Origin of the sequence: Nitratidesulfovibrio sp. SRB-5, assembly GCF_019931275.1 — a bacterium.
GTDB lineage: Bacteria > Desulfobacterota > Desulfovibrionia > Desulfovibrionales > Desulfovibrionaceae > Cupidesulfovibrio.
Window position 1 is genome coordinate 1,430,197 of record NZ_JAIOTY010000002.1, and the last position, 57,671, is coordinate 1,487,867.

General features: G+C 63.8%; 40 protein-coding genes (2 of these 40 only partly in view). 23 read left to right on the forward strand and 17 right to left on the reverse strand.

Annotation, left to right across the window (positions count from 1 at the left end; translation table 11 throughout):
- The 19 genes from K6142_RS13290 to K6142_RS13380 form a co-directional block, all read left to right on the forward strand.
- Positions 1-757, forward strand: partial view of a WD40/YVTN/BNR-like repeat-containing protein gene (locus tag K6142_RS13290; protein ID WP_190243568.1) — the final stretch only. The gene continues 1,586 nt to the left of window position 1, outside the view; only the last 757 of its 2,343 coding nucleotides appear in the window; the start codon falls outside the window, past its left edge; the stop codon is at positions 755-757.
- 2 nt (positions 758-759) lie between these two features.
- Positions 760-1,941 carry an ATP-grasp domain-containing protein gene (locus tag K6142_RS13295; RefSeq protein ID WP_190243567.1) on the forward strand — a complete coding sequence of 394 codons (1,182 nt, stop codon included), beginning with the start codon at positions 760-762 and terminating at the stop codon, positions 1,939-1,941.
- 55 nt (positions 1,942-1,996) lie between these two features.
- Positions 1,997-3,007 (forward strand): acyltransferase family protein, encoded by a 1,011-nt coding sequence (locus K6142_RS13300; RefSeq protein WP_190243566.1) that lies wholly within the window; start codon positions 1,997-1,999, stop codon positions 3,005-3,007.
- Positions 3,004-4,170: a DUF1624 domain-containing protein gene (locus tag K6142_RS13305; RefSeq protein ID WP_190243565.1), complete on the forward strand. Its 1,167-nt coding sequence runs from the start codon at positions 3,004-3,006 to the stop codon at positions 4,168-4,170. Before K6142_RS13300 ends, K6142_RS13305 begins: the two co-directional genes overlap by 4 nt.
- Positions 4,167-5,327, forward strand: a complete 1,161-nt coding sequence (locus K6142_RS13310) for an ATP-grasp domain-containing protein (protein ID WP_190243564.1) — start codon at positions 4,167-4,169, stop codon at positions 5,325-5,327. The genes K6142_RS13305 and K6142_RS13310 overlap by 4 nt, the downstream gene beginning before the upstream one ends.
- A 17-nt stretch (positions 5,328-5,344) precedes the next feature.
- Positions 5,345-6,769, forward strand: a complete 1,425-nt coding sequence (locus tag K6142_RS13315) for a diaminopimelate decarboxylase (RefSeq protein WP_190243563.1) — start codon at positions 5,345-5,347, stop codon at positions 6,767-6,769.
- Positions 6,766-7,764, forward strand: a complete 999-nt coding sequence (locus K6142_RS13320) for a lipid II:glycine glycyltransferase FemX (RefSeq protein WP_190243562.1) — start codon at positions 6,766-6,768, stop codon at positions 7,762-7,764. Before K6142_RS13315 ends, K6142_RS13320 begins: the two co-directional genes overlap by 4 nt.
- Positions 7,765-7,825: 61 nt before the next feature.
- Complete coding sequence (locus K6142_RS13325) at positions 7,826-9,121, forward strand: phenylacetate--CoA ligase family protein (protein WP_223380898.1); 1,296 nt, start codon at positions 7,826-7,828, stop codon at positions 9,119-9,121.
- 136 nt (positions 9,122-9,257) lie between these two features.
- Positions 9,258-11,318 carry an ATP-binding protein gene (locus K6142_RS13330; RefSeq protein ID WP_190243560.1) on the forward strand — a complete coding sequence of 687 codons (2,061 nt, stop codon included), beginning with the start codon at positions 9,258-9,260 and terminating at the stop codon, positions 11,316-11,318.
- 49 nt (positions 11,319-11,367) lie between these two features.
- Positions 11,368-12,369 (forward strand): patatin-like phospholipase family protein, encoded by a 1,002-nt coding sequence (locus tag K6142_RS13335; RefSeq protein ID WP_223290203.1) that lies wholly within the window; start codon positions 11,368-11,370, stop codon positions 12,367-12,369.
- Positions 12,370-13,655: 1,286 nt separating this feature from the next.
- Positions 13,656-13,826 carry a hypothetical protein gene (locus K6142_RS13340; protein WP_190243559.1) on the forward strand — a complete coding sequence of 57 codons (171 nt, stop codon included), beginning with the start codon at positions 13,656-13,658 and terminating at the stop codon, positions 13,824-13,826.
- Positions 13,827-14,375: 549 nt separating this feature from the next.
- Positions 14,376-15,764 carry a sigma-54-dependent transcriptional regulator gene (locus K6142_RS13345; RefSeq protein ID WP_190243558.1) on the forward strand — a complete coding sequence of 463 codons (1,389 nt, stop codon included), beginning with the start codon at positions 14,376-14,378 and terminating at the stop codon, positions 15,762-15,764.
- A 235-nt stretch (positions 15,765-15,999) separates the two neighbouring features.
- A complete protein-coding gene (locus K6142_RS13350) occupies positions 16,000-16,458 on the forward strand; it encodes a response regulator (protein WP_190243557.1) in 459 nt (152 codons plus the stop codon).
- Between the two features lie 106 nt (positions 16,459-16,564).
- A complete protein-coding gene (locus tag K6142_RS13355; protein WP_223290202.1) occupies positions 16,565-17,056 on the forward strand; it encodes an HD-GYP domain-containing protein in 492 nt (163 codons plus the stop codon).
- Between the two features lie 544 nt (positions 17,057-17,600).
- Positions 17,601-19,643, forward strand: a complete 2,043-nt coding sequence (locus K6142_RS13360) for a methyl-accepting chemotaxis protein (RefSeq protein ID WP_190243555.1) — start codon at positions 17,601-17,603, stop codon at positions 19,641-19,643.
- Positions 19,644-20,059: 416 nt separating this feature from the next.
- The gene (locus K6142_RS13365) at positions 20,060-20,290 is read left to right on the forward strand and encodes a response regulator (protein WP_190243554.1); all 231 of its coding nucleotides are present in this window, start codon (positions 20,060-20,062) and stop codon (positions 20,288-20,290) included.
- A gap of 48 nt (positions 20,291-20,338) precedes the next feature.
- On the forward strand, positions 20,339-20,647 hold the full coding sequence (locus tag K6142_RS13370) for a hypothetical protein (RefSeq protein ID WP_190243553.1): 309 nt from the start codon (positions 20,339-20,341) through the stop codon (positions 20,645-20,647).
- A gap of 74 nt (positions 20,648-20,721) precedes the next feature.
- Positions 20,722-21,258, forward strand: a complete 537-nt coding sequence (locus tag K6142_RS13375; protein ID WP_190243552.1) for a chemotaxis protein CheW — start codon at positions 20,722-20,724, stop codon at positions 21,256-21,258.
- A gap of 21 nt (positions 21,259-21,279) precedes the next feature.
- Entirely contained in the window at positions 21,280-23,049 is a 1,770-nt protein-coding gene (locus K6142_RS13380) for a methyl-accepting chemotaxis protein (RefSeq protein WP_190243551.1), read from the forward strand.
- A 61-nt stretch (positions 23,050-23,110) separates the two neighbouring features.
- Here K6142_RS13380 and K6142_RS13385 read toward each other — a convergent pair whose 3' ends face one another.
- The 8 genes from K6142_RS13385 to aguB all read right to left on the reverse strand — a co-directional run bounded on the left by K6142_RS13385 (position 23,111) and on the right by aguB (position 35,544).
- A complete protein-coding gene (locus tag K6142_RS13385; RefSeq protein ID WP_190243550.1) occupies positions 23,111-26,377 on the reverse strand; it encodes a PAS domain S-box protein in 3,267 nt (1,088 codons plus the stop codon).
- Between the two features lie 602 nt (positions 26,378-26,979).
- Positions 26,980-27,849 (reverse strand): hypothetical protein, encoded by an 870-nt coding sequence (locus K6142_RS13390; RefSeq protein ID WP_190243549.1) that lies wholly within the window; start codon positions 27,847-27,849, stop codon positions 26,980-26,982.
- 72 nt (positions 27,850-27,921) lie between these two features.
- Positions 27,922-28,755: a carbohydrate ABC transporter permease gene (locus tag K6142_RS13395; RefSeq protein WP_012611807.1), complete on the reverse strand. Its 834-nt coding sequence runs from the start codon at positions 28,753-28,755 to the stop codon at positions 27,922-27,924.
- Positions 28,752-29,615 (reverse strand): carbohydrate ABC transporter permease, encoded by an 864-nt coding sequence (locus tag K6142_RS13400; RefSeq protein ID WP_041727916.1) that lies wholly within the window; start codon positions 29,613-29,615, stop codon positions 28,752-28,754. Before K6142_RS13400 ends, K6142_RS13395 begins: the two co-directional genes overlap by 4 nt.
- Before the next feature lie 321 nt (positions 29,616-29,936).
- Complete coding sequence (locus K6142_RS13405) at positions 29,937-31,232, reverse strand: ABC transporter substrate-binding protein (RefSeq protein WP_190243548.1); 1,296 nt, start codon at positions 31,230-31,232, stop codon at positions 29,937-29,939.
- 97 nt (positions 31,233-31,329) lie between these two features.
- Entirely contained in the window at positions 31,330-32,382 is a 1,053-nt protein-coding gene (locus K6142_RS13410) for an ABC transporter ATP-binding protein (RefSeq protein ID WP_012611804.1), read from the reverse strand.
- A gap of 595 nt (positions 32,383-32,977) precedes the next feature.
- Positions 32,978-34,600, reverse strand: a complete 1,623-nt coding sequence (locus K6142_RS13415; RefSeq protein ID WP_190243547.1) for an amidohydrolase — start codon at positions 34,598-34,600, stop codon at positions 32,978-32,980.
- 2 nt (positions 34,601-34,602) lie between these two features.
- Positions 34,603-35,544, reverse strand: a complete 942-nt coding sequence (aguB, locus tag K6142_RS13420) for an N-carbamoylputrescine amidase (RefSeq protein WP_012611802.1) — start codon at positions 35,542-35,544, stop codon at positions 34,603-34,605.
- A gap of 690 nt (positions 35,545-36,234) precedes the next feature.
- Between aguB and K6142_RS13425 the strand changes: the two genes are divergently transcribed.
- Entirely contained in the window at positions 36,235-37,347 is a 1,113-nt protein-coding gene (locus K6142_RS13425; protein WP_190243546.1) for an agmatine/peptidylarginine deiminase, read from the forward strand.
- Positions 37,348-37,630: 283 nt separating this feature from the next.
- Here K6142_RS13425 and K6142_RS13430 read toward each other — a convergent pair whose 3' ends face one another.
- From K6142_RS13430 to fdnG (K6142_RS13470), 9 genes are all read right to left on the reverse strand, one after another.
- Complete coding sequence (locus tag K6142_RS13430; protein ID WP_190243545.1) at positions 37,631-38,905, reverse strand: DUF697 domain-containing protein; 1,275 nt, start codon at positions 38,903-38,905, stop codon at positions 37,631-37,633.
- Positions 38,906-39,480: 575 nt separating this feature from the next.
- Positions 39,481-39,891: a winged helix-turn-helix domain-containing protein gene (locus K6142_RS13435; RefSeq protein WP_190243544.1), complete on the reverse strand. Its 411-nt coding sequence runs from the start codon at positions 39,889-39,891 to the stop codon at positions 39,481-39,483.
- A gap of 492 nt (positions 39,892-40,383) precedes the next feature.
- Complete coding sequence (locus tag K6142_RS13440) at positions 40,384-40,815, reverse strand: formate dehydrogenase subunit gamma cytochrome c-553 (protein WP_190243543.1); 432 nt, start codon at positions 40,813-40,815, stop codon at positions 40,384-40,386.
- 14 nt (positions 40,816-40,829) lie between these two features.
- On the reverse strand, positions 40,830-41,795 hold the full coding sequence (locus K6142_RS13445) for a formate dehydrogenase accessory protein FdhE (protein WP_190243542.1): 966 nt from the start codon (positions 41,793-41,795) through the stop codon (positions 40,830-40,832).
- A gap of 75 nt (positions 41,796-41,870) precedes the next feature.
- On the reverse strand, positions 41,871-42,530 hold the full coding sequence (locus tag K6142_RS13450) for a 4Fe-4S dicluster domain-containing protein (RefSeq protein WP_190243541.1): 660 nt from the start codon (positions 42,528-42,530) through the stop codon (positions 41,871-41,873).
- A gap of 53 nt (positions 42,531-42,583) precedes the next feature.
- Entirely contained in the window at positions 42,584-45,625 is a 3,042-nt protein-coding gene (fdnG, locus tag K6142_RS13455) for a formate dehydrogenase-N subunit alpha (protein WP_190243540.1), read from the reverse strand.
- An 802-nt stretch (positions 45,626-46,427) separates the two neighbouring features.
- A complete protein-coding gene (locus K6142_RS13460) occupies positions 46,428-47,441 on the reverse strand; it encodes a formate dehydrogenase accessory protein FdhE (RefSeq protein WP_190243539.1) in 1,014 nt (337 codons plus the stop codon).
- Positions 47,442-47,735: 294 nt separating this feature from the next.
- The gene (locus K6142_RS13465) at positions 47,736-48,383 is read right to left on the reverse strand and encodes a 4Fe-4S dicluster domain-containing protein (RefSeq protein ID WP_190243538.1); all 648 of its coding nucleotides are present in this window, start codon (positions 48,381-48,383) and stop codon (positions 47,736-47,738) included.
- 10 nt (positions 48,384-48,393) lie between these two features.
- Entirely contained in the window at positions 48,394-51,432 is a 3,039-nt protein-coding gene (fdnG, locus tag K6142_RS13470; protein WP_190243537.1) for a formate dehydrogenase-N subunit alpha, read from the reverse strand.
- Positions 51,433-52,037: 605 nt separating this feature from the next.
- Between fdnG (K6142_RS13470) and K6142_RS13475 the strand changes: the two genes are divergently transcribed.
- The 3 genes from K6142_RS13475 to K6142_RS16680 all read left to right on the forward strand — a co-directional run.
- A complete protein-coding gene (locus K6142_RS13475; RefSeq protein WP_190243536.1) occupies positions 52,038-53,081 on the forward strand; it encodes a molybdopterin-binding protein in 1,044 nt (347 codons plus the stop codon).
- A gap of 137 nt (positions 53,082-53,218) precedes the next feature.
- Positions 53,219-55,936 carry a molybdopterin-dependent aldehyde oxidoreductase gene (locus K6142_RS13480; RefSeq protein WP_190243535.1) on the forward strand — a complete coding sequence of 906 codons (2,718 nt, stop codon included), beginning with the start codon at positions 53,219-53,221 and terminating at the stop codon, positions 55,934-55,936.
- 110 nt (positions 55,937-56,046) lie between these two features.
- Positions 56,047-57,671, forward strand: partial view of a pyridine nucleotide-disulfide oxidoreductase/dicluster-binding protein gene (locus K6142_RS16680; protein WP_317846384.1) — the 5' portion only. The gene runs 1,096 nt beyond the window's last position; the window shows 1,625 of its 2,721 coding nt (coding positions 1-1,625); the start codon lies at positions 56,047-56,049; its stop codon lies beyond the right edge, outside the window.

Consider the following 57,671-nt stretch of genomic DNA (forward strand, 5'->3'; position numbering starts at 1 on the left):
GCTGCCCAGCCAGACCTGCACCACCGTGACGCTGGACGATCGGTCTCCGCCCGAGGCCCGGGTGTTGTACGCCGGGCTTTACGGCGAAGGAGATGACGACAGGGCCGGTGTCTACAAGTCGGTGGACGGCGGCAGAAGCTGGCGCACCGCGAGCCGGGGCCTGGGCACGCCGGGCAACCTGCATGTGTACAGACTGCGCATCCATCCGGCAACGCGCGAGTTGTATTGCCTGATTACCGGCATCAGCGGCAAGGGCACCAACTTCACCATCCCCGGAGGGCTGTGGAAGTCGCCCGACGGCGGGGACACCTGGCAGAACCTCACGGCGGGCAGCCCGCTGGCCTGGTGGGCCACCAACCTGGCGTTCGATCCCGTCGATGCCCGCGTCATCTACGTTTCCGCGGCCACGGCGCCGGGCCACTGGCTGGAGGGCGGCGTGTACAAGACCGTCGATGGCGGCAGAAGCTGGAAGCAGGTGCTCAGCGACAAGGGCATCATGCAGGCGGCGGGCGGCGACAGCTTCGACCACACCATGGCGGTGGTGGTGCACCCGGACAACCCCCGGCTGATCTATGCGGGAACAACCCTGCACGGACTGCTCTACAGCCCGGACGGCGGGGAATCCTGGCGGCATTTCGCCGGGTTTCCCTTCGCCGCCATCACCGGTGTCACTTTCGATCCGGCGGACCGCAAGCGCATGATCGTCACGACGTTCGGCGGGGGCGTGTGGTCCGGGCCGATCCTTCCGGAGGAGTAGTCATGGGACGGGCGCTGGTCACATCCGCAAGAACGCGCGTTGCCTACAACATCTGCAAGAGTCTGGCCCGCCGCGGGGTGGAGGTGGTGGTGGCGGATGCCCAGCCGCATGCCATGTCCTTCCATTCGCGGCATGCGGTGGGGACGGCCCGGTATGTTTCGCCCTTCGTTGACGAGCACCGGTTCATCGACGACCTGGTGCGGCTTGTCGAGCAGGAGCGCATCGACGTGCTGATCCCGGTGCTGGAGGAAACATACATGGTCGCCCGCCACCGTGACCGCCTGCCTGCCCGCGCGGGATTGTGCCTGGCCGGATATCGCGCCCTGGTGGAACTGCACGACAAGGAGTCGCTGCGGACGCTGGCGAACCGCCTGGGGGTGCCCATGCCGGAAACCGTGTCCCTGGCCGCCGTGCTGGCATCGCCCGGCATGGCCGGGGAGATGGCGTATCCGCAGGTGGTCAAGCCGCGGCAGGGGGGCGGCGGCTGGGCCGTGGAAGAGGTGACGACGCCGGACCGCCTGCGTGCCCTTGCCAGCGAGCGGGCCGCCAGCGGCGGGCTGGCCCAGCGGAAGCTTGATGGTGACACCGTGTGCGTCGCCATGCTGTACGACGCCGGGAAAATGGTGGCCAGCGACACCTACCGCGTGATCCAGGCGTACCCGTGGCCCTATGGCCAGGGCACGTTGCGGGAATCGTTTTCGTGCCCGGCAGCGGAACAGGGCCTGCGGACCCTGCTCGACGCCATGGCCTGGACCGGCGTGTGCGAGGCGGATTTCATCGTCGAACCGGACAGCGGCAGGGCTTTTCTCATCGACGTCAATCCCAGGTTCTGGGGATCCCTGGCCCACAGCCTGACGCGCGGCATGGATTTTCCCTATTATTACTACAAGCTGGCGAGAAACGAGCGGGATTTCGGGGTGCCTGAATCCGCTCCCGGTGTTGTCACGCGCTGGCTTGGCGGTGATGTCATGCGCCTTGGCGCCCAGTTCGTGAACGCGCGCCACAAGGCGGCCTTTCTCGTCAATGCGTTGCGCGGCCACAGGCGAGTGGCTGCCTATGACGACTTCGACCTTTCGGACCCGCTGCCCATGCTGGCGTGGTGCTGCGGGCAGGCGACGAAGGCGGTGCGGCGGGCCTGGGGAATGCCCACGCCGGGCGAGGGGCTGTGCGGCCAGTGGGAATGAGCGGGGGAACGACCACGTTGGATTAATCGGCAAGGGGCTGCCGGAAGGAGCCGTTATGGCACGTGCGACGCAAGACAGGAATGCCACGGTGCAGGCGCTGAAGCTGCTGTTTTTGCTGTGCATTTGTTACGGGCATATCTTTGCGGAAGGCCCCGGCGCATCCCTGATGCACACGCTGCCCATGCGCCTGTGGTGGGTGCCGGGTGATGTGGGCCTGTTCTTCTTTACCGCGACGTCCGGCTATTTCACCACGTTGCGCTACCCCTCGCCGGACAGGATGGAGGGGTACTGGACGCGCAAGGTGTCGCGCCTGTTCGGGCTGTTCCTGTTCCTGAACGCGGTGCTGGGGTGCGTCTTCCTGGTCACGGGCCGCAACGGGCTGTTCAGCATGGATACGCTGTTCAACCTTGCCGGGCTCAACGGATTTCTGAACTGGTTCCACCTCGGCAACGAAAGCCCGTTCGGAGCGGGCCAGTGGTTCATGACGCTGCTGTTGCTGTTCTACCTCGTCTATCCGTGGATCGGCAGGGTGGTGACGACTCCGGCGCGCGGACGGCTGCTGCTGTGGGGGGGCGTCGCGCTGGCCGCAGTGATGCAGGTGGCCGCGCCGTATGGCCACTCGTTATGGTCCACCTCCGTGGGGTTTCTGGCGGGCTTCTGGCTGGCGCGTTTCGGGGGGGGCAATGCCGGGCGCGTCGCCCTGTTCGCCGCGATCTCGTGCGTTGCAGGTGCGGTGGGCTACAGCCTGAGCGGGCACCAGCCGGTGGTGGCGTACGCCATCATCGGGTTGGCGGGCGTTGCGGTCACGGGGTTGGCCCTGACCGGCATCCATCCCCTGCTGCCTTCCCGGCTGGTGGCGGCGTTCGGCGATTTGCTGCTGCCCCTGTACATCATCCACACCTATTTTCGTCTGCCCCTGGCGGACAATCCGTATCTGGACGCCCTGCTGGTGCTCGGCATGAACGTGTGCATCGCGTGGGTGCTGCAAAGGGCGTATGGCGGGCTGGTGCGGCTGATGGCACTGATGGCCGGGCAGCCGAACACCGTGCGGGGGAGGGCGGCATGATGGCGGACACAGTTGCGTCACCGCGCCGGTCAGGAGGGCGGCTCGCCTCCATCGACGCCATGCGGGGCCTGGTCATGCTGCTCATGACGTTCGACCATGTGCGGGGAGACTTTACCGCCGTGGCGCAGAGGCTGTGGCATGGCGTTTCCGTCCTTCCCGCGAATCCGCTGGAACTGGAAACGACCACCCCGACGTTCTTCCTGATGCGTTGGGTGACCCACCTGTGCGCTCCGACCTTCGTTTTTCTTGCCGGGGTATCCGTGAACTTCTGGATGCTGCGCCATGGCGGAGAGCATTCCGTCGGGCGTTACCTGCTGACGCGGGGCGCCATGATCGTCGGAATCAACATGATACTCGGGCTGCACGCGCCATTTTCGTCCACCAGGGTGCTGGTGCTCGGCGTGCTGTGGGCCATAGGATGCTCCATGCTGCTGCTGGCCATCGTCGTGCGGCTGCCCCGGACGCTTTCGTTGTGCCTGGCGTTGCTGCTGGTGGTCGGACACGACGCGCTCCGGGCGTACATGCCGGAAGGAGAGGTGGTCTCGGCGCTGTGGAAGCTGGCGTTCGTGCGAGCCTACTTCGAGATTCCCGGTATCGGCGCGGTCTACGCCCTGTACACGGTGCTGCCGTGGTTCGGGCTGATGTGGCTGGGCCATCTGTGCGGCTGGGTATTCCGGCTGGAAGCGGCGCAGCGTCGCCGCCTGCTTCCGGTCCTGGGCGCGGGATGTCTTGCGCTGTTCGCGCTGTTGCGGCTTTCGGACGGGTATGGCGACCCCACGCCCTTCATGGCCCAATCCGCGGCCTGGCAGACCATGGCGTCTTTCGTGAACGTGGAAAAGTACCCGCCGTCATTGCAGTTTTCTCTTCTTACGCTGGGCGTCATGTGGCTGCTGCTGGCCTGGTTCGAACGCGGACGGCGTCTGGAGTTTCTCTGTGTGCCAGGCAGGGTTCCGCTTGCCTATTACGTGCTGCACATCATCTGCATCAGGGCGCTGGCGACGGTGCTGACGCTCATGCCCGACCCGGTCCGGAGCGCGTCGTTCAGCGCTTCGGGCGTGGTGGTGTTTTCCGCCCTGGTGTTCGCCGCCCTTTATCCCGTGTGCGCATGGATTGGCCTGTGGCGGACCGGTGGGTACCGGATGAGCGGAGGAGCACCGGCATGAACGTCGTCCTTGTCCTTGCCGCAGACACGATGCTTGCCCGCGTCATTTGCAGGGCCCTGCACCGCAGGGGATTCGAGGTGCTGGTGGCCGCCACCTCGGAGTGGCCCATCTGCGCCTATTCCAGGTACGCGCGCCGTACCTTTGTGCATGCGGACCCCACCCTGGACGAGGACGGGTTTATCGACGACCTGCGGCGCATTTGCGAGGAAAACCGGGTTTCCGTGCTGCTTCCGGTGCTGGGCGAGGCGGCGGTCATCGCGCGGCACCGCCACCGCCTGGGTTCCGATGTGCGGCTGCTGCTGGGCGACGCCGATACGCTGGCCATCTTCGCGGACAAATACCGCACCTACGGGGTGGCGCGCGAGGCGGGCGTGCTGGTGCCCGAATACCGGGCGGTGGCGGACCTTGCGGACGACCCGGCGGCGCTGGCTGCCTTTCCCTGCCCGTGCCTTGCCAAGCCGGTATGGGGATGGGGCGGGTACGGCATGCACGAGTGCGCCGACGCGCGGGCCTTGGCCGCGCTGGTCGCGGACATGCCCGAAACGACGCGCGAAGGCTATTTCGTGCAGCGCAGGATGGCGGGCGACGTCGTGTGCGTGGCCATGTTGTGCGACGCGGGCAGGGTGCACGCCAGCGACACCTTTCGCATCGTCGCTTCGTATCCGGGCAGGCACGGGCAATCCACGGTACGGGAGACGGTTCGGTGCGACGCCGCCGTCGAGTCCCTGCGCGGGCTGCTGGAGCATGTGCGGTGGTCGGGGCCGTGCCAGGCGGACTTCATCGTCGATCCGGCAACGGGCGCGCCCTATCTGATCGATATCAACGCGCGCTACTGGAATTCGCTGGTCCAGAGCACGGCGCGGGGCATAGATTTCCCCTCCTTGCATTGCATGCTGGCCCTGGGAGAGGAATGCGCGGACGCGGAACCGACCGCCGCCGGGGTGACCACCGCATGGCTCAGCCGGGCCTTGCGGGGCGATCCGGCCCTGGTGTTGCGACGGATGTTTGCCCGTGGCGGCGGGCTGGCGGGCAGGGGTATCGCCGCCTGCGACGACTGGGATGTGCATGATCCGTTGCCGTTTTTCGTGTGGCCCGTGCGAAACGTGTTGCGCAACATCATGGTGCGACTGGCCGCGCGGCGCGGCAATGCCGCCTGAAGCAAGGGGGTATGGACATGTCGGTTCTTGGTGGCATTGGCGGCGTGCTGCGGCGCTATTCCTGCCTGCGGCAGAAACGCCAGGGCAAGCCCCCGTTGTCCTTGTGGGATGTCACGGACGAGGGGGGTGTGCTGGCCGTTGGCGGCATGCCGTGCACACGCCTTGCGCGTGATTACGGCACCCCGCTTCTTGTGGTCGATGCGGCGGCCCTGCGGCGGCGGGTGCAGGACGTGCAAGCCGCGCTGGACGAGGTGCTGCCCGGCGCCATGCTGGCCTATTCGTACAAGACCAACTGCATTCCCGGCATCCTGCGCATGCTCCACGACGCCGGGGTGGGGGCCGAGGTCATTTCTCCCTACGAGTACTGGCTGTCCGAAAGTCTGGGCGTGGACGGCGGGCAGGTGGTCTACAACGGTGTGGACAAGTCGCGCGAAAGCATTGCCAGGGCCGTGGCGCGGGGAACGCTCGTCAACATAGACAGCCGGGACGAGATCGACGTGGTGCTTGCCGAAGCCCGCGAACAGCGCCGCACTGCGCGGGTGGGGCTGCGCCTTGCCCTTAACCGCAGCGCCCAGTTCGGCCTGGACCCCGAAGGGGACGACCTGGCCCACGTGGTGCGCAACTGCCTTGACGCACCGGGCCATGCAGACCTTGTGGCCCTGCATTTCAACGTTACCAGCAACGCCAGGCACAGCGGCTATCATGCCCGCTGCCTGTCGCGCGCGCTGGACGTGATGTCGTGGCTCGCCAGGGAACACGAGGTGCGGATCCGCCTGCTTGACGTGGGCGGGGGCTTCGGCGTGGAGACGAGCAAGAACATGTCCGGTGCGGAATACGGCCTGTACCGCCTGTTTGGCGTGCAGCCGGGGGCGGCGTGGATGGACCCGTTCCAGGATTTTCGCCTTTACCTGCGCGACCTGGCGGACACGTTGCGGGCCTTCTGCGCCCGAAACGACCTGCCGGTGCCCGTCGTCTGCATTGAACCGGGCAGGCTGCTTACCAGCAAGGCCGAGTTGCTGCTGACGCAGGTCAAGGCCGTAAAGGAACGACCGGGGGCGGAGCCCTTTGCCATAACCGACGCAGGCAGGCTGTCACAGGCATTTCCCTGCGACTTCGAATGGCATGAGGCGTTTCTGGCCAGCGACCTGCGCAGGCCGCCGTCGCGGCCGTATACGGTCACCGGCAGGGTATGCACGAGATCGGACTGGCTCTACAGGGGCAAGCTGCTGCCCGAACTCGCCACCGGCGACGTGCTGGCGGTGATGGATGCAGGGGCCTACTTTTCGTCCTACGCCATGAATTTTGCCTTTCCCCGGGCTGCGGTGGTTGCCGTGGAGGACGGAAGGGCGCGGGTGCTGCGGCGGCGCGAGGACTTCCGGCATCTCGTGGGAATGGACGATGTCGTGCTGGCGGACGTTACCTGGGACGGAGGCGAGCGATGAGCCTGCGCATGGTGCCATGCGGACCGGACCGTTACGGGGAATGGGATCGCTTCCGCGAGGAACATCCCGCCTGTCCCCTGTTTCATTCACGGCCGTGGCTGAACCTGCTGGCCCGGCACCAGGACGCCCGGCTGGACATGTACCTGATGGAGGACACGCAGGGGGTTGCGGGCATCTTCCCGGTCTTCAGCCGCAATTACGTGGTGCTCAGGGTGTTCTCGTCGCCCTACGTGGTCACCGATACGCCGTATCTCGGGCCCCTGGTCCGCGCGGACGTGCCCTGCGGGGACCTGTGGTCGACACTGCTCGCCCATGCCCGGAGCGGGGGCATGGACTTTCTGCGCATGTTCACCCGGGTGGGGGTTCCCCTGCCGGATATCGAACCCGGCGTGGCCAGCGTGCAGCGGAAAACCACCCACGTCCTCGATTTGGCCCTGGGCGAGGACGCCATCTGGGAAGGCATGGAAGGACGTTGCCGGACGGCTGTGCGCAAGGCGCTGAAGGACGGCGTGACCGTGGGCGAGGCTGTCGGTGACGGGTTCATCGACAGGTACGTGGACATGCTGGAGGGCGTCTACGCAAGGCAGGGCCTTGCCTCGCCCAATGCCCGGCCATTCTACCGCGAAATGTGGAGCATGTTCGGGGAGCGCGAAATCATCGGGCTGATGGCGGTTCATGAGGGAAGGGACATAGCCGGGGCGCTGTTCGTCATGGACCCGCACGACGCGTACTACATAAGCGGCGCTTCGGTGGCCGACGCCGGGCGGGTTTCGCCCAACAACATCCTGCAATGGGAGGCCATCCGGCTTGCCATGGCCAGGGGCGTGGACAGGTATGACTTCGTGGGGTCGGACATTCCGAGAATCGCCAAGTTCAAGCAGAGTTTCGGCGGCATGCTGCATGAGTACTGGTGCATCGAGGCGGCTCCTTCCCGTTTGGCCAGGCTCATGCGGGAGGCCTATCCGTGGCTCAAGCGGCGGCTTGGCCGGGTCTGACCGCGATAATGGAAGGCAGGCCCGGAGAGCGGGGCGCATGCCCGCGATTGGAGGCGGCTGCATGATCGGCTATGCGCGCATGATGCTTCACAAGTTGACCAGCAACGGATGCCACGCGCGGATGCGCGAACATCTGGCGCTGGAACGCCTGCCGCACGATGAACTGCGGCAGAGGCAGTTCTGGCTTGCGGCAACCTTCCTGAAGCATGCGTATGAAACGGTTCCCTATTACAGGGACGTCATGGACGCATTGGGCCTGCGGCCAGAACACGTGCGCAGCTTTGCGGAATACAGCAAGCTGCCCGTGCTGACGCGGGAAGTGATGCGGGAACGCAAGGCTGACCTTGTTTCCTCGGCCATGCCGCGCAAGGTGGTTGCCGCACTGCGCGGCATGGCCGAGGGATGCGTTCCTGCGCAGGTGCCGCGAGACAAGGCCGCCCGCGATGAAACACAGGCCAACTGGTTGCTTTGCCTCACGTTCGCGGGGTGGACCCTGGCTGACATGGTGGTCAGGCTGTACACTTCTTCGGGCGCGGAGGGGGGCAGCCTGATGCAGCCGGGGGTGCGCGAATGGCTGGCCGGTACCCTTTCGGTGGATGTTCGCACGCACAGGCCTGAAGACATGGCCAAGTGGGTGCGCGCCATACGCCGTTGCGGCAAGTCCTACCTGCTCGGCAATGCGTGGGTGATGTCCGACATGGCGGACTACCTGGACAGGGTCGGAACCCGCCTTGGCAATGTGCGCGGAGCGGTCACCCCCGGGGGGAGGGCAAGCGCGGAGCAGCGCCAGCGCATCGAGGCCTCTTTCGGCTGCGTCGTGCACGACCTGTACGGGTGTTCCGAAGTCCCGTGCATCGCCATGGAGTGCACGGAAGGCAACCTGCACCTGCTGGCGCATTCCGCGTATGTGGAATTCGAGCCGGACCCGTGGTGTGGCGCTCCTTACGTGCTTGTCACGGACATCAACAACAAGGCGATGCCGGTGATCCGTTTCGCCACGGGAGACCGTGGCGTGCCGGTCGACGGGGATTGCGGGTGTGGGCGGGGCTTCCCGCTGATGCGCATGGTGGCTGCGGCGGAAACATGGTTCCTGACGGCAGAGGGGCGTTACTTGCCTGGCGGCGATTTTGCGCCGCAGGTCGCCCGGTTGTGCGGCGGAGCGGACGTACGGCTGCGGCAATGTGCACCCGGCGAGGTCCGGGTTCTTGTGACAACCGGAGACGCCGCGGCCATGGAACGGGTGGAGGGATTCTGCAGGCAAGCCGAAGGATCGGCGTATCCCGGGCTCTCGTTCAGCGTTGCACGTGGCGATGACCGGATGGACGCGCCCGTGGCCGGTGGGCCCGCACAGAACTGAAATGCCGCCCGGTGGAATTTCCCGGCGTCGGCGCGGGGCCGGGGCTTGATGTTCTGCCGCGCGACGGAGAGCGGAACGTGTTCCGTAAGGGGGGCGCCTGTCCGCATGGTGCTTCGGCCAGGATAAAGAGGGCAGCATGGTAATTGCTCTGGCGGGAATTGCGCTGATGCTGGCGGTGGTGATCACGGGCCGCGCTTTTTGCGAGCCGGGCCGGGTGGCCTTGTGTCGCGTTCCGGCGCCACTGGTCACGGCAGCGCTGGTGGCCTGTGAAAGCCACCTTGCCGTGGCGACCGACCTGCCGGACTGGCTCCTGCCGTTGGTGCTGCTGTTGCAGGCCCTGCTTGCGCCGGCGTGGACCGTCTTCGCATTGTGCTACGGTCGGGAATGTTCGTGGCGCATGCTGCCCCGCAGCGGCAAGGTCTTGCTTGCCCTGGCTCTTTCCCCCCTGCTCACGACCCTGTTCACGAGTCCGGGGGATATGTTCTACCTTGCCGATTTCACCGCGGAACGGGTGCTCTATCTCGAACCGTACGCGTTCTTCTTCTATGTGCAACTCCTGCTGTGTCTGTTGCTTTCCGCAGGCATTCTGGAAAGCACCCTGCGCAGCAGCAGGCACAGTGAACGCTGGCGCATCAAGCTCGCACTCGTTGGTGCGGGTGTCGTATTGGCCGCCTTGTGCCTGCAATACGGGCAGGGACTGGTCGTGCGCACGCTGGATTTCGGCTACACGGGGTTGCGCAACAGCGCCGTAGTGCTCGGATTCGGGCTTTTTCTCTATGCCGAGGCGCGCCGGGGAAGCGACAAGGTATACATCACCCGCAGGCTGGCCTTCCGGTCGATTGTCGCTGTCATCGCTGGCGGCTACCTTTTGGGGCTGGGGGTGCTGCGCGAAGGAATGCGGCTGATGGGGCCGGGGTTCGAGCGGCATTTCGCCCTTGCCATCGCCTTCGTCATCAGCCTGGCTGTCCTGCTCACCCTGCTGTCCGAGCATCTGCGCAGGCGCTTCAGCATCTGGATGCACCGGACGTTCTACAACGAAAAGTACGACTACCGAACGCAGTGGATCAATTTCACGGACATGCTGTCGCATGCACGGGGTACGAAAGAGTTCATCAACGTGCTGCTCGTAGGTCTGTGCGACGCCTTCGGCTTCGTGGGCGGGGCATTCATTCCGGCCGACCTTGAACATCCCGGCGGCATGAGGGATGGCGTGCTCTACGAGATGGAGCCGCTGCCCGTGCTGCCCGCCACCAGCTTTGCCGCGCTGTTCGAGCGGGAGGGTGGGCCGTGTCCGGTTGGCGACGTTGCGGAAAGCGTGCCCGCCGAGGCCTTCGAGGCGCTGTGCAGCGCCGGGGTAAGTGTCGTGCTGCCGGTCCGTACCGTGGAGGGCAGCGAGGGGATCGTGCTGTTGGCCCGCCCCATCGACACGCATGAGGAACACGACATCGAGGACTTCGAACTGCTGGAGGCCATGGGGCGGCAGATAGCCTTGTGCGTCCGCAGTTTTCGACTTGGCGACGAACTGGCCGTGGCGCGGGAGATGGAGGTGCTTGGCCGGTTTGCGGCGCTGGTCATGCATGACCTCAAGAACCAAGTCTACGCGTTGTCGCTTTTGGTCGACAATGCGCGGGAATACATCGGTGAACCGGATTTTCAGCGTGATCTAGTGGAAACGTTGACCAACAGCGTTGCCAACATGCGCACTCTCATCTCCCAGCTGACGCGGCTGCCGGGGCGCGAGAGTCTGCAGATGGAGGAAGTGGACCTGATGGAACTGGCCCGGTCTGCATGCGGCCAACTGCCCAATGCCGACATACAGTTCATGGGCACCGGAGTGCGGGTGCGGGTTGATGCCGAACAGGTGGCCAAGGTCTTCGTCAATCTGTGCCTCAACGCCATCGAGGCGGGCGGAAACAAGCGGGTGGCCGTGCATGTGGGTGATGACGGCAGGCCTTTCTTCCATGTGGTGGACTCTGCTGGCGGCATTGACCCGGCCCTGCTCCGCGATGGCCTGTTCAAGCCGTTTCGCACGACCAAGGCGCGGGGCATGGGCATCGGTTTGTATCATTGCCGGAAGATCATCGAGGCGCATGGCGGCACGATCAGTGCGGAATCGCATCCCGGCAAGGGCACCACGTTTACCGTCCGGTTCGATGCCGCTGCGGTGGGGGAAGCGGCGGCAGACGCCAAGGCGTGATGCGGTCCGAACGTGATGCGGCCCGAACGTGAGGCGGTCAGGACGTGATGTGGCTGATGGGCAAGATGCGGGAGGTGGAAAGGCGGTGTCGCTGTACTGCAATGTCGTGTTCAAGGGAGGGGGCATAAAGGGAGTGGCCTACGCAGGAGCATTGCGGGCTCTTGCCAGGCATGGTTTGCTGCGGGGAGTGCGCCGGGTGGCCGGGACATCGTCGGGAGCCATGGCTGCCGTCTTTCTCGCCCTTGGGGCCTCCCCTGATGAGATGGTGGACATTCTGTTGCGGACGCCGTTCCACAAGTTCATGGACGCCTCGCGCTGGGTGGGGGGCGACCTTCAAAGGCTGGTGCGCGATTTCGGATGGTTCAAGGGAGAGATGCTGGAACGTTGGGCCCGCGCGAACATCGCGGCATTGACCGGCAACCCGCACATGACGTTCGCCGGGCATCAGCGCATGGTCGAGGCTGATCCCGGCAGGTATCTGGAGCTCACCATCATCGGGGCCAATTTGTCGATTCAGACCCCCGAATTGTTCAATGCGGAACGAACACCCGAAGTCCCCATCCATGAGGCGCTGCGTGTCTCCATGAGCATCCCCCTGTTTTTCAAGGCTGTTCGTAATCACAAAGGGGAGTTGCTCGTGGATGGCAGCGTTGTCTGGAATTACCCGATATCGTTGTATGACAGGGTCAGATATGTAGTGCCAGGTGCCGCGCGCGAGGTGCATCCGGAAAGTCGGGATGAAGACGCCGTTGTGCTGAATCGTGAAACTCTTGGTTTGATGGTGGAAACGCGAAGTGCCAATGAGGGTATCGTTCGGGAAAGTGGTCAGATAACGGATTTCCGGACGTATTTGCGATCAATAATCGGTTTCATGACGGATAGCATGCACAGTGCATATCTGTCGGAAGCAGATTGGAAGCGTACGGCTTTGATCGATGCGCTTGGAATCCGTTCGACAGATTTTCATATAGGCAAAGACGTTGTGGAGAGTCTTATCTCCAGTGGTGATCGCTGTATCGAGGCCTTCATTGCAAGTGGAAAACATTGCTGAAGGTTGTGTGGGTGTTCTGTCATGATGTAAGCAGGCAGTGTCAGCGCGGAGAAGGCGATTGATAACAGATTTTATGCAGTGTTCTCATGTTGAAGTGTTTGATTCGTGCATATTGTTCGATATTTTCTGGTTTTCCATGGCAGGACTAATTTTGTTCTGCTTTGTAACACAAAGAGTCTTGTGAAGGTGGTGCTGCGACATGTGGAAAAAAAAGTTGCGCGTCGTTAAAAATTCCATGTGCTCAAGAGATGAAAGGCGAAATTCTGATAGAATTGAGCTCATGAGTCCCTTTGTCTGCACGGTCTGTTTCAGCGGAGGAGAAGGGATCATTGGCATTGTACGCAATATGGGTATGGGAGGCGTTCTTGTGGAATTTCAGACTGAGCTTGGGCTTTCCGAAATTTCCGAAGGGTGCCCATGCGTACTTACAGACATGATGCCGGAAAGCCTCCACGCACTGCATGAAGTTTCCGGGCGAGTCGAGTGGGTATACAGAAAATTTGTCGGGATTGCCTTGGAGCCAGCGCTTTTTTTGGATTTGGCCGCTGTCGCCGCCTTTTTAAAGCGCCTTCGCATCTCGTACAGAGAAATGCCCCCTTCGGAAGTATTCTAGGGCCATATGGATTCTTGTGGCGTCGGTTCAAAGCAGGTCACCATAATCAGCAGAACAAGAGGCTTGCAAGAAACACCTTGTAAGCCTCTTGTTGTGTTTTTCCCCGTTCCAGTCGCGCATTTTTGTGCGAACGCGCGACGTTTGACATGTGTGCGTCGTTCCCGGCGTTGAGAAAAACGCCATGTGAGTTGCGAATGCGGATTCCTATGGTCGGATGTCAGGCACTCTTGCTGCGATAGGGATATCTGACAATTTGATTTCTTGCCCATCAACCCCATCCATCAGGGAGAGATTATCTTGTAATGTGCGGAGATGCGTAAGTGATGCAGTCCTGTGAAAATTTGTATGGATCGGTTGTGTTACTATCAGCGCAAAAGAATTCAATACTTTTTCGGCTTTCAAAGGTGCCTTTAAGATAATGACGGCGAGAGGCTGCCATAAGAAGTGGCAGGCCTGAATCTGCCCAAGAGCAGGGACAGCCATTTATGGGGCTGTGAGGTTCTGGTCTTGGCCGTTGCCTGTGCGCTCGGCATGCGCAACCGGCAATGGTCCGGTCAGGCTGCAGTAAGGGCGAATTCCCGGTCGCGCCTGCGCCCCGTGCAGAAACTGGCGTCAGTGCACTGCCTGACGGGTTCCGAGGGCGCCGGTAAACGACACTCGCAGGGAGCCCGGCATGGCTAAGGTCGAAGCGGTCCGCGGGCCGAGGTGCGCCCGCCAGCACGTCCACAATCTGCGCGGTGCAGAAAAAAACGCGGTGATGCGCCTCGGCCTGCACAACGCCCTGCGCGTGCATGAAGGGGCGGTGGACAGAGGCGCCGATCGCAGGTTGGCGGATATGGAATGAAAAGCGACCTAAAAAATACCGGGATGTGCCATGCCTCATCTGTGTGCAAGAGTTGGCCGTGCGGCTTGCCTGAAACACGTTGTATTTATGAGCTCGGCCCACTAGGACTACAGCCCGGTTTGGCTTGTAATTTCCGATGATTTCGTATTATTTCGCGGCGTGCAAGTTGAGGTCTTGTGTCGCATGCTGTCCGTATTCTTGGTGATGAAGGAAAAAAACTTGTGAATCAATATCATGTTTCCTCGATGATATGGAGCACCTTTTCTTCGGATGTGCAGGCAGGATTGTTGCCCGGAACGCATTGCAATCAAATAATTTCACTGTCGCAATTGTTGGTGTACGCTTTTCGGAAAGTTGCGGATTTGAATGTATCGAGCGTGCCGCCCGCATCAGGCAGGAAATGCCGCATGTCGTCCACACTGGTTCTCTTGAATGCGCAGGTGAAAGGCAGCCGGACTGTGCAAGGGGAAGGGTAGGGAGTGTGTTCATCGAACCTGTGCATCGAATGCAGACCTTTTCGGACATTCTTGACCGCGTGGGGGGCACAAAGTGAACGCCGCAACCTCGACAAGCATCCTGATCATCGAAGATGAGCCCCTGCTGCGGCTCACCTTGGGGGATCACATGCGAGACATGGGTTTCGAAGTATTCGAGGCTGCAGATGGTCAGGCGGGGCTCGATCTGTTCCGCACGCGTCGTCCTTCCCTGGTCACTCTTGATTTGCGCATGGATATTCTGGATGGACATGAGGTTCTCGCCGCGATTCGCCAGGAAGACCACGAAGTCCCCGTGATCATCATTTCCGGGCAAGGGCAGATGGATGACGTCATTCGCGCCCTGCGCGCCGGGGCGTTCGATTACATTCAAAAGCCTATCTATGACCTGGCCATTCTGGACCATGCCGTTGACCGCGCCCTGGAGCGCTCCGCACTGAGGCACGGCAATGCGCAGCTCTCCCGTTCCTTTCTGGCGGAAGGTCCGCAACGACCGGAAGACTTCGAGCAGATGCTGACCACCAGCACGCGAATGCGGGATATCTTCCGCTATTGCGAAGCCGTGGCGCAAAGCCCTGAGCCCGTGCTTATCACCGGGGAGACGGGCGTGGGAAAGGAGCTGTTGGCTCGGGCCCTGCACCGTTCCAGTCGCCGTTCCGGCCCCTTCGTGGCGGTGAACGTGGCCGGACTGGACAGCCAGGTTTTTTCGGACACTCTTTTCGGCCATGTGCGCGGCGCCTTCACCGGGGCGGACAGGCCACGCGAAGGCTTCATGGAGAGGGCTGCCGGGGGAACCCTCTTTTTGGATGAGATTGGCGACTTGAGCCCACAAGCCCAGATATGCCTGCTGCGCGTCCTGCAAGAGCGCGAATACCATCCGTTGGGTTGTGACTGTCCCCGCCCTTTGCGGGCGCGTATTCTCGCTGCTACCAACCGGCAGTTCAATGAGTTGAGAGGGAGCACCGGGTTGCGCAGCGACTTTTTCTTTCGGCTGGCCACCCATGTCGTGACACTGCCGCCCCTGAGGGAACGCCCCGAAGACATTCCGTTGCTGGCGAAGCATTTTCTTGAGGAGGCTTGCGCCGCCCTGGGACGCCCCGTGCCGGAATGTTCCTGCCCGCTACTTGCCCGGCTCAAGGGCTATCCTTTCCCTGGCAACGTTCGCGAGCTGAGGGCCATGGTGCATGACGCGCTCGGCCGTTCCACCTCAGGTCGCCTGGGGCCGGATGCCTTCCCTTCTCTCGCCGCGCTTCCCCCGGAGGACAGTGCGTTCGCCTCCCCCCAGAACCCCTTTTCAGGGTTGTCCAGCCTGCCAAGCCTGCGGGCTGCGGCGGAAGCGCTGGTGGCCGAAGCTATGCGCCGCGCAGGTGGTGTGCAGAAAGTTGCGGCCTCCATTCTGGGCATTACCCCTCAGGCCTTGAGCGAACGCCTCAGGAGGGGCTGATATTGATCAGGTTTTCCTGATACTGTCAGGATTTCTTGTTGTTTGCGCAGCTGCTTGTTTTTACAGGGTAATTGAAGTCAATGCCGCCGCTCCGATTCAATTGATCGGAGCGGCGTTTTTCGTGTTGTCACGTTTGTCCGTGTAACATGCTTGTTTTTAATGGTTTAAAATCTTTGATCGGGTGGTGCGACTCTTGAATGACCGGGGAAGATGCCGCGCCGACAGGAGTCCATGCATGGCCAAGGTTTTATGCATCAATGACGAACCGCTGATGCGCCTGGTTATCTGCGATTACCTGGAGGATCTGGGGCATGAGGTGCTGGAGGCCGCAAGCGGTGCCGAAGGAATTGTCCTGTTTCGTCAGCACAATCCGGACAGGGTGCTCACCGACTTTCGCATGCCCGGCGGCGATGGCTTTCTGGTGGTGGAGCACCTCGTGGAGGAGGCTCCGGACACGCCGGTCGTCATCATTTCAGGCGCAAGCACCGTCGAAGAGGCAGTGAAAACCATGCGCCTGGGTGCCTGCGACTATCTGGCCAAGCCCCTGACGAACATGTCCCTTCTTGCCCAGACTCTGGAGAGGGTGCTGGACAAGGCACGGGCCCGGAAGGCCGCCAATCGGTACCGGCTGAGCCTTGAAAGTCGAAACCGGGATCTGGAGCGCAAACTGCTGGGCTGGGTGCGCAGGCATTGAGGGGCGGTGGGCCGTTTTGCGACAGCCATCAAGGCCAGCATCAATTCCCTTCACAGAGCGCAGCACGAGCAGGCTCCCTCGACTGCCGGGCATACCGAAACGTCGCGTGGCTTTCCATCGAGATAGGAAGGTCAATGGGTCTGAGGGGGCAAGATCTGGAACCGCTCAACCTCGCGGGTTTTTACACGACATAGGCAAGATTGCCGTCCCCAGGGGCATTCTCGACAAGCGTGGGGCATTGAGCGCGAGAGAACTCGAAACGATCCGGAGCCATGTCGCATGCGGTTGCCGCATTCTGCGCGAAATTCCGTTCGAAGGACCGGTAGCCGAGGCGGTGCTGCAACACCATGAACGTTTCGATGGCTCTGGGTACCCGAAGGGGTTGGCCGGAGAGGGCATCCTTCTGGAAGCGCGAATACTCGCTGTGGCCGACATCCATGAAGCTCTTTGCTCGGACAGGCCCTGCCGGGCAGGGCTCTGCCCGGGTGATGCTGCGGACTACATCCTCAAAAGTGCCGGAACACATTTTTACCCGCTCTGCGCCACTGCATTTGAGCAGGTCATTTCAGGACGGCACGCGGAAGGAAAGGTGCAATGATCCAACTGAGCATCAGACCGCCGTTAAGCCTGCTGCATCAGGGCCATGAGCAACCCTGTCGTATTGGCGGCGGAGCAGGGTGTCAGGCCGGGCTTGTCTCCATCGGGGGGGGGCTTGTCATGGATGGACAGCCCATCGGGCCCTTGTCCTCGCATGTGGCCTGGAAGAACGGTCGCGAGGCGGGGGCGAATCCAACGCACGTCCGGGTATCGGCATCCGGTCGCTGCAACAGGCAACCGGGGTCGGTCCGCCGGGCCGGAAGGGGACGGCATGAGTTCCGAGTCGGCAAGCACAACAGCGGGCTCCTTGCTCCAGCTCGTTACGTTCACGGTAGCTGAAGAGGAGCACGGGGTGGAATCCAATACATTCTGGGTTTGGGGCGCCTCGACGACAGGCTGCTCATCCTGCTTGATTTTGGTCAGGTGCTGACCGGGGAAGCGCAGGACGCCCTCCACGGGCAAGGCACCCCTGTCCCGCAATCAGGGAATCATACGCACGCCATGGCGCCAACGCGCCAATAACAAATCAGAATGAGGAGGATAGTATGAACGCCTTGCGCCACATGAAGCTCCGGACAAAGTTGTTCGGATGTTTTTTGATCGTGACGCTTTCAACTCTTGTTGTTGGAGTGTATGGAAGCTTAAAAATACATGAGATTAATGACGCGAATACATTTATGTATGAAAAAATTACAGTTCCATTGAGTGATCTTGGGGATGTTGCTGCAAGTGTTCAGCGCCTCAGGACAATCTTTGCAATCCTTGTTGCTACAGAAGGCGTCGGCGAACAGGAAAAGACGATTGGCCGCATCGATGTGATGCGCAAAAAAATTGTCGATCGCTTGGCGAGTTTCGAGAAGGGCATAATTACAAATGAAGACAGGCGCATGTATGGTGAGTTGATAGAAGCGCGCAAGAAATTTGTCTCTGTCACTGACCAGGTCATGGCACTTGTCAGGGCGGCCAAGCTGGGCGAGGCAGAGGATCTGCTGCACAGGGGCGAAGGGCGCAAGGTTTCAATAGAGTATCAGGAGGAAATGGATCGCGCCATGGAGTATATGGTCTCCAAGGCAAAACATACAAGTGATGCCAATGATGAGCTGAGTAATCAGGCGACAATGTGGATGTATTTCATCATCGCTCTCGCCGTTGTCGTTTCCGTAGGGTTGGGGGTTCTGCTTACGTCCAGTGTTATTGGACAGCTAGGCGAGGATCCTGATTATTTAAGTGAAGTGGCAAGCAATCTTGCTGCGGGAAATCTTGATGGTCCGTTTCGTGATTATAAGACGGATGGCAGCGTATATGCACTGATTCTTGGTGTTGTTGGAGCAATGCGGAAACAGCTGGCATTCTCACAAGGCGTCATGCAGGGGGTAGCTGTGCCGTTCAGCGTCTTCTCTGCGGAAGACAAGTTGCTGTTCACAAACCAGCAGATGATGGATGTTCTAGAATTACAAGGAAACCCTGACAGCCAACTTGGAAAGACATCCAGTGAATACTTTTATGGCATTAAAGGAAAGGAAACCCTATCCAGCCGCGCCCTCCGTGAGCAGCGCGCACTTGAAGAAGACAAAACAGGCCAGACGAGGAATGGCAAGGCCCTGCATGTGCGTATCTCGTCGTCGCCATTCCACGATGATAAGGAACAGGTGCTCGGTACTGTTGCCATCTGGTTGAATCAGACAGAGTCCGTAGAGGCCAGGCAGGCTGCCGAAAACGCCGCCAACGGCATGAAGCAGGCCGCCAATCAGCTGGAGAAGGTTGTCGAAGTGGTTTCGAGTGCCAGCGAGGAACTCTCCGCTCAGATCGAGCAATCCAGCCATGGCACGGAAGTCCAGTCGCAACGTGTGGCCGAAACGGCCACCGCAATGGATGAGATGAACGCCACGGTCATAGAGGTGGCCAAGAACGCGTCGCAGGCGGCGGACTCCGCTGGCAGCGCGCGGAGCATGGCGGTGGACGGCGCCAAGGTGGTGGCAGAGGCCGTGGAGAGCATCACCGACGTGCAGCAGAAGTCCATCATCCTCAAGACGGATATGGCTGCACTGGGCAAGCAGGCCGAGGGTATCGGCCAGATCATGAATGTCATCAGCGACATTGCGGATCAGACCAACCTGCTGGCGCTCAATGCCGCCATTGAGGCGGCAAGAGCTGGCGACGCGGGTAGAGGGTTTGCCGTTGTGGCTGACGAGGTGCGCAAGTTGGCGGAAAAAACCATGGCCGCAACCAAGGAAGTGGGCGAGGCAATCGGCAGCATTCAGCAGGGTGCGCGCAAGAACCTCGAGAACGTGGAGCACTCGGTGGTGACTATCGAGTTGGCCACGAATCTGGCCAATCAGTCCGGTGCGGCACTCAAGGAGATTGTGGCCATGGTTGAAGCTGCAACGGATCAGGTGCGCTCGATTGCTGCCGCCAGTGAGCAGCAGTCTGCAGCCAGTGACGAAATCACCAAGAGTATCGAAGAGATCAATATAATATCGGGAGAAACAGCCAGCGCCATGACCCAGTCGGCGCAGGCTGTGGGCGACCTGGCAAGTCAGGCGCAAACTCTCCGCACCCTTATAGAGAAGATGAAGAGCAGCGCGTAAGGAGAGCTTTTGGCTGAAAGTCGTTGGCCCCGCCCGGACGCAGTCCGGCGGGGCCTTTGCTTGCTGGGTGGAGTCAGGTGGATACTGTCTCCGTACACTCAGGAGGTGTTGAGCCGGATCAGTTTTTCCTGATTCCATCAGGATTTCTTGTTGATGAAGCAACTCGCCGTTTTTTTTATAATATAGTTGAAAAAAATGCAGCCGATCCGATTCATTGGTTCAGATCGGCGTTCTTTTGTGCGGCTCGTGGTGTGTGTGTAATTTGCTGGTTTTTTTAAAGAATTGCACTTTGCGACAGGTTGGCACAACTCTTGTGTACCCGGGGCAAATACCGCGACGACAGGCGTCCTTATGCACAGATGGTGAGCCGCTGATGCTTCTGGTTGCCTGCGATTGCCTGAAGGACATTGAAGGACATGGGGCATGAAGTGCCGGATGGCGCCAAAGGTGCCGAAGGAATTGCCCTGTTCCGGCAGCACTGTCCGGACATGGTGCTCCAGAACCTGTGCACGCCTGACGACGGTGGCTTTCAGGTAGTGGAGCACATGACCAAGGAGGCCCCGGACACGCCAGTTGTCGTCATCTCCGGCACGGGCACCGTTGCCGAGGCTGTGAACACCTTGCGCCTTGCGCTTGGGACTATCTGACCACCTCCCCCTGACGAGCATGCCCCTTTTTGCCCAGGCACTGGAGAGATGCAGGACAAGGCACGAGCGCAGAAGGCCGCCACCCAGCGCTTGCGGGGCCTTGAGAGCAGAAAGCGGGAGCTGGAGCGCAAATTTCTGGGTTGTGTGCGCAATCACCGAGACGTGAAGGGCCGCCTTGCGGCAGCCATCAGGGCCGGCACCAACTCTCTGCATGTTGCGCAGCCCGAGCAGGTTCCTTCCACAGCCGGGCATGACGAAAACGTCGCGAGACTTTCAATGGAGATGGGAGCCGCACTGGGCCTGGTGAGACAGAATTTGGAAGCACTCAATATCGCGGGGCTTCCGTACGACATTTAACGCAAGTCTGTGCATCGGCATCTGGCGTTGCAACAGGCAACCAGGATCGGCCCGCAGGGCCGGAAGGGGACGGTATGAGCTCCGAGACAACAAACTCCACAACGGGCTCCTTGCTCCAACTCGTTACGTTCAAGGTAGCCGAGGAGGAGTACGGGGTGGACATCCTTTCTGTGCAAGAGATCATTCGCCATACGGGCATAACCAAGGTGCCCAGCGCCCCGGCCTTTGTGGAGGGCATCCTGAACCTGCGTGGCAGGGTCATTCCGATCATCGACATTCGCAAACGTTTCGGCCTGGCTGCAAGGGAGCCTGACCCTCAGACGCGTATCGTTGTTTTCGCCCTGGAGAGCGGAGTCATCGGTTGTCTGGTGGATTCCGTGTCGGAGGTGTTGCGTCTGCCCTCGTCCATGGTCGATCCACCCCCGGCCGTGGTTGCCGGGGTGGACTCCAAGTACATCCTGGGTGTGGGGCGCCTCGACGACAGGCTGCTCATCCTGCTTGATTTTGGTCAGGTGCTGACCGGGGAAGAACTGGACGCCCTCCACGGGCAAGGCACCCATATACGGCAATCAGAGAATCATGCGCACGACATGGTGCCAGCGCACCACTAACAAATCAATGAGGTGGCTATCATGAACGCCCTGAGCAACATGACGCTTCGCACCAAGCTGCTCGCAAGCTTTTTTATCGTCTCGCTGTGTACTCTCGGGATTGGGGTATACGGAAGCATCAATATGCACGAGATTGCCGATAGTGACACAAAACTCTACGAACAGAACCTTGTTCCTCTTGGTCAGATAGCAAGCGTCGCCAACAATATGCAGCGCATCCGCTCCAACGCCATGGAAGCTGTGTATACCGACGATAGATCAGAGTTCAACAGGTATGTGGAGCGAATCAGGCTGTTCATGGCGGCCAGTGACGAGAACATAATCAAGTACGAGAAGAACCTGAGCAGCGATCAGGAGAGGACTCTGTACAAGGAGGTCGTTGGAGAACGTAAACTGTTCACCGATGCCATCGGCAAGGTGCTGGCTCTGGCCGCCGCGGAAAAGAGGGGGGAAGCCGTAGAGTTGCTTTCGAAGGAAGGGCGCACCGTAGCACGCAATTATCAGGAGAGCCTCGATAATCTCATCAAGGAGAACGAGCGCCAGGGGCAGCAGGTCTCCAGCAGCAATACGGCCAGTGCCGGTACGGCAGCAACCATGATGTATGCTGCAATGGCATTGTCCTTCCTTGCCTCCATCGGGCTGGGTTTGCTTCTGACCTCTCATGTGGGGGGTCTGCTTGGTGAGGACCCGGGGTATCTTGCCGATGTTGCCCGTAAAATCGCCGGTGGCGATCTGGATGTGGTTTTTCGTGCGCAGAGGCGCCAGGGCGGTGTCTACGCGGTCATCCAGGATATGGTGAAGACCATGAAGGGCAAGATCGCCGAGGCTGAGCACAAGTCCGCAGAGGCCGCCGAACATGCCAGGCTGGCGCAAATCGCCACGGACGAAGCCAACGAGGCCAAGGCCAAGGCCGAGCGGGCCAAGGCCGAGGGCATGATTGCCGCAGCACAACAGTTGGAGAAGGTTGTGGAGGTCGTCAGTTCCGCCAGCGAGGAACTCTCCGCCCAGATCGAGCAATCCAGCCGTGGCACGGAAGTCCAGTCCCAGCGTGTGGCCGAGACGGCCACCGCAATGGATGAGATGAACGCAACGGTCATAGAGGTGGCCAAGAACGCGTCACAGGCGGCGGACTCTGCCGGACATGCGCGGGGCAAGGCTGTGGACGGCGCCAGGGTGGTGGCAGAGGCCGTGGAGAGCATTACCGACGTGCAGCAGAAGTCCATCATCCTCAAGGCGGACATGGCCTCACTGGGCAAGCAGGCCGAGGGCATCGGCCAGATCATGAATGTCATCAGCGACATTGCGGACCAGACCAACCTGCTGGCGCTCAATGCCGCCATTGAGGCGGCAAGAGCCGGCGATGCGGGCAGAGGGTTTGCCGTTGTGGCCGATGAAGTGCGCAAATTGGCGGAAAAGACCATGGCCGCAACCAAGGAAGTCGGCGAGGCAATCGGCAGCATCCAGCAGGGCGCACGCAAGAACCTCGAGAACGTGGAGCACTCGGTGGTCACCATTGAACAGGCCACGAACCTGGCCAATCAGTCCGGCGTGGCGCTCAAGGAGATTGTGGCCATGGTTGAATCGGCTGCGGACCAGGTGCGGTCGATTGCTGCCGCCAGCGAGCAGCAGTCTGCCGCCAGTGATGAAATTACCAAGAGCATCGAAGACATCAATATCATCTCAGGCGAAACCGCCAGCGCCATGACCCAGTCGGCGCAGGCAGTTGGCGAGCTTGCAAGCCAGGCGCAAACCTTGCGCACTCTCATAGAGAAGATGAAGAGCGGCGGATAGGGACAGTTTTCGGCAGAAAGCAGATGGCCCCGCCCGGATGTAGTCCGGGCGGGGCCTTTGCTTAATGTGTGGATGTATTGGTCGCCCGCTTGAGCGGCAGCCGAATGGTGAAGAGTGCCCCTTGGCCAGGTGTGGACTCCACGCTCATCTTCCCCTGATGGGTGTTGGTGATGATGAAATAGGATACCGAGAGGCCGAGGCCGGTGCCCTCGCCAACCTTCTTCGTGGTGTAGAAGGGCTCGAATACCCGGTTGAGTTGGTCGGCGGAAATGCCCGGGCCGTTGTCCTCCACCTCGATGCGTGCCTCGTCGTTCTCTCTGGTGGTGCGCACGGTAATGGCGGGGTCCGGGGTGCCTGCCCCGGCCATGGCTTGGGCGGCGTTGCGCAGAAGGTTCAAAAGCACCTGTTCGATTTCGGACGATATACAGGGAACGGAAAGCAGTGTGTCCGAGAGTTCCAGGCGTACACTGATCCGGCGGAAGTCGTACATTTTTTTGAGATCGTAATCCTTTTCCGCCAGAGAGACAGCCCGCCTGACCAGTTCGGCCACGTCCTGGTCTTCGAGTCCCGCGTCATTGCGGCGGCTGAAGTTGAGCATGTGTCGCACGATGTCTGCGGCTCGTTGGCCTGCCTCGACAATGGCGTTGAGATAGCGGGAAATGTTGCGACGGCGCATGTATTCCTGAACCGTCTCAAGGTCGATATCCAGGGCGCCGGCATCTGCCGCGTTGGCTGAAAGTTTCGGGTCAAAGCGGCGTTGCACGCCCTGCACGGACTGGAAGATGATGCCGAGGGGATTGTTGATTTCATGCGCCATGCCAGCCGCAAGGCCGCCGAGCGACATCATTTTTTCCGTTTCCACCATGGCTTTTTGCACAAGCTTTGCCTCGGTGATGTCTTGTACGATATTCAGGGAGCAGCGTTCGCCGTTTATCTCGATTTCCTGGCACGAATTCAGTGCGTTGCGAATGGTTCCATCTTTTCTGCGCAGCATGAATTCGTAATCTGCAACCGTACCGTGCTGTTGAAGTTTTTCGAGAAAATCCTTTCTGCTTTCGGGGTCTTGCCAAAGGCCAAGGTTGTCGCCGTTGCTGCCCACAGCTTCGGCTCGCGAGTATCCGGTGAGGGGTTCAAAGGCGTCGTTTACATCCAGAATGATGCTGTCGCTCAATCGTGCTATGGATATGCTGTACGGTGCCAGATTGAATATCTTCGAAAATTTTTCCTCCGAGAGGCGAAGATCGTTTTCCGCCTTCTTGCGCTCGGAAATGTCCCGGGTGAATGCCAGAAGGTAGCTGTTATCCCCGAGGCGCATGGGGGCCAGTGACGTCTCCACCTGAACGATATCGCCGCCAACCCTTCGGCACAGCCACTCGAAGCGCAACAGCTTTCCGTTGGCAGCTTCGGCAAGCGTGGCCATCATCATGCTTGTCGTGCCCTCTCCGTTTGCCTGCACAGGCGGGGAGAAATCGGCAGGTGTCCGACCGATAATCTCTTCGCGCGGGCAACCCGTGAGGACAGTGGCGCCGGGATTGCAGTCGACGATGGTGGGGCCGTCCATGACGAGGATGGTGTCCTGAGCGGACTCGAAGAGGGTGCGATATCTTTCCTCGCTGGCGGCAAGCGCCGCCTCTGCCTGTTTGCGGGTGCTGACGTTCTGGATGATGCCAAGCATCTGGAATGGCCGACCATCCCTGTCGAGCTGGAAAAAACCGCAGTCATGCACGTAGATATAGTGCCCGTCCTTGTGGCGCAGGCGGTATTCCATGTCGAATTTTTCGCCGCGCGCGCACGCCTCGTCCAGTTTCCGCAAGACGCGCGGCGCCTCTTCCGGCGCCAGCAGGGCAGCCCAAGCTTGCAGGGGGCCGTCCACCTCCTGCAACTCGAACCCCAGAACTTCCCGCATGGCCCCGGCCCATTGGATCGTGCCCGCCCGCAGGTCGTAATCGTAAAATATGTGCTGCGCCGCAGTGATGACGGTCTCGAATCGTTGTGTCCAGAATTGGAGCTCGCGCTCATGCTTCTTGCGTTCGCTAAGATTCTCCACCGCGCCATGGACACGAGTCGGACGGCCTTCGGCGTCGAATTGGAGAGAGGCGCGGATCACGGCAGGCACCAGTTCGCCATCCTTTCGGCGGAGGAGCAGTTCCCTGCTAACTCCCGATGGCGAGACCAACAGTTGCTGAAGTACCTGGTCGCGTTGCCGAGGATCGGCGTACAGCGAATGGGGGGGGGCTGCGAGGAACTCTTCCCGGCTTTCGTAGCCGAGCATTCGCACCAGTTCCGGATTGACCTCTTCAATCCTGCCGGAGAACGTGGAGAGGAAAAGCCCGAGAGGCGCGTTGTTGAATATGGCACTCAGCCTTTTCTCACTCTCCATCAAGGCCCGTGTAGCGTTTTTTTGTTCGGTGATGTCCACGGTCATGCTGAGCAGGCTCGGTTCACCACTGTAGATGATCGGGAGTGTGGAGTAGTGGACGTGAGCAGGGCTTCCGTCACGTCGTCGGACGGTAGCCTCCTGTCCACTCACTCCGCCTTGCGCTGCAACGCGATGCCGCATGGTGCGGGCCTCATCGGGGGACATGTCCAGGACGGCGGCTATGTCGAAACGGGGGAGTTCATCCCGGCTGATCCCCGAACTTTCGAGAAAGGCACGGTTGGCTTCCAGGCACGTCCCATCGGAGATACGCTGGACGAGCATGGAATATGGGGCATTGTCGAAGAGCGAGCGGAACATGGCTTCGCTTTCCGTGATCCGTTCCCGTGCCTGCACAAGCTCGGTAACATCAAGCAGGATCCCTGCCAGTCCGTTTGGCTCTCCTTGGGAATCGGTCAGTGGGCTGGTCAGCAGTTGGAATGTTCCGCCAGAAAAAGGAACATGCGCCTGAAGCGTTTGTCCTTGCATGCCCAACTCGAAAAGCTGCTGCAAGTCCGCTCGGTCCGGATGCAGATCCCCGAATTTCATCCCCACGCTTCCCCCAGCCGGGCGCTTGATGAGGTTGAGCCCCATGCCTTCGGACAACGCCACCGTGCCGTCACGGTCGAGTATGAAAAAGATGGTATTGGTGTGGTCCAGTATGGTGCGCAGTCCTGCGTTGCGCTTGGCCAGATCATGTCGCAGTTCAAGGCTGCTCCGAAGCTCGTCGGACATTGCCGCAAGTCGCTTCTTGTAGTGTCTTCTCAATGCAAATAGCGCGATGATTGCGGCCAGGGCCATACACCCGCTGGCAAGCGCGATGCCCAGCGGAAACATGTTGGCCTGAAACCATTCTTGAGCCGGGAGCGGATACTGGCCCCAGATGGTGGCAATCTGTGCGGGTGTCGCCATGAATGCTCCGATTTGATGCTGTAGCGAGCAGGGATGGGGGTTAAGGCATCTTGAATGGAATCCGGTCATTCCGGAACGTGCCATGAAAATTCTGGGCACCATGGGTCTGGCGATCGGTTTCGATTGTCAGCGTTGGTGATTGCAACGCTTTTTGCGCGAATTAAGGCTGGTTGCAAGGCGCTGATACCAGTCTGGGGGGATCATCCTACCCCTCAAGGTGGGGCCCGCCATCGTCAGAGGCATGCCGGTGAGAGTTGCCACCCCGCAGACAGTTTTCTGGGGCGGCATCGCCGTTTTGTCCGCATTTTCCGGTACGGCTGGTGTTTCATCCCGCACGGGACAGCTTGGGCATTTCGCGTTCGTACCGCCGTCTGTCTTGTTCATGGCGATGCTGAATTCAAATGGCAGGCAGAAAACACTTTGAATATTAGCAAGATAATTTTCCGGGTGGCGTTTTGCGCGGTTTGCCGCAAGGCTTTTGGGCCCGTAACCAGAAGGTCGTCGGTTCAAATCCGGCCACCGCATCCAGAATACCAAAACCCACAGGTTTGCGCCTGTGGGTTTTGGTATTTACGGCGGGTTTGGAAGCAAGGCGCCGATTTCTACATTTCCTTCTCAACCCTTTCCAGCAACCGCGCCATGGTCAGTTCCCTGCCCATGTCCAGCAACAGCCCGTCGATGTGCTCGAAGCTGAAGCGCGAGCCAAGGTACAGGTGCATGTACGCGGCGGGCACACCGCAGTGCGGGGCCATGGCCTCGGCCAGTTCGCGGGTGCGCTGTTGGGCGCGTCCGCTCCAGGGCCAGTCGGAATCGGCCAGAAAGCCGATGGCGTGTTCCGCCCGTACGTGCTCTGGCCGCATGGTCAGGCCGGTCAGGCCGATGTCCAGATAGTGGTTGACCACGGCCAGCGGCTTCACCCCTTCGGCCAGGCTCACGTCATCCAGTCCGTGCATGGCGGCGGTGGCCAGGATTATCTCTTCGTCCGCCCCGCGCGCGGTCAGTTCGCGCAGCACCCATGAGTGGTGGTCTTCGTTGCGGGCAATGAACGGATCCTCGGACTTGTGCAGGGCGTAGTCTGCATCAAAGGCATACACGAAGCGTTTCAGGCAGTCGTGCAGCAGGATGGCGGCATATAGCAGGTCCCGGTCCAGCGGCAGGCCTCGCGCCTCGTGGGCGTCGCCCAGGGCGCGGGCGTTGCGCAGGTCTTGCAGCACATGCAGGGCCAGCCCGCCGATGTGCCCGTGGTGCGCGCCGGATCCTGGCGAGGCGGCAAAGCTCCATGCCGGGTGGCGGCGGTGGGCATAGGGCGTCAGCGGCTCGTCCAGTTCCATGAATTCTTCCACCAGACCGCGCCATACCGGGTTGGTCACGGCGGGGACGAATTCCCGGCGGATGGCGGCCAGTGCGGGTTCACCCTGAAAGCGCGCCAGTCTGGACAGTTCGTGCGGGGGAAGGATGTCGAGTTGCGGCATGGCTGTTTCCTGATCTGCTGCTGTCGTGCCCGCGTGGGCGGACTCGCTTCGTCCGGTCCTGTCTTCTCGCCCCTACTTGATGCCCGCCCGCATGAACGACTGCACGAACTGCCGCTGGAACAGCAGAAAGCCGATCAGCAGCGGGCCGGAGGTCATCAGCGTGGCCGCCGTGATGATCGACCAGTCCACCCCCTGTTCGGTGGACGAGAACACCTGCAAGCCAACGGTAAGCGGGCGCGAATTGGTGGTGTTGGTGACGATGAGCGGCCACAGGAAGTTGTTCCAGTGGTAGCTGACCGAAACTAGGGCGTAGGCCAGGTACACCGGCTTGCCCAGCGGCACGTAGACCTTCCAGAGTATTTGCAGGGTGCTGGCGCCTTCCACGGCGGCGGCCTCGTCCAGTTCCTTCGGTATGCTTTTGAAGGTCTGGCGCAGCAGAAAAATGCCGAAGGCCGACGCCATGTACGGCAGGCCGATGGCCAGCGTGGAATCCAGCACGCCGATGGCCGACATGGTGCGGTAGTTTTCCACCACCAGCACGTCGGGCATGATCATCAGTTGCATCAGCACCAGCGCGAACAATATGCCCTTGCCGGGAAAGTCGTACTTGGCGAAGGCGTAGGCCGCCAGCGTGCACAGCACCAGTTGTCCGGCCAGCACCATGGTCACCAGCAGCACGGTGTTGACCAGGTAGCGGGCAAAGGGGGCCGCGTCCCACGCCGCGCGAAAGTTATCCAGCGTCAACGGCGCGGCGAGCGTGAACCGGGTGGAAAATTCCGAGGGGTGAAAGGCCGTCCATACGGCGTACAGCAGCGGCAGCGCCCACAGCACGGCCAGTGTCCAGGCGGCGGCGGTGTCCAGCACGCGGGCAAGGCCCCGGCTGTCGTAAATGTTGGTCTGGCTCATCTGTAGTGCACCTTGCGATCGAGAAAGCCGAACTGGCCGATGGAGGCCAGCGCCAGAAAGCCCAGCAGCACCATGGTCAGCGCCGCGCCGTAGCCGGTATCCCAGTATTTGAAGCTGACTTCGTAGATGTAGTAGAGCAGCAGCGAGCTGGCGTTGTTGGGGCCGCCCTGGGTAAGCACGAACAGGTGGTCCACCATGCGGAAGGCGTTGATGGTGGCGTTCACCAGCACGAACAGGGTGGTGGGCATCAGCAGCGGTATGACCACCCGGCGGTAGTAGTATAGGCGTGACGCCCCCTCCAGCATGGCCGCCTCGCCCAGTGAAGGCGGTATCTGCTGCAATGCCGCAAGATAGAAGATCATGAAGAAGCCCGCATCCTTCCACACCGCAACGGCGATGACGCACGGCAGCGCCGTGGATTCGCTGCCCAGCCAGTTCACCCCGGCAAGGCCCAGCGCCCCGCGAATCTGCTCCAGCAGGCCGTATTCCGGCGTGTAGAAGAACAGCCAGATGTTGGCCACCGCGATCATGGGCAGCACCGTGGGCACGAAGTAGCACAGCCGCAGCACCGACTGCCCGGCCAGCCCCGCGTTGACCAGAAAGGCCATGGTCATGGCCAGCCCGATGGACAGCGGAATGGTGCCGCTGGCGAACAGCAGGTTGTTCACCAGCGCCTTGCGGAACACCTCGTCCTCCAGCAGGTACTGGTAGTGCTCCAGCCCCACGAACTGCGCGGGCGCGCCGCCCCGTCCATCCAGAAAGAAGCTGTGGATGAAGGTGTTCACCGCCGGGTAGTGGGTGAACGCGGCGATGAACGCCAGGGCGGGCAGCAGCAGGAGCCAGGCGTGGATGGTGCGCATGGTGGCGTGGCTGCGGAAGGCTGGGGGCACGGGAGACCTCCGGATGAACTGTGGCGGCGGATGAACTGTGACGGTGGATGAACTGTGACGGTGGATGAACTGTGGCGGCGGATGAACAGTGCCGGCTGACGGGCTGCGGCGGCTGACGGGCGGTGAACGGCGGTGACGCATGCCGCCCATGCCGCATGCCGCCGGTGCTCCATGCGGTATCCCCAGCCGGGGCGGAGCACATGGCCCCGCCCCGACCGGGCATTCATTCGTCAATGGGCAACGCAGCCTTTCAATCGCCCGGCCAGACGGCCAGGCCGCAAACGCGCGATCCTACTTGCCGTAACGGCGCAGGATGCGTTCCGCTTCCTTCTGGGCGTCCTTCAGGGCGTCGGCGGGCTTCTTGGAGCCGGTCACGGCGGCCTGGATGGCGTCGTCCAGCGCCTTGGTCACGCGCTGGTTGTCATGGGTGGACAGTTCGGGCACGGCGTGGGCCAGTTGGTCGCGGGCCACGGCGGCCACGGGGAACTTGGCCACGTAGTCCTTCATGGCCGGGGTTTCCCACGCGTCGGGGCGCACGGCCACGTAGCCGGTATCGATGCCCCACTGGGCGGCGCGTTCCGCGCTGGTCATCCACTGCACGAAGTCGACCGCAGCCTTGCGCTCTGCGGGGGTGGCCTTCTTGAAGATGTAGAAGTTGCCGCCGCCCGTGGGCGAGCCGGGGCGGGCGCTGGCGGGCAGCATGCCCACGCCGAAGGGGAAGGGCGCGTTGGTGCGCACGTTGGTCAGGTTGCCGGTGGTGGTCCACATGATGGCGGACTTGCGCTCGAAGAAATCGCGCGGGGTGGTGGCCCAGTCGATGGTGCCCTTGGGCGACACCTCGTGCTTGTAGGCCAGATCCACCAGGAATTGCAGGGCCTCGATGGCCTTGGGGTTGTCGAAGTCGGTCTTGGTGCCTTCGGCGTTCATCAGTTCCACGCCGTTCTGGATGGCCAGGGCCTGGAACATCCAGTAGGCGTACCCGGTGGAGGGAATGGCCACGCCCCACTGGGTGACCTTGCCGGAGGCATCGCGCACGGTCAGCTTCTTGCCCATTTCCACCAGTTCGTTCCAGTTGGCGGGCCCCTTTTCGGGATCAAGCCCGGCGGCCTTGAAGGCCTCCTTGTTCCAGTACATCACGATGGTGGAACGCTGGAACGGAATGCCCCAGGTCTTGCCGCCGGTCTGGCTGTTGCGCATGAAACCGGGGAAGAACGCCTTGGTGAAGCCCATTTCCTCCGGCTTCAGGATGTCGTCGTAGGCCACCACCGCGTCTTCGTCGATGAGGGTGTACATGTCGGTGGACAGCAGCACCGCCACGTGCGGCGGCTCGCCCCCGCGCAGGGCGGTAAGGGCCTTGGTGAGGGTTTCGCGGTAGATGCCCGCGTACACCGGAGTGACCTTGATGTCCGGGTGTTCCTTCATGAACTGCTCGGTCATGCCCTCCACGATCTTGGTGATGGGGCCGCCGACGGAAACCGGGAAGTAGAAGGTAAGGTTCACCTTTTCCGCCAGTGCGGTGCCCGCCAGCAGGGTCAGCGACAGCAGGGCAGCCGCCGCCAGGGTGCACGCTTTTCTGAAGCCGGTCATTGTGTGATGCCTCCTGCGTTGTTGCGTTGGGATGTGGGGCGTAAACCGCCGAAATCACCAATACGGGGCGAATGTGTCCGTTGTGTCGCGGGGGGTGTCAGCGGCAGGTGCCGCGCCGCTCGCCGGTTTTTGCATCAAAGATGTGGATGTGCTCGTCCGGGCAGTGCAGGTATATTTCCGCCCCCACGGCGATGGTCGGCACGCCGTCCACCACCACGGAAAGCTCTTCGCCCCCCACGCGGCAACCCAGCACAGAACCGGACCCCAGGTATTCCACGCTTTCGACCACGGCGCGCCAACCTTCGGGCACGATGCGGATGTGTTCCGGGCGGATGCCCAGCACGTAGTCGGCGCTGTCCACCACGCTCACCGTGCCGGACCGGCTGCCCGCCACGCACACGCTGCCGCGCGCATCGTCCAGCCGCACCAGGTTCATGGGCGGGGTGCCGATGAAGTTGCCCGCAAAGGTGGTGGCCGGGCGGGAATACAGTTCGGACGGCGTGGCGTTCTGCACGATGCGCCCGCCCTGCATCAGGATGATGCGGTCGGCCATGCTCATGGCCTCGGTCTGGTCATGGGTGACGTACACCATGGTCATGCCCAGGGTTTGCTGCAGGGCGCGGATTTCTCGCCGCATTTCATGGCGCAGCTTGGCGTCCAGGTTGGAGAGCGGCTCGTCCATCAGGCACACGGCGGCCTCTGCCACCAGGGCGCGGCCCAGGGCCACGCGCTGCTGCTGCCCGCCGGAAAGTTCGCCGGGCTTGCGTTGCAGCAGGGCGGAAAGGCCCAGGATGTCCACGGCGCGGGTGAGGCGCTTTTCGCGCTCCGCCTCCGGCACCTTGCGCACGGTGAGCCCGAACAGGATGTTCTCGCGCACCGTCAGGTGCGGGAACAGCGCATACGACTGGAAGACCATGGCCAGTTGGCGCTGGGCAGGGGGCAGGTGGGTCACGTCGCGCTCGCCGATCATGATCCGGCCAGAGGTGACGGACTCCAGACCCGCGATGAGCCGCAGGGTGGTGGACTTGCCGCAGCCCGAAGGCCCCAGCAGTACCAGCATGGTGCCCTGTTCCACCTCGAAGGAGACGTCGTCCACGGCGCGGACGTCGCCCCAGTGCCTGCTGACGTTCAGAAGTTGAATGGCGGACAATGCGACCCCCTGTCGCTTTGGGTTGGGTGGGGCACGGTACGGACCGGCACGGTGGATGCCGGGAATATGCTGACTGTTACATGCAGCCGCATGGGCTGTCGAAAAATGGCACTGTTATGGACAAGATATGTTTCACATATTTACAGTTTCACGTCAACATTCCGAAATTGTATGATTACTCAGTCATGCGGTCCGATATGGTGACGATGGTGTGGCGTATCGGTGGCGCCGGGCCGTGGCGGGCAGGGCCTTCCGCAGCGCGGATGGCGTGGGGCTGGCCGGGCCCGGCACAGTGCAGAAGCGGTACAGTCCCCTGACGCGTGGATACCGGAGGCCGCGTGCTCTGGCACGGGGCGCCGCCCGTTGCGGAGGAGATGCCGCAATGTTCGGCGGGGATCTTCATTCAGGGCGGGAAGCCGTGGCGAGGGGGGGCAGGTTGTTTTGCGTGGCCGTGAGGAGCGAGCTTTGGCAGCGGCGGTCACCGGGGGCTGGTGCGGGCCGTGTGCGGCTTCGTGCCCGATGGCTGACGCCCGGCAGTGCATGCGCCCATCGGTGATGGGCCGTCACTCCGTTGTGCCGCCATGGCCAGTCGGCGTTATTGTTCCGGGGTTACCGGCTGGCCGTCCACCCAGGCACCCAGCACGGGGATGTCCGCAACGGAGGCCACGCCCGTCGGCCCACCCCGCTCATCCAGCGGATCACGCCCCAGCGCCACCAGGTCGGCCAGCATGCCGGGCAGCAGGCGGCCCTTGTCCGCCTCTTCGAAGGCCGAGAAAGCCGCCTCGGTGGTGAACATGCGCAGGGCCTCTGCCATGGTCACCGACTGTTCGGCAAAGGGGTGGTTCACGGCGGCGGCCATGCCGCGCAGCGGGGTGTAGTTGGTCACCGGGCTGTCGGAGCCGCCGCACACGCGCACCCCGGCGTCGAGGATGGCCCGGTAGGGGTGCAGGCGGCGCATGCGGTGCGGCCCGAACAGCGAAGCCAGATGGGCCATGCGGTCATCGCCGAAGTAGGACTCCACGAAGGCGGGCTGCATGGACGCCACCACCCCGGCGCGGGCCATGCGGTCGATCTGGTCCCAGGTGGGCAGTTCGAAGTGCTCGATGCGGTGGCGACTGTCACTGCGCGGCTCCAGCCGCTGGGCGCGCTCCATGGCCCGCAGCACCTGATCGATGGCCCGCTCGGATTCGCAGTGCACGGCCACCTGCAATCCGCGCGCATGGGCGGACAGCACGAAGTCGTCCATCTCCTGCTGGGAGTACAGCAGGGTGCCGTCGTTGCCGGGGTCGTCACTGTAGGGTTCGAACAGCGCGGCGGTGCGGGCGTCCAGTTCGCCGTCGGCGCAAATGCACCCGCCCACGCGGGGCAGGGCCAGTTGTTCCACTTCGGCCAGGTCCATGCTCTGGTTCCAGCACACCACGCGCAGCGGCAGGCGCGTGGCGTTGTCCAGCAGCACGGGCGAGCCGCCGGGGGTCAGCTCTCCCCCTTCCATGGAATGCACGGTGGTGATGCCCACCCGCAGGGCCGACCGGGCGGCCACCAGGGCGGCGGCGTCCAGATGGGGGCGGTCCATGGAGCGCAGGATGGCCGGAAAGACCCAGGTGAGAATGCCGGGGTCGCGCACCACGCCGGTGAAGGGCGCGGTGCCGCGCCCACCTTCGGTATCCGCGCCGGGCAGCCCGCGCGGCACCGCCAGTTGCCGCAGCGCCGGGGTATTCATGATGCAGCGGTGGCAGGTGGCGTGCATCAGCAGCACGGCCCGGCCCGGCGCTACGGAATCCAGTTCCGCCTTGGTGGGCATGCGCCGCTCCGCAAGGTCCAGTTCCTCCAGCCGGAAGCCGTAGACCATGGCGCCGAAGGGCGCGTTACGGACGGCGTCGGCCACCATGTCCAGCACGTCGCCAAGGGTTTCCGCCACGGAAAGGTCCATGCCCAGGTCCATGATGCCGGTAAGCAGCAGGTGCGAATGGCAGTCGATGAAGCCGGGCAGCACAGTGGCCCCGCCCATGTCGGTGCGGACGAAGCCCCGGTCGGCAAAGGGAGCCAGTTCCGCCGCGCGGCCCACGGCCACGATGCGCCCGCCCTCCACGGCCATGGCATCGGGCAGATCTGCGCCGCGCGACGTGGCCGGGGCCAGCGGATCGCGGAAGCGGGCGTTGACCAGCAGGCGCGCGCCGCCTTGCGCGGCATCGTGATGCGGCGGGCGCACGGCGGCCATGGTTAGGCTTCGCCTCCGCACCCGCAGCCGCAATGGTCGCCGCAGCCGTCCTCGCTGTCGTCTTCGCCGGGCAGGCCGTCCAGCCCGTCAAAGGTCAGCAGGGGGTGGTACAGGTCGGGCCTGCGGTCGCGGAACAGCCCCCACCCGGCGCGTTCCGCGCGGATGGCCTCGAAGTCGAAGGCCGCCGTCAGCACGCATTCCTCGCTGCGGCCTGCCTGTTGCACGATTTCGCCCTGCGGCCCGGCGATGAACGACGAACCGTAGAAGGTCATGGAAAAGCCCTTGCCGAACTCCTCGCCCACCCGGTTGGACGCCACCAGCGGCATCATGTTGGCGGCGGCGTGGCCCTGCATGGTGCGGGTCCAGTGGCCGGACGAATCGCACGCCGGTTCTGCGGGTTCGGAGCCGATGGCCGTGGGGTAGAGCAGCACGTCCGCGCCCAGCAGGGCCATGGACCGCGCGCACTCCGGAAACCACTGGTCCCAGCACACCCCCACGCCCACGGTGCCGTACCGGGTGCGCCACACGCGAAAGCCGGTGTCGCCGGGGCTGAAGTAGAACTTCTCCTCGTAGCCGGGCCCCTGCGGAATGTGCGACTTGCGGTACAGGCCCATCACCCTGCCGTCGGCGTCGATCATGGCCAGCGAATTGTAGTAGACTTGGTTGGAACGCTCGAAGAAGCTGACGGGGATGACCACGCCCAGTTCGGCGGCCAGGGCCGACATGCGGCGTACCGCCGGGCTTTCGTCGAGGGGGCGCGCCAGCGCGAAGTGCTCGGGCAGTTCGTCCTTGCAGAAATACGGGCCGGAAAACAGCTCCTGCGGCAGCACGATGTGCGCGCCCATGGCGGCAGCCTCGCGCACCAGTTCGCAGACGCGGTCGATGTTGCGGGATTCGTTGTCGGTGCAGGCCATCTGGGTGGCGGCGACGATGACTTCGGCCATATGTGGTCCTCCGGGGCGGATTCTGCGTTGCGGGCGCGCGGCGTTGTGCCGTCTGCGCCGGGTTGGGGGCGCCGCGTGCGCCGGAAATGCCCGGCAATGTGCATGCGGCAATGTGCATGCGATGGGGGCGACGTGGGACAGGCGCAAAGGTGCGCGCCGGTCCGAACCTAGACCCCGATGGGGCGCGCTTCAAACAAAAAAACGGGGTGCGGGCCAGCGAGCGCCGGGCAAGGGGCGCATTCCGGCGGTCAGCCGTCCGGAACCATGAACAATGATGCCCGATTTAGGCGAATCTGGAAATATCCGGGTGCGCCCGAGCTGAACGTGCCGCCGTCTTCCTTGCTTCCTTCCTTGCGTCCTTGCTCGCGTACGGCCTGCCTGCGTCTCTCCACTCCTTTCCGCATTCCCCCTCAGTTGGGGGGTTGCCCGTCCGGGGCCGGTACTCTAGAAGGGGCCGGAGAAAACGGCGGCCACCGCCGTGGCATCGGCACGGATATGAATGGCCCGACTGGGCCAGACCGGATGCTGCCAGATCGGATGCGGCCAGACCGGCTGCGTGCGATCCGACTGCATGCGCGGACGCGGCCAGCCCGCCTGCCGCGCCTCACGCCCGATGCCCTCCATGCCCCATGCCCGCCAGAACGTACGCCTGCCTGCGCCAGCGCCGCGCAGGCACAGGAGGATACAGCAATGGAACGCACGTCGCCACCCCTGCCCCCCAATTTTGCCCCCGTGCGGTTGCCGGTGCGCGCCCCTGTCTGCGACGGGCTGCGCATGCCCGCCGAATGGTCCCCCCACGCGGGATGCTGGATGGCCTGGCCCTGCCCGGACCCCCTGCTGGAGGACGCGCTGGACACGGTGCGCACCTCCTTTGCCGGGGTGGTGCGGGCCATCGCCCGCTTCGAGCCGGTGACCCTGCTGGCCAGGCCGCAGGACGCCGAGGTGGCCGCCGCGCTGTGCGGCCCCGGCGTGCAGGTGGTGCCCGCGCCCATCACGGATGCCTGGATGCGCGACTTCGGCCCGACCTTCGTGGTGGACGGCGCGGGCGGCGTTGCGGGCGTGGACTGGATGTTCAATTCGTGGGGGCACACCTACGACGAACCCACCCACGACGACGACGTGGCCCAGCTCATCCTGTCGCGCCTCGGCATGCGGCGCTACGCCGCGCCGTTCATCCTGGAGGGCGGGTCCATCCACGTGGACGGGCAGGGCACCCTGATGACCACGGAGCAGTGCCTGCTGGACCCGCGCCGCAACGCGGGCATGACCAAGGCCGACTTCGAGGAACTGTTCGCCGCGTACCTTGGCGTGCGCAAGGTGATCTGGCTGGGCGAAGGGCTGGAGGGCGACGATACCCACGGGCACGTGGACATCGTCTCCTGCTTCGCAAGGCCGGGCGTGGCGCTGCTGCACCGCTGCGACGATCCGGAGGATCCCAACCACGCGGTGTACCGGGATAACCTGCGCCGGTTGCAACTGGCCACCGACGCCGACGGCAAGCCGTTGGAGATCATCACCATCGCCCAGCCCAACCACGCGGAGCATGGCGGCAAGCGGATGGACCTTTCGTACATCAACTTCTACGTGGCCAACGGGGGCATCGTCATGTCCGCCTTTGGCGCGCCGGGTGGAGGGGCGGACACACAGGCCGCGCTGGACAGGGCCGCCTTAGAGACCTTGCGCCGGGTCTTTCCGGAGCGCGAGGTGGTGCAGGTGCACTCGCTGGACATCTTCCGGGGCGGCGGCGGCATCCACTGCATCACCCAGCAGCAGCCCGTGGGCAGGCCCTTGCCCCCGTTCTGATTCCCGTCGCCGGGAGTTCGCTGTTCCGGTTCCGTCGGCCCGTGGCACCTGCTGCGGGCCGACATGCGTTTGCGGCACGGAGCAGGCGGCAACTGCGGCGACATGCGGCTACGGGCGGCGACATGCGGCTACGGGCGGCGACATGCGGCTACGGGCGGCGACATGCGGCTACGGGCGGCGACATGCGGCTACGGGCGGCGACATGCGGCTACGGGCGGCGACATGCGGCTACGGGCGGCGACATGCGGCTACGGGCGGGAAATGCTCGGGGAATGCGGGCTGCTCAGTCGCGCTTCTTCCGGAACAGGCGCAGCGGATTGGGGATGCGGCCACGAGGGGAAGGCGTGGCCGTGTCGTCCGGGGTGCGGGCGGCGCCACCCGCACGGGGGGCATGGGGGTGCGGCGGAATGCCGCCATGCTGCGGTCCTGCGGGGGCATGGTGTTCGTCGCTATCCGGGTGGGCGTCGTCACGGAAGGGCATGGCCCTGGCCACCGAAGTGGCCATGTCCCCCGCCTTGTGGACCACACCGCCTACCCCATGCACCGTGGCCCGCGCGCCCTTGCGTACCGCGTCGGCGGTGCGGCGGGCGGTGCCCTCGATCCCCGATCGGATGCCGGAAGCCACGCCCCCCATGGCCGCCTTGACCACGGCGCGCACCAGCCCGGCGGTCATGCGGCCCAGCAGGGCCGCCGATTCCCGGTAGGGGTTAGGGCGCGCCGGGCAGCCGGGCAGCACCGGCGACAGCATGTTGCGGGTGACGATGCCCACCCGCAGGGCCAGCAGGGCGTTGGCGGAACCATCCACCAGCGCCGCGGCCAGCAGGGTGCCCATGTGCGAGGCCCCCGGCACCGAGGCCAGCGGCGATGCCGTCAGCAGCGGGCCCAGCAGGGCATGGACGTGCTCCTCCAGTCCGGCCTCTTCCAGCGCGCCCGCCGCCAGCGCCGTGCCCGCCACGTTGATGTACAGGCGCACCATGTCGCGCGGGTGGGGCCGCTGGTCGTAGATGGACGACACGCGCCACACCAGCCGCGCCAGCAATACCAGCACGATGAGGGTGTCCAACCTGCCGTTGCGGGCCACCGCCGTGGAGAGGAAGATGCGCGATGCCGTGCGCTTGGTTTCGCGCAGGGCGGCGGCATCCAGCGCGCGCAGCAGGACGGCGGCTTCCGCAGTTTCCGGGGCAAGGCCCGGAGCAGGGCTGGTGTGCGCCGCCGTGAAGGCGGGAGCGCTCGCCATGTGGGCAAGGCCGCCTTCGCGCAGGTGCGGGTTGCTCCGCAGGCGTGCGGTCAGGCGGCGCAGATAGTCGTGCAGTTCATCCGGCGTGGGGTTCTGCGGCTGGACCAGCGGACGGGGCCGCAGGAACCAGGTGGCCCCCAGCCAGCTCAGCGCGGTGAAGTACGCGGCCATGCCGCTCCAGAACACCGCCTGGCCCAGCAGCGGATGGATGCGCGCGGCCATGTCGGACAGGGTAAGCACCTGCCCGCCGATGAATATGAACAGGCTGGCGCACAAGACTGCCACGAACAGGAACAGGGCACGGGGGACGAACTGGTGCATGGGACTCCTTGCTGCGTGGGGACTGATGCCAGACGGGCCAGACGGGCCGGACGGGCCAGACGGGCCAGACGGGCCAGACGGGCCGGACGAACCGGCGGACCGGTTGGGCGAGACTGCCGGGTCGGGCGGGCCTGCCAGAGCGGTCGGGACTGCCAAAACGGGCGGAACGGGCGGTCGCGATGCGGCTCCGCACGGGCATCAACCGACAGGAACCGGCCACGGTCGAAACGTGATCGGAACGGAGCCGATACCGTCGGGCCGTTTCCTTTAGGTGCGACAGCAAGTGAGTGTCGTCAACCCCGCGAGCGGGAACAACCGGCTGGCGGCGCGGGGACGACATGGGGACGATATGGGAACGACATGGGGAAGGACATGGGGTAGGTGTGTCCGGCTGCGCAGCAGAAGGGGAGACATACCCGGCTGACGTGTCCGGGTGACATGTCCGGCTGACGTGTCCGGCATGTCTGGACGCCGGGCGGAGCGGGCATTCCGGCAGGAGGGCGGGAAAATTGGGAGCAATGCAAGGCGCATGGCCGGTAAGGCAGCATGCCAGGAAGGGCGGCCAGCCCCGCAGGCTATTTGCCGTCCGGCACCTTGTCCTCGAACTGGCGGACCGGCCACGGCAGTACCGTGGCCGCGCTTTCCACGGCACACCGCTCCACGGTGGCGAACCATGCCCGAAAGCGGTCCATGGCCTCGCGTCCGGCGGACGTCAGCCGGTACCCTTCGCGGTTGCTGCCCGCCTTCTCCACCAGACGCAGGCCCAGGGCCGTTTCGGTCTGTTTCAGCTTGCCCCACGCGGCACGGTACGACATGCCCAGCGCCTCTGCCGCCTTTTTCAGCGAACCGTGCTCGTCGATGGCCAGCAGCAGCATGGCCCGGCCCATGCCGAAGACCATCTCGCCATCCTCTTCCAGCCACAGGTGCAGGCGAACGGTTGGGCGAGGGGCGGCAGCCGGGGCTGGGCGAAGGGGAGGGGTGTTCATGCGCGTGTTCCGTGTAGGTGGTGAAACCGCCGCCGGTGCGGCCAAAACGGTGCGGTGATCCCGCGCGGGTCACGCCCTGCATGGTTCGCGTGACTGGCGAGGGTATGTGCTGATCCAAGCATACCTGCTCATAATGACATAATCGAGGGGCGATGAAAACCGGCCTTGGCCGGTCCGGTTTGTCGGTTTACACCCGCTGCCCCATCGGCGGATACGCCCGCGGCATCGCCACAGCTCCACTGCCGTCCCGCCGCTGTCCCTCCAATGTCAGGCCGCTGTCCCTCCAGCGTCAGGCTGACATTGGGCTGACGTTGGGCCGAGGTTGGGCCGAGGTTCCCCCTCTGCCGTCCGTGGGATGCGCCGTGCGAGACCACCCGTCGCCGTGCGGCAGCCTCCGGTTGCCACGGAAAGCGCCGACCGGGTGTCCGGTCGGCGCTGGTGGGCAGTGGTGACCATACGGTGCGGGCCGTACGGTGCATACGCGTCGTCAGGCTACTTCTTCTTGGGAGCGGCGTCCTTCTTGGCCTGCGCGCTCATGTGGCAGGGACGGCAGCCCGAGAATTCGGGATTGTCCTTGGCCATCTGCTTGTGGCAGCCGTAGCAGGAACGGTCGGTGTCCTTGGCGTGGTACGCCACGAACATGCTCATGGTGTCACGCTCGCGCGGGCCGGGGGTGGCATGGCAGTCGTTGTTGGTGCACGAGGCAAAGGGCTTCGCGGGGTCGGGCGTGTCGTGGTGACACTGCTCGCACGCAACGTCCTTGTGGGTGGTGTGGTTGAACTTCACGTGCATCCGCTTGGAGGTGCCGTGCTTCAGCTCTATGGCCTTCTTCGGGGCCTTGGCGGCGTCTCCGGCGTCTGCCGCCAGGGACGTGCCTGCCACGAGAAGGGTCAGTGCAAACAGGGAGATGACCAGGTATTTCATCAAGGTGCTCCTGTTCAATACATATTCCAGAAGGAAGGTCTGAGCGGGCGCAACTTCTTGCGCGCCGCGACCATGTCCAGATGCATCATGCCCAGGGCCAGGGCGTCCAGATTGGGGACGGCCTCGCGTTCCCGCAGGTCCACGGTGGGACAATAGGTGTTGCACTTGGTGCACCAGTCCAGCCGTTCGCCTCGGGCGGCCTCGGTTTCGCGCAGCATTTCCATGGTGCCGCTGGCCTCCTTTCCGCACGAGGGGCAGGCCCCCCGCAGGAACTTCCAGCCAGTTCCGCATTGCGAACAATGCAGATGCTTCTTGCCGCCGCCACCGGCCAGGTAGGCGTTCCTTTCGTCCAGCATGGGCTTGTCCAGCCAGGCGATGGTGGGAAAGGCGCCGCACACCGGGCAGTAGCCCTGCTGCCATGCCCCGTCCTTGTCCCAGGGGGTTTCCCCGTCTTCGGGCAGGGCGTTGGCAACCATGGCATGCAGCACCGGCGACAGCACGAAGCCGGTGACGAACGCAAGCACCTCCGGATCCACGCCGCCATCACTGGCGATGGATTCGATGGACCTGCCCGCCACCACGGCCTCGGCCAGGGCGTCGCGGCTGTCATTGGAGTCCATTGGGGCTTCCGTCGGGGTTTCCACCGGGCGCAGGAAGAACGCCCGCAACGCTTTCGCGTGCGGCGCCACCGCTTCTATGGTGGTCAGAAGCGGCAACAGTTCTTCCGCCGCCTGGCGCATGGGCCCGGCTGCGCCGGACAGGGAAACGCCCGCCAGCAGGGATACCCCCTGCTGGGCGCGGTCCCACTGGAGTTCCGGCAGGCGCAGGCCCGCCTGGCGCACGGACTCCGCCAGTTTTCCGGCCAGCGCGTCGCCGGCGGAAAGCAGGGGTTCGAAGGCCCGCAGCACGGGTTCAAGGACAGGACGACGGGCGGTGACATCAGCCAGCGTATCCGCGACACTTTGGTGTTTGGCGGCCATGAATGCTCCACGAGAACCGGAGGCCGGGGCCTCCATCAAAGGGTGAACGCGGCGCGCAGGGCGCCCGCAAGCCTGCTACATGAAACCGGCGTACTCGTAGTAATGCTCTTTTTCTTCCGCCAGCAGGTAGATGACGCTCACGTCTTCCATGTCCACCAGATGGGCCTTGGGAAAGCGTTCCTTGGCGAACGCAAGGCGCTTCTGCGCAACGGCCAGTATTTCCTCGCGCTCGCCGAAGACCATGGTGCCGGTGGGGCAGGTCTTCACGCAGATGGGCTGCATGCCCGCGGAAACGCGGTCGAAGCACATGTCGCACTTGGTGATGCGCTTGGTCTTGGGGTCGATGCGGGGGATGTTGTACGGACAGGCCTCGGCAACCGCCTTGGCGTCGGCCGGGCTGAGCTTGGCCGACTTTTCGGTGGCCAGCACGGCGCCGGTCTTCTTGTCCTTGATCATGGCGCCGGGCACGGCCATGTCGGCCACGTCCACGCACACCGGGGTCACGCAGTGGCGGCACTGGTCGGGGAAGAAGTTCCAGACCACAACGCCTTCCTTGGTCAGCCGCTCGTTGAAGCGGACGATCTTGAGGTTGTTGGGGTTGAGGTCCGGCGGATTCTGGTGCGAACCGCGCTGCTTGGTCTCGTTGGCGGGCAGGTCGTGCCATTCCTTGCAGGCCAGCTGGCAGCCGCGACATGCCGTGCATCGGGTTGTATCAACTAAAAATGCCTTGGGCATCGTAGTGCTCCTTGGAGGGGGCGCGCCCCGCGGCGGGGCGCGCCCTGTTCCGGTTAGGCTATTTCGGTCAGCTTGTCGGCCTTGCGCAAGTTGACGAGACAGGCCTTGCTTTCGGGAATGGTGGTGTTCGGGTCGTACGCGCCGACGGTAAGGCGGTTGGTGGAGTCACCGCACTTGGGCGTGGTCCAGCCGTAGGCGAAAGGCATGCCCACGAGGTGCACCGTCTTGCCCAGGATGGTGAAGGGCCGGATGCGCACGGTGACCATGGCAATGGCCTCCACGCGCCCGCGCGCACTTTCCACGATCACGCCGTCGCCGTTGTTGATGCCCTTTTCCTTGGCCAGTTCGTGGCTCATCTCAATGTAGAGCTGAGGCTCGGTTTCCAGCAGGTTGGGCACGTTGCGCGTTTCGCCGCCGCCGCACCAGTGTTCCGTCAGGCTGTAGGTGGTGAGCACGTACGGGTAGTTGGGGTCGGCCGCCTTGGCCATCTGGTCCATGTCCGAGGTGTGGAACTTGTACACCGGGCTGGACAGCTGCTTGGAGAACGGGTGGCTGTCCAGCGGGGTTTCCGCGGGTTCGTAGTGCTCGGGGAAGGGACCGTCCACGCGGCCGGTGCCGTAGAACTGGGCCAGGCCGTCCTTGGTCATGATGAAGGGCAGCTTGCCCTTTTCCTTGTCGGCCATGGGCGGCCACGGGCCGTCGGGCACGTCGCCGATCCACTTGGAGCCGTCCCATTCGATGACGGCCTTCTTGGGGTTGAACGGCTTGCCGTTCACGTCCACCGAGGCGCGGTTGTACAGCACGCGGCGGTTCACCGGCCAACACCACGACCAGTTGGGGAACAGGCCGATGTTGGCCTGCATGGGCGTCTGGCTGGCGTCGCGCTTCTTGGACTTGTTGCCGGCTTCTTCGGTGAAGCTGCCCGCGTAGACCCAGTTCAGCGACGAGGTGGAACCGTCGTCCTTCAGCTGGGCAAAGGCGGGCACCAGCTGGCCGCGCTTGTATTCCTTGTCGCCGATCTTGGTATCTGCCCAGAAGAAGCCGTTGATGCGGCGGGTCCATTCCTCGGGGTCGTACTTTTCGGTCCAGTGCATCTTCAGCAGGGGCTCGGGCAGGATGCCGCCTTCCTTCCTGTACAGGTCGCGGATCTTGTTGATCAGCGGCACGAAGATGTCGGCGAAGTTGCGGGCCTGTCCGGCAGGCTCCACCGCCTTGTCGAACCACTGCAACCAGCGGCCGCTGTTGCTGATGGTGCCCGCCTTTTCGATGCGGTGGGCGGACGGCAGCAGGAACACCTCGGTCTTCTTGGTCTTGGGATCAACGCCGGGGCGTTTCCAGTTGTCCGTGGTTTCCGAGTTGTGCAGTTCGGAGCAGACCAGCCAGTCCAGCTTGTCCAGCGCCGCGCGCATCTTGTTGGTGTTGGAGAAGCTGTTCATCGGGTTGACCCCGAAGATGAACCCGCCCTTGATCTTGCCATGGTACATCTTGTCCATGACGTACATGTACGAGCAGTCTTCGCCGGGTTCGAGCTTCGGCAGGTATTCGTAGCAGAAGTCGTTTTCAGGCGTGGCCGCGTCGCCGTACCAGCCCTTCAGCAGGCTGGCCACGTACTTGGGACGGTTGCTCCACCAGTTGGCGCTGTTCTTCACCGTGGTGACCGGGGTGTTGGCCTTGTTGTAGTCGGCCAGGGTCTGCCAGGTGGACACGGGCAGGTTGTGGTAGCCCGGCAGCGAGCTGTACAGCAGGCCGTGGTCGGTGGAACCCTGCACGTTGGGTTCGCCGCGCAGGGCGTTGATGCCGCCGCCCGCGATGCCGATGTTGCCCAGCAGCAGCTGGATGAGCGACGAGGCGCGGATGTTCTGCACGCCCACGGTGTGCTGGGTCCAGCCCAGGGCGTACATGATGGTGCCCGCCTTGTCCGGCTTGCCGGTGGCGCAGAACGCATCGTACACGCGCAGCAGGTTTTCCTCGGACACGCCGGTGACGTCGGAGACGTTCTTCAGCGTGTAGCGCGAGTAGTGCTTCTTCATCAGGTTGAAGACGCAGCGCTCGTTCTTGAGGGTTTCGTCGATGACCGGGCCGCCGTCGGGACCCTTTTCGAAGGCCCACTTGGACTGGTCGTACTTGCGGGTCTTGGGGTCGTACCCGCTGAAGAGGCCGTCGTTGAACTCGTAGTCCTTGCCGACGACAAAGGCGAAGTTGGTGTAGTTGAAGACGTACTCCTTGAAAAAGAGTTCCTTTTCAAGGATGTAGTTGATCATGCCGCCCAGGAAGGGGATGTCCGTGCCCGAACGCAGGGGCACGTGGAAATCGCAGCGTGCCGAGGTGCGGGAGAACTTGGGGTCCACGTGCATGAGCACGGCGCCGTTTTCCTTGGCGCGCATGACCCACTTGAAGGCGACAGGATGGTGTTCCGCGGCATTGCTGCCGATAATAAGCACTGCATCGCTATTCTTGATATCGATCCAGTGGTTCGTCATAGCCCCGCGACCGAACGACTCTGCCAGAGCCGCAACAGTGGGACTGTGTCAGACCCGGGCCTGGTGGTCCATTTGGACCATACCCAGGCTTCGTATGGCTTGATGGATGACGGCGCATTCCTCGTTGGAGGCGTGCGAGGTACCCATCATGAAAAGCGAATCCACGCGGTTGACGGTCTGGCCCTTTTCGTTCTTGAGGACCATGTCCTTGTCGCGGGCGTCCTTAACGCGGCGCGCGATCTGGTTCAGGGTCCAGTCCCAGTCCTTCTCCACCCACTTGTCGCTGTGCGGAGCGCGGTACAGCGGCTTCGTCAGGCGATGCGGGTTGGTGTACATGGAGAAGAGGGCCGCGCCCTTGGCGCACAGCGCCCCTTCGTTCACCGGAAAGTCCGGGTCGCCTTCGGTCGAAACGAGCTTGCCGTTGCGCACGTAAGCGATGATCTGACAACAGACGGAACAGAAGGGGCAGACGCTGCCCACTTCCTTTGCGCCTTCGATCTTGAGCTTGCTGGCATACGCCTGCGCTTCAGCAAGATCGAACCCAAGCTGGCCGAGCGAGAGGCCGACAGCGCTCACGCTCATGAGCTTGAGAAAACTCCGCCGCGTAGTGTTCATGTTCCACTCCTTGTTAAAACCCCTCACAAGTCCGGAGGGTCGGTGGACCCTCCAAGCAGAATCCGCGAAACCGTGCGCGCGGTCGCGCGCGTCCCCCCGCAGATGGAGGGGATACGACACGATGCCGCCGGGCGTGCACGGGAATGGGCGCCGTCGCGGTTCCGCAGGTTGGCGGGGCGGTCAGGCGGGCCTGCTGGCGCCGCGAGACCGGTACGACCCTTGGTCCTGCCGGAGAAGATGGCCTGATGGCACCTTCGCATCGTATCTTTTGGGGGCACCTTAACAGGGTTTGTGGTGAAAACAAGAAAATATTAATAGAAAACAGTGAGTTAAACACAGCATATGCGCAGGCTTTGTCACAGCGTGGCACAGGCGCAGTGTGTCTTGTGGTTATTTACGGTTATTTTTGGTTTGTTGTGCGGTTTTGCATGGTGCCGCCTTCAAGTGCTGAAAATGCAGATGGTTGCGCGACCAACCCGGAGGATGGAGCGCGCAGTCGAGCATGCGGCGGGAGTTGGTGGTCGATCTGGTGGTCAGGTCTTGTGGTCGGAAGCTGGGACGGTGAACCTTACCATGCAAGAGCGCCCCGGGCGTGCATGGCGGACGGTGCCGCCAGCAGCGCGGGGCGCTGGAGTGGTGATGTTGCTCTGCGTGCTGGCCTTGTGTCGAGCGGTGCCGCATGCGCGAGCGGCCCGGACATGTGCCGCCGCTCGCGTGGGATCGGGCCGGTCGCGTGGGATCGGGCCGGTCACGTGGGATCGGGCTGGTCGCGTGGGATCGGGCCGGTCGCGTGGTTGCCGCGTCAGGCTGAGGTTTTTGCGCCAGGTTCCTTGCCTGATCCGCCTGTTCGGGCGGGCCGCGTGGTGTCGTCCACGCCGCCCGGCAAGAAGCCCTTTTCCTGCAACAGCATGTCCAGGTGGGCCATGCCCAGCGGCAGCACCGAGGGCACGTCGCTGCTGCGGTGGCGCAGGTCGGCCGCCAGAATGTACCGGCGGCAGGAGGCGCAGGCCTCGGCGCGCTCGTCCTCGAACCCCTGCACGTAGCGCAGGGTGATGTTGTCCGGCTTGTCCACCCCGCAGAAGGGGCAGGCGGTGCGCTGGTGGCGCCAGGTGTGGTCGCACAGCGCGCAGACCAGCCAGCGCTGGCCTCCTTCACCGCGCAGCACCCCCAGCTTGGGGGCCGTGCCGCATACCGGGCAGTGGCCGTGGGTCCAGCCTTCGGCATGCGGGGCAAGGGAGGGCGCCACGGCACGCTGCACCCGGCGGGCGGCGGCAGTGGCCAGCTGCATGGCTACGAAGCCAACGGCGTCGGGCGAAAGTCCGGCACTGCGTGCCCATTCCTGGGCGGCGGCGATGCGCCCGGTCAGCGCCCATGCCGCCAGTTGGCGGGGCAGGGGGGGCTGGCTGGCGTCTTGCGGCGTGTCCTGCTTCCCGTCCGACGTCCCTTCCTTTGTCGGGGCCAGTTGCATCAGTCGGGCCAGTTCGCGCACGTCGTTTGCCACGGCGGGCAGCCCGGCGGCGATGGCCGGGGCCAGCAGGGCCAGGGCATGGGCCAGGAAGGCGTCATCCAGCGCGGGGCCGTCGGGCAGTTCATCGGCGGGCAGCAGGGCGCGGCCCTGCGCGAAAAGATCGGGTTCCACCCGCACCGGAGGCACGGGGACCGCACCGACGGGGTCGGCCATCTCCGCCAGTTCCGCCTGGGCCACGCTGAGTGCGCGGAACGCGGCGATGAGCGGCGCGTGTTCTGGGTGGCGGGCCAGCAGGCGGTCGAGGGTTTCGGAGGTGGTGCCGGAGAGGGAGGGGGCAGCGTCGGGCATGGGCATGTCCTTGGTATGCTGGCTGTGGGGGATGGCTGCACGTGCGGCGGCGCGTGCACCCGCGTACCTGCGCCGTGGCGGCGCCATCTCGCAAGGTGGCTGTAGGCCACATGGGGCGCGGCGTCCACCGGGTATCGGGTGGCGCTGCGACTGGCCGGGGTCGGGATCGTGCCCGGCCCGCACAGGATTCATCTGGGCCCGCGCGGGGTCCGCGCAAGGTGCGGGCGGTACCACGCGGGCTGCCGCATGGTGGCAGGCGGAAACGCGTCCTGCCTGCCACCTTTTTTGCGGGGGTTACACGCCCGCCGCGTACTTGTGGTACTTCAGCGGGTCGTCCGTCACGATGAAGATGACGCGCACGTCGTCGGCGTTCAGCGCCTGGGCCTTGGGCCACGTCTTCTTCAGGATGTCCACGCGCCGTCTGGCTTCCGCGAGCATGGCGTCACGCTCGCCAAAGACCATGGCCCCGGTGGGGCACGAGAGCACGCAGGCGGGGGTAAGCCCGCTGGTGATGCGGTCGAAGCACATGGTGCACTTGCGCATCACCTTGGTGTCCGGGTCCTGCCGGGGGATGTTGAAGGGACACACGCTCAGCGACATCTCGAAGTCGCTCTGGCTGGTGCCCTCGGTGTACACCACCGCGCCGGTGGCGTCGTCGTGGATCATCTCGTCGCCTTTCGCGCCCGCCAGACACGGCGGGTTCATGCAGTGGCGGCACATGTCCGAGAAGAAGTGCCAGTAGGTCTTGCCTTCCTTGGTTCTGCCGTCCTCGAAGCGCACCACCTTGAAGGTCTGGTGGCTGAAGTCCGGCGGGTTCTGGTAGGTGCCGGTCTGCTTGGTCCTGGTGCCGGGCAGGCCGTTCCATTGCTTGCAGGCCACCTGGCAACCCCGGCAGCCGGTGCAGCGGGAAACGTCGACGAGTATGGACTTTCCGTCAGCCATGACTCACCCCCTATACCTTGACCACGTTGACCATGAACGCCTTGTATTCCGGCGTCATGGAGTTGGCGTCGCCCACCGTGGGAGTGAGCAGGTTGGCACTGTCGCCGTTGTCGGCGGGGAAGCGCCAGCCGTAGTTGTAAGGCATGCCCACCTGATGCAGCGTCTTGCCGTTGACCAGGAAGGGACGGAAGCGCGGCGTGACCATGGCCACGCACTCCAGCTTGCCGCGTGCCGATTCCACGCGCACCTTGTCGCCGTTCTTGATGCCCTTTTCCTTGGCCAGTTCCTCGCTCATTTCCACGTACGCCTGGGGCATGGCCTCGGTAAGCCACGATTGCCAGCGGGTGAAGGCGCCGGTGCACCAGTGCTCGGTGGACGAGTAGGTGGTCATGACGATGGGGAAGCGCGCGTCGGCGCTGGCCACCATGTCCTTGTCGCTCTTGTACAGCAGGATGGCGGGGTTGTTCTGCTGCGGTGACATCAGGTTCTTGGCCAGCGGGCTTTCCAGCGGTTCGTAGTGTTCCGGGAAGGGGCCGTCGCCAAGACCCGGCCCGAACAGGGAGCTGACCCCGTCGGGCTTCATGATGAACGGCAGCTTGCCGCCTTCCGCCGCCAGCGGCGGCGGGGCGCCATCGGGCACGTCGCCCACCCACTTGCCGTCCTTCCATTCCAGCACGGCGCGCTTGGGGTTGTAGGGCTTTCCGCTGGGGTCGCACGAGGCGCGGTTGTACAGCACCCGGCGGTTCACCGGCCAGGCGAACGACCATTCCGGGTACAGGCCAAGGCCCGTGGGGTCTGCCTTGCCGCGCCGCTGCATCAGGTTCTTGCCATCCTGGGCAAAGCTGCCCGCGCAGATCCAGTTGCCCGACGAGGTGCTTCCGTCGGCCTGCAACAGGGCGAACGAGGGCACGCAGTCTCCCTTCTTGTACTGCTTGCCGCCGATTTCCACGTCGGCCAGGAAGTAGCCGTTGATGAGCTTGGCCACCTTCTCCGCGTCGTAGCCGCCCTTATCGGCCAGACCGTCGGAGGTCATGTTCAGGATGGGGTCGGGGAAGGTTCCGCCTTCCTTTTTGTACAGTTCCTTGAGCTTGTTCTGGATGCGGATGATGGCTTCACCCGCGTAGATGCAGTCGCCGGGGGCCTTGGTGGCCTCGTAGCGCCACTGTATCCAGCGGCCGCTGTTGGTCTGGCTGCCAGCCTTTTCGACGGAGGCAGAGGCGGGCAGCAGGAAGACCTCGGTTTTCACCTTGGCGGGGTCCATGCCCGGTCCCTTCCAGAATGACGCCGTCTCGTTGTCGAAGATGTTCAGGTGCACCATCCAGTCCAGCTTGGCGAAGGCGGCGCGCACCTTGTTCGAGTTGGGGATGCTGCACGCGGGGTTCTGCCCGAACACGGTCATGCCCTTGATCTTGCCCGCGTACATCACGTCGAACAGGGTCATGACCGAGTAGTCCTTGCCGTCGTCGGCCTTGGGCACCCAGGCGTAGCCGAACTCGTTGTCCTTGGTGGCGGCATCGCCATACCATGACTTCAGCAGGCTTATCGCGTACTTGCCGTAGTTGGACTGCCAGTTGACGGATTTGGCTTCCGTGGTCGAGGGGGTAAGCTTCTTGACGTACGATTCCAGCGTCTGCTGCGAGGTGCGCGGGGCCGAAAGATAGCCCGGCAGGTAGTGGTACAGCAGGGCGTGGTCCGTGGACCCCTGCACGTTGGGTTCGCCGCGCAGCGCGTTGACGCCGCCGCCGCACACCCCGATGTTGCCCAGCAGCAACTGGACGATGGCCAGGGCGCGGATGTTCTGCACCCCCACGGTGTGGTGGGTCTGCCCCAGGGCATACATGACGGTGCCCGCGCGGTCCTTGGTGCCGGTGGACGAGAACATCTCGTACACGGTCTTCAGGTCCTTTTCGGGCGTGCCGGTGATGGAAGAGACCTTCTTCAGGTCGTAGCGGGCGTAGTGCGCCTTCAGCAACTGGTAGACGCAACGCGGGTTCTTCAGCGTCTCGTCGCGCAGGATGATGCCACTGGCATCCTTCTGGTAGGACCAGGTGGCCTTGTCGTAGCCGCGCTTATCCGCGTCGTAGCCGGTGAACAGCCCGTCCTTGAAGCCGAACTTGCCGTCCACCAGGAACGGGGCGTTGGTGTAGTTGACCACGTAATCGTGGAATATCTTGTTGTTGTCGATGATGTACTTGATCATCCCGCCAAGGAAGGCGATGTCCGTGCCCGAGCGCAGGGGGGCGTAGAAATCGGCCTTGGACGAGGTGCGCGTGAAGCGCGGGTCCACGTGGATCAGCTTGGCGCCCCTTTCCTTGGCGCGCATCACCCACTTGAAGGATATGGGGTGGTTTTCGGCAGCGTTGCTGCCCTGAATGAGAATGCAATCACTGTGCTGGATGTCGATCCAGTGATTGGTCATCGCGCCGCGTCCGAACGACTCTGCCAGAGCCGGTACGGTGGGGCCGTGTCAGACCCGGGCCTGGTGGTCTATGTACACCAGGCCGAGAGACCGCGCCCAGGCGGTGATGCTCCAGCATTCCTCGTTGTCAAGGTTGGAACTGCCCATGTGGGCAAGGGTTTCCAGCCGGTTGACCACCTGTCCCGCCGCGTTCTGGGTGATGAAGGATTTGTCGCGCTCTTCCTTCATCAGCCGCGCGATGCGGTCGATGGCCCAGTCCCAGCTCTTTTCTTCCCACTTGTCCGAGTTGGGGGCGCGGTACATCACCTTGGTCAGGCGGTGTTCGTTGGCCTCGGTGGTCTGGAACATGCCCGCACCCTTGGCGCACAGCGAACCTTCGCTCACCGGGTGCTCGGGATCGCCCTCGATGTTGATGATCTTGCCGGTCTTCTCGTCGGTGGCGCAGATCAGGCCGCACCCCACCGAACAGTAGCAGCACACAGACGTGGTCTGCCTGGCGCTTTTCAGGCGGTCGATCTTCTTGATCTCGTCCGCCCACGCCTCGATGGGCACGAGATCGACGCCCAGCCCGCACAGAGCGACACCCGCCCCAAGCACACAGGACATCTTCAGGAATTGTCGTCTTCGCATTCCGGCAACCTCCTTGGATCAAGCTGCGCGGTCCGGCCCCGTCGCGCCGGTTCGCACCCCTGCCGGAGGGGGCTGGCTGCGGCGGACCATGCGCCGTGTCCGCATGGTGAGTTTGGGCCAAGCGTAGCAGGTCTGTGAAGGGTGGTAATGATAAGTTCAATAAAATCAGCGGTTAGGCATAGCATATGCATTCGTTTTGGCACCACTCGCGCGTTATGTATGTTGCTTTTAGTTTGTTATGGTTGGTTTTGCGCCAATAATAGCCGTGTTGAGGTATTATTGGTTATCGAGTGTCGTAATATTGTGCCATTCCAACCGGCAATGATGATTCTTTTTGTGGTGAACGAGCGTTTACGTCAGGATGATGTGTACATACTCCGAGGTGTTAGCCGTGGTTTGAGTGCGCACTCACTACAACATCCCGTCATGTTTGAATTAACACGCGTTGTGCGTTGACCGTGACATGTCAGGGCTGATACATATGCACACTAGGAGTGCCTGCATACCCAGTCCGGCCATGCCCTTCTCTTTGCGTCCGAGGGGGCTCCACACACGACTGCGGCAACGCCGGAATGCTGCCTGTCCCTTCACGGGAGCAGAAGCACATGCAAGGTCACGAGCACGGTCTTTCGATTGTCCCGGTCCACGAAGCCGTGGGCATGATGCTGTGTCACGACATGACGCGCATCATCCCCGGCGTTGAAAAGGGGCCGGGGTTCCGCAAGGGGCACATCATCGCCCCAGGGGACATCCCCCTCCTTCTGCAAATGGGGAAGGAGCACGTCTACGCCCTGCGCCTTGGCGCGGGCCAACTGCATGAAGACGATGCCGCCATGCGTCTGGCGCGCCTTGTCGGCGGTGCGGGTGTGGCCCCGGAAGCCAGGTGCGAGGGGCGGGTCAACCTTGTCGCCGAACACGACGGGCTGTTGCGCGTCGATGTTCCCGCCCTTGGCCGTCTGAACGGCCTGGGCGAACTTGCCGTGTCCACGCTGCACGGCCTGTGCGCGGTGCGCGCGGGCCAGATGGTGGCGGGCATGCGCGTCATCCCCCTCATTGTCCACGAACAACTGCTGCACGAAGCGGAACACGCCCTTGCGGGTGCGCCCGTGGTTTCCGTGCTGCCCTTTCGCCGTGCCCGCGTGGGCATGGTGACCACCGGCAGCGAGGTGTTCCACGGTCGCATCCAGGACAAGTTCGGCCCCGTGGTGCGCCGCAAGTTTGCCGAACTCGGCAGCGAGGTGGTGCGCCAGGTGCTGGTGGCCGACGACCGTGACGCCACGGCCCGGGCCATCCGCGAACTGGTGGACGAGGGGGCGGACATGGTCGTCGTCACCGGCGGCATGTCCGTGGACCCCGACGACCAGACCCCGGCGGGCATCAGGGCCGCCGGGGCGCGCGTCGTCGCATACGGGGCCCCGGTGCTGCCGGGCTCCATGTTCATGCTGGCGTATCTCGGCGAGGTGCCCGTCATGGGCCTTCCCGGGTGTGTCATGTATCACCGGGCGTCGATCTTCGACCTCGTGGCGCCCCGGCTGCTGGCCGGGCTTGCCGTCACGCGGGAGGACATCATCGCGCTCGGTCATGGCGGCCTGTGCCTCGGCTGCCAGGAATGCCGGTATCCCGCCTGCCCGTTCGGCAAGGGCGCGTAGCCCCGCCGGACCGGCAGCACGGGAGGGGCGGCGGCCAGCCGCCCATGCAGGGAAGGGCGAATCACTCGCCCGCGACGGAAAGGGCGGCATGCCCGCCCGCGCAACATGCAACGGACAGATCCACGGAGGCCAGGCTCATGATCAACAAGCATTTCATCGTCAACGGCATACCCCGCAACCTTGTCGTCGATCCGGAAGCGACGCTGGCGGACGTGCTGCGCGGACAGTTGCTGCTCACCGGCGTCAAGGTGGGCTGCGGCGAAGGCCAGTGCGGCGCGTGCAGTGTCATCCTTGACGGCAAGGTGGTCCGCTCGTGCGCGTACAAGATGCGCCGCCTGCCCGACGGGGCCTCGGTGACCACCATCGAAGGCGTGGGCAGCCCCGACTGCCTGCACCCGCTGCAACTGGCGTGGACGGCCCACGGCGGCGCGCAGTGCGGCTTCTGCACGCCGGGCTTCATCGTTTCGGCCAGGCAGTTGCTGGAAGAAAACAAGAACCCCAGCCGCGACGACGTGCGCGACTGGTTCCAGAAGCACCGCAACGTCTGCCGCTGCACCGGCTACAAGCCTCTGGTCGATGCGGTCATGGACGCCGCCAAGGTGCTGCGCGGCGAGATGAGTGCCGACGACCTCTGCTTCAAGATTCCCGCCGATGGCCGCATCTGGGGATCGAAGTACCCCCGCCCCTCCGCCATTGCCAAGGTAACGGGCACCTGCGACTACGGTGCGGACCTTGGCCTGAAGATGCCCTCCGATGCGCTGCACCTTGCGTTGGTGCAGGCGGAAGTGTCGCACGCGAAAATCCTGTCCATCGACACCTCCGAAGCGATGAAGATGCCCGGCGTGCACAGCGTGCTCACCCACAAGGACGTCAAGGGCAAGAACCGCATCACCGGCCTGATCACCTTCCCCTCCAACAAGGGCGACGGCTGGGACCGGCCCATCCTGTGCGACGAGAAGGTGTTCCAGTACGGTGACGCCCTGGCTATCGTGTGCGCCGACAGCGAAAAGCACGCCCGCGCCGCCGCCGAAAAGGTGAAGGTGCAGCTGGAAGAACTGCCCGCCTACATGAGCGCCCCGGCGGCCATGGCTGAAGACGCCATGGAAATCCATCCCGGCACGCCCAACGTGTACTTCATCCAGAACATCGCCAAGGGCGCGGACACCAAGCCCGTCTTCGACGGGGCCGACGTGGTGGTGGAAGGCGACTACTACGTGGGCCGCCAGCCGCACCTGCCCATCGAGCCGGACGTGGGCTTTGCCTACACCGACGGCGAAGGGCGCCTGGTCATCCACTCCAAGTCCATCGGCCTGCACCTGCACCTGTACATGATCGCCCCCGGCCTTGGCATCGAGCCTGAAAAGATCGTCATGGTGCAGAACCCGGCGGGCGGCACCTTCGGCTACAAGTTCAGCCCCACCATGGAAGCCCTGGTGGGCGTGGCGGCCATGGCCACCGGGCGTCCGGTGCACCTGCGCTACAACTACCGCCAGCAGCAGAACTACACCGGCAAGCGTTCGCCGTTCTTCTTCAACGTGCGCTACGCCGCCGACAAGACCGGCAAGATCAAGGCCATGGAAACCGACTGGACCGTGGACCACGGCCCTTACTCCGAGTTCGGCGACCTTTTGACCCTGCGCGGCGCGCAGTTCGCCGGGGCGGGCTACGGCATCGAGAGCATCCGGGGCCAGGGCCGCACGGTGTGCACCAACCACGCCTGGGGTTCGGCCTTCCGCGGCTACGGCGCGCCGGAAAGCGAGTTCCCGTCCGAAGTGCTGATGGACGAACTGGCCGAAAAGCTGGGCATGGACCCGCTGGAACTGCGCTACATCAACGTGTACCGCAAGGGCGACACCAACCCCACCGGGCAGGATCCGGAAGTGTACAGCCTGCCGGAAATGATCGACATCCTGCGGCCCAAGTACAAGGCGGCGCTGGATGCGGCCAAGGCAGGTTCCACGGCGGCGGTCAAGAAGGGCGTGGGCGTTGCCGTGGGCGTGTACGGCTGCGGCCTTGACGGGCCGGACACCTCGGAATGCGATGCCGAACTGAACCCCGACGGCACCGTGACCATCTACAACTGCTGGGAAGACCACGGCCAGGGCGCGGACATGGGCACCCTGGGCACCGCCCACGAGGCGCTGCGTCCGCTGGGCATCGCCCCGCAGAACATCCGCCTGGTGCTCAACGACACCAGCAAGGCTCCCAACAGCGGCCCGGCGGGCGGCAGCCGGTCGCAGTACGTCACCGGCAACGCCGTGCGCGTGGCCTGCGAAAACCTGGTGGAAGCCATGCGCAAGCCCGGCGGCTTCCGCACCTACCAGGAAATGGTGGATGAAAAGATCGCCACCAAGCATCGCGGCGCCTGGACGGCGGCGGGCACCCACTGCGACGAAAACGCGCAGGGCAAGCCCTTCACCGCGTACATGTACGGCGTGTTCATGGCCGAAGTGACCGTGGAGGTCGCCACCGGCAAGACCACCGTGGACAAGCTGACCATGGTGGCCGACATCGGCAAGATCAACAACAAGCTGCTGGTTGACGGCCAGCTGTACGGCGGGTTGGCCCAGGGCATCGGCCTGGCCCTGTCCGAAGACTACGAAGACCTCAAGAAGCACGCCACCATGGCGGGCGCGGGCGTTCCGTACATCAAGGACATTCCCGACAACATCGAACTGATCTACGTGGAAACCCCGCGCGGCGACGGCCCGTTCGGCGCGTCGGGCGTGGGCGAACTGCCGCTCACCGTGCCGCATGCGGCCATCATCAACGGCATCCACAAGGCGTGCGGCGTGCGCATCCGTCACCTGCCCGCCCTGCCGGAAAAGGTGCTGGCGGGCCTGAAGGGCGCGTAAGACGCAAGGAAAACGGCCCCGGGGTGGACGCGCTCCGCCCCGGGGCATCATTTTCGGGGCCGTGCGGATGCCGCACGGTCCGCACGTGAGGCCAGCAGAGGGAGCACGGCATGGACCAGACCTCGCTGCGCGACTGGGAGTCGCGCTGCATACAGGAAGAACCGCCCCGCTGTCAGGCGGCGTGTCCGCTGCACGTGGACGCGCGCGCCTTTCTGGAACATGCGGCGCAAGGCCGCTGGCGCGAGGCGCGCGGCGTGCTGGAACGCACCATGCCCCTGCCCGGCGTGCTGGCCCGGCTGTGCGAGGCCCCGTGTGAGGCGGCCTGCCTGCGCCGGGAGGCGGGCGGCACCATTGCCGTGGGCGCGCTGGAGCGGGCCTGCGCCGCACTGTCCGTCCCGGCGGCGGACCCGCGCCCCCTGCCGGGGCGGGGACTGCGCGCCGCCGTGCTGGGCGGCGGTCTGGCCGCGCTGACCGTGGCCTGGGATCTGGCGAAGAAGGGCCACGCGGTGACCCTGGCCGGGTGGCTGGAAGACGGGGAAAAGCGTGGGGACGGGAGTGACGCCCCCGCCGGTGAGGCCGGTGAGGCCGGTGAGGCTGACGGGGCCGCACGGATGGCCGCCGCTGGCCGCCTTGCCGCCATCCCCCCGGACGTGTTGCCGCCGGATGCCCTGCGCAAGGAACTGGACAGGCTGGCCGGACTCAAGGTGCGCTTTGCCGCGCCCGTGGCCCCCACGGCGGCGGTGCTGGAAGAGATGCGCGCCGCGCACGGGGCGGTGTTCGTGGCGTGGAGCCCGGCGGCTGCACGCGCGTTGGGCCTGCCCGACCGCAGCCGGTGTGACGCGCTGACCCTGGCCCACCCTGATCTGCCCGGCGTGTTCTGCGGCGGCTGGCCCGCAGACGGCGTGGCAGGTGCGGCGCGCTGCATCGACGAGGCCGCAGATGGCCGCCATGCCGCCACGTCCATGGATCGCCACCTGACGGGTGTGTCGCTGTCGGCGGGCCGTGAACGGCAGGGACCGTTCGAAACGCGCTTGTTCACCAGCCTGGAAGGCGTGCAGGCGATGACGCCCGTGGCGCTGCCCGCGTTGCCGCCCGCAGGGCAGGGGGCAGGCGGCCTCGCGCCCGAAGCCGCCAAGGGGCCCGATACCCCCGACTTCCCGTATCGGGAAGAGGCGTCCCGTTGCCTGCAATGCCAGTGTCTGGAATGCGTCAAGGTGTGCCCGTATCTGGAAAAGTACGGTGAATACCCCAAAAAGCACGCCCGGCGCATCTACAACAACCTGGCCATCGTCAAGGGCGTGCATCAGGCCAACCGGTTCATCAATTCGTGCAGTCTGTGCGGGCTGTGCGGCACGGTGTGCCCCACGGGGTTCGACATGGCCCCGCTGTGCCACGAGGCGCGGCGCACACTGGTGCATGACGGCAAGATGCCGCCCTCCACCCACGAATTCGCGCTGGACGACATGGCCTTCAGCAACGGGCCGCATGCCGCGTTGCTGCGCGCCCCGGCAGGGGCACAGGCCTGCGCGTGGCTGTTCCTGCCCGGTTGCCAGCTTGCGGCGTCCGCGCCGGACAGGGTGGCGCAGGCGTGGGGTATTCTGGCCGACCGGCTGTCCGGTGGCACGGGTATTGCCCTGCGCTGCTGCGGGGCACCCGCGCTGTGGGCCGGGCGCGACGACCTGGCCGCTGCCGCCGCCGAGGAACTGCGTGACGGGTGGAACGCCATGGGACGCCC

Excerpts from the sequence above, each read along its gene's own strand:
- K6142_RS13295 (WP_190243567.1), top strand. The coding sequence starts at position 760 with ATGGGACGGGCGCTGGTCACATCCGCAAGAACGCGCGTTGCCTACAAC.
- K6142_RS13300 (WP_190243566.1), top strand. The coding sequence starts at position 1,997 with ATGGCACGTGCGACGCAAGACAGGAATGCCACGGTGCAGGCGCTGAAG.
- K6142_RS13305 (WP_190243565.1), top strand. The coding sequence starts at position 3,004 with ATGATGGCGGACACAGTTGCGTCACCGCGCCGGTCAGGAGGGCGGCTC.
- K6142_RS13310 (WP_190243564.1), top strand. The coding sequence starts at position 4,167 with ATGAACGTCGTCCTTGTCCTTGCCGCAGACACGATGCTTGCCCGCGTC.
- K6142_RS13315 (WP_190243563.1), top strand. The coding sequence starts at position 5,345 with ATGTCGGTTCTTGGTGGCATTGGCGGCGTGCTGCGGCGCTATTCCTGC.
- K6142_RS13320 (WP_190243562.1), top strand. The coding sequence starts at position 6,766 with ATGAGCCTGCGCATGGTGCCATGCGGACCGGACCGTTACGGGGAATGG.
- K6142_RS13325 (WP_223380898.1), top strand. The coding sequence starts at position 7,826 with ATGATCGGCTATGCGCGCATGATGCTTCACAAGTTGACCAGCAACGGA.
- K6142_RS13330 (WP_190243560.1), top strand. The coding sequence starts at position 9,258 with ATGGTAATTGCTCTGGCGGGAATTGCGCTGATGCTGGCGGTGGTGATC.
- K6142_RS13340 (WP_190243559.1), top strand. The coding sequence starts at position 13,656 with ATGGCTAAGGTCGAAGCGGTCCGCGGGCCGAGGTGCGCCCGCCAGCAC.
- K6142_RS13350 (WP_190243557.1), top strand. The coding sequence starts at position 16,000 with ATGGCCAAGGTTTTATGCATCAATGACGAACCGCTGATGCGCCTGGTT.
- K6142_RS13360 (WP_190243555.1), top strand. The coding sequence starts at position 17,601 with ATGAACGCCTTGCGCCACATGAAGCTCCGGACAAAGTTGTTCGGATGT.
- K6142_RS13365 (WP_190243554.1), top strand. The coding sequence starts at position 20,060 with ATGGGGCATGAAGTGCCGGATGGCGCCAAAGGTGCCGAAGGAATTGCC.
- K6142_RS13370 (WP_190243553.1), top strand. The coding sequence starts at position 20,339 with ATGCAGGACAAGGCACGAGCGCAGAAGGCCGCCACCCAGCGCTTGCGG.
- K6142_RS13375 (WP_190243552.1), top strand. The coding sequence starts at position 20,722 with ATGAGCTCCGAGACAACAAACTCCACAACGGGCTCCTTGCTCCAACTC.
- K6142_RS13380 (WP_190243551.1), top strand. The coding sequence starts at position 21,280 with ATGAACGCCCTGAGCAACATGACGCTTCGCACCAAGCTGCTCGCAAGC.
- K6142_RS13385 (WP_190243550.1), bottom strand. The coding sequence starts at position 26,377 with ATGGCGACACCCGCACAGATTGCCACCATCTGGGGCCAGTATCCGCTC.
- K6142_RS13390 (WP_190243549.1), bottom strand. The coding sequence starts at position 27,849 with ATGCCGCAACTCGACATCCTTCCCCCGCACGAACTGTCCAGACTGGCG.
- K6142_RS13395 (WP_012611807.1), bottom strand. The coding sequence starts at position 28,755 with ATGAGCCAGACCAACATTTACGACAGCCGGGGCCTTGCCCGCGTGCTG.
- K6142_RS13400 (WP_041727916.1), bottom strand. The coding sequence starts at position 29,615 with ATGCGCACCATCCACGCCTGGCTCCTGCTGCTGCCCGCCCTGGCGTTC.
- K6142_RS13405 (WP_190243548.1), bottom strand. The coding sequence starts at position 31,232 with ATGACCGGCTTCAGAAAAGCGTGCACCCTGGCGGCGGCTGCCCTGCTG.
- K6142_RS13415 (WP_190243547.1), bottom strand. The coding sequence starts at position 34,600 with ATGGCCGCCGTGCGCCCGCCGCATCACGATGCCGCGCAAGGCGGCGCG.
- aguB (WP_012611802.1), bottom strand. The coding sequence starts at position 35,544 with ATGGCCGAAGTCATCGTCGCCGCCACCCAGATGGCCTGCACCGACAAC.
- K6142_RS13425 (WP_190243546.1), top strand. The coding sequence starts at position 36,235 with ATGGAACGCACGTCGCCACCCCTGCCCCCCAATTTTGCCCCCGTGCGG.
- K6142_RS13430 (WP_190243545.1), bottom strand. The coding sequence starts at position 38,905 with ATGCACCAGTTCGTCCCCCGTGCCCTGTTCCTGTTCGTGGCAGTCTTG.
- K6142_RS13435 (WP_190243544.1), bottom strand. The coding sequence starts at position 39,891 with ATGAACACCCCTCCCCTTCGCCCAGCCCCGGCTGCCGCCCCTCGCCCA.
- K6142_RS13440 (WP_190243543.1), bottom strand. The coding sequence starts at position 40,815 with ATGAAATACCTGGTCATCTCCCTGTTTGCACTGACCCTTCTCGTGGCA.
- K6142_RS13445 (WP_190243542.1), bottom strand. The coding sequence starts at position 41,795 with ATGGCCGCCAAACACCAAAGTGTCGCGGATACGCTGGCTGATGTCACC.
- K6142_RS13450 (WP_190243541.1), bottom strand. The coding sequence starts at position 42,530 with ATGCCCAAGGCATTTTTAGTTGATACAACCCGATGCACGGCATGTCGC.
- K6142_RS13460 (WP_190243539.1), bottom strand. The coding sequence starts at position 47,441 with ATGCCCGACGCTGCCCCCTCCCTCTCCGGCACCACCTCCGAAACCCTC.
- K6142_RS13465 (WP_190243538.1), bottom strand. The coding sequence starts at position 48,383 with ATGGCTGACGGAAAGTCCATACTCGTCGACGTTTCCCGCTGCACCGGC.
- K6142_RS13475 (WP_190243536.1), top strand. The coding sequence starts at position 52,038 with ATGCAAGGTCACGAGCACGGTCTTTCGATTGTCCCGGTCCACGAAGCC.
- K6142_RS13480 (WP_190243535.1), top strand. The coding sequence starts at position 53,219 with ATGATCAACAAGCATTTCATCGTCAACGGCATACCCCGCAACCTTGTC.